Source organism: Desulfitobacterium sp., from assembly GCF_982384815.1.
Genome location: NZ_CEVWNY010000008.1, coordinates 1 through 55,169, shown reverse-complemented (window position 1 = coordinate 55,169; position 55,169 = coordinate 1). Strand labels below are relative to the sequence as shown.

44 protein-coding genes, 7 tRNA genes, 1 pseudogene and 1 other annotated feature are annotated in these 55,169 nt (G+C 41.9%); of the genes and pseudogenes, 49 read left to right on the top strand and 3 right to left on the bottom strand.

Going from position 1 to position 55,169, the window contains the following annotated elements:
• The first annotated feature begins 127 nt into the window (after window positions 1–127).
• The 10 genes from AC1U9U_RS02870 to AC1U9U_RS02825 all read left to right on the top strand — a co-directional run bounded on the left by AC1U9U_RS02870 (window position 128) and on the right by AC1U9U_RS02825 (window position 11,428).
• Complete coding sequence (locus AC1U9U_RS02870; RefSeq protein ID WP_479959038.1) at window positions 128–634, top strand: DUF6323 family protein; 507 nt, start codon at window positions 128–130, stop codon at window positions 632–634.
• Complete coding sequence (locus tag AC1U9U_RS02865; protein WP_479959037.1) at window positions 609–1,985, top strand: DUF6179 domain-containing protein; 1,377 nt, start codon at window positions 609–611, stop codon at window positions 1,983–1,985. The genes AC1U9U_RS02870 and AC1U9U_RS02865 overlap by 26 nt, the downstream gene beginning before the upstream one ends.
• A gap of 130 nt (window positions 1,986–2,115) precedes the next feature.
• On the top strand, window positions 2,116–2,502 hold the full coding sequence (locus AC1U9U_RS02860) for a DUF2695 domain-containing protein (protein ID WP_479959036.1): 387 nt from the start codon (window positions 2,116–2,118) through the stop codon (window positions 2,500–2,502).
• 176 nt (window positions 2,503–2,678) lie between these two features.
• Window positions 2,679–3,437 (top strand): SDR family oxidoreductase, encoded by a 759-nt coding sequence (locus tag AC1U9U_RS02855; RefSeq protein ID WP_479959035.1) that lies wholly within the window; start codon window positions 2,679–2,681, stop codon window positions 3,435–3,437.
• Window positions 3,438–3,745: 308 nt separating this feature from the next.
• A complete protein-coding gene (locus AC1U9U_RS02850) occupies window positions 3,746–4,525 on the top strand; it encodes a sulfite exporter TauE/SafE family protein (protein ID WP_479959034.1) in 780 nt (259 codons plus the stop codon).
• Between the two features lie 211 nt (window positions 4,526–4,736).
• A complete protein-coding gene (locus tag AC1U9U_RS02845; protein WP_479959033.1) occupies window positions 4,737–5,405 on the top strand; it encodes an MgtC/SapB family protein in 669 nt (222 codons plus the stop codon).
• 68 nt (window positions 5,406–5,473) lie between these two features.
• Complete coding sequence (gene aspD, locus AC1U9U_RS02840; protein WP_479959042.1) at window positions 5,474–7,096, top strand: aspartate 4-decarboxylase; 1,623 nt, start codon at window positions 5,474–5,476, stop codon at window positions 7,094–7,096.
• Window positions 7,097–7,159: 63 nt separating this feature from the next.
• The gene (locus AC1U9U_RS02835; RefSeq protein ID WP_479959032.1) at window positions 7,160–8,623 is read left to right on the top strand and encodes a glycoside hydrolase family 18 protein; all 1,464 of its coding nucleotides are present in this window, start codon (window positions 7,160–7,162) and stop codon (window positions 8,621–8,623) included.
• A gap of 303 nt (window positions 8,624–8,926) precedes the next feature.
• The gene (locus tag AC1U9U_RS02830; RefSeq protein WP_479959031.1) at window positions 8,927–10,471 is read left to right on the top strand and encodes an FAD-dependent oxidoreductase; all 1,545 of its coding nucleotides are present in this window, start codon (window positions 8,927–8,929) and stop codon (window positions 10,469–10,471) included.
• A gap of 768 nt (window positions 10,472–11,239) precedes the next feature.
• Complete coding sequence (locus tag AC1U9U_RS02825; protein ID WP_479959030.1) at window positions 11,240–11,428, top strand: hypothetical protein; 189 nt, start codon at window positions 11,240–11,242, stop codon at window positions 11,426–11,428.
• 363 nt (window positions 11,429–11,791) lie between these two features.
• Here AC1U9U_RS02825 and AC1U9U_RS02820 read toward each other — a convergent pair whose 3' ends face one another.
• Window positions 11,792–11,917 (bottom strand): hypothetical protein, encoded by a 126-nt coding sequence (locus AC1U9U_RS02820; protein WP_479959029.1) that lies wholly within the window; start codon window positions 11,915–11,917, stop codon window positions 11,792–11,794.
• A 114-nt stretch (window positions 11,918–12,031) separates the two neighbouring features.
• On the opposite strand from AC1U9U_RS02820, the gene AC1U9U_RS02815 reads away from it, so the two are divergent.
• From AC1U9U_RS02815 to AC1U9U_RS02730, 18 genes are all read left to right on the top strand, one after another.
• Entirely contained in the window at window positions 12,032–12,349 is a 318-nt protein-coding gene (locus AC1U9U_RS02815; RefSeq protein WP_479959028.1) for a hypothetical protein, read from the top strand.
• 241 nt (window positions 12,350–12,590) lie between these two features.
• The gene (locus tag AC1U9U_RS02810) at window positions 12,591–13,868 is read left to right on the top strand and encodes a glycosyltransferase family 2 protein (RefSeq protein WP_479959027.1); all 1,278 of its coding nucleotides are present in this window, start codon (window positions 12,591–12,593) and stop codon (window positions 13,866–13,868) included.
• Between the two features lie 43 nt (window positions 13,869–13,911).
• A complete protein-coding gene (gene speB, locus AC1U9U_RS02805; protein WP_479959026.1) occupies window positions 13,912–14,787 on the top strand; it encodes an agmatinase in 876 nt (291 codons plus the stop codon).
• Between the two features lie 286 nt (window positions 14,788–15,073).
• Window positions 15,074–15,149: transfer RNA gene (locus AC1U9U_RS02800), tRNA-Val, on the top strand.
• Between the two features lie 15 nt (window positions 15,150–15,164).
• Window positions 15,165–15,240: transfer RNA gene (locus tag AC1U9U_RS02795), tRNA-Asp, on the top strand.
• Between the two features lie 5 nt (window positions 15,241–15,245).
• Window positions 15,246–15,321, top strand: a tRNA-Phe gene (locus AC1U9U_RS02790).
• 5 nt (window positions 15,322–15,326) lie between these two features.
• Window positions 15,327–15,401, top strand: a tRNA-Gly gene (locus AC1U9U_RS02785).
• A gap of 7 nt (window positions 15,402–15,408) precedes the next feature.
• A tRNA-Cys gene (locus AC1U9U_RS02780) sits at window positions 15,409–15,482 on the top strand.
• A gap of 14 nt (window positions 15,483–15,496) precedes the next feature.
• A tRNA-Leu gene (locus AC1U9U_RS02775) sits at window positions 15,497–15,585 on the top strand.
• Between the two features lie 5 nt (window positions 15,586–15,590).
• Window positions 15,591–15,667 (top strand) — tRNA-Val (locus AC1U9U_RS02770).
• A 393-nt stretch (window positions 15,668–16,060) separates the two neighbouring features.
• On the top strand, window positions 16,061–17,098 hold the full coding sequence (locus AC1U9U_RS02765; RefSeq protein WP_479959025.1) for a TRAP transporter substrate-binding protein: 1,038 nt from the start codon (window positions 16,061–16,063) through the stop codon (window positions 17,096–17,098).
• Between the two features lie 62 nt (window positions 17,099–17,160).
• Window positions 17,161–17,688, top strand: coding sequence for a TRAP transporter small permease (locus tag AC1U9U_RS02760; RefSeq protein WP_479959024.1), 528 nt, complete (start codon window positions 17,161–17,163; stop codon window positions 17,686–17,688).
• A complete protein-coding gene (locus AC1U9U_RS02755; protein ID WP_479959023.1) occupies window positions 17,685–18,968 on the top strand; it encodes a TRAP transporter large permease in 1,284 nt (427 codons plus the stop codon). Before AC1U9U_RS02760 ends, AC1U9U_RS02755 begins: the two co-directional genes overlap by 4 nt.
• A 55-nt stretch (window positions 18,969–19,023) precedes the next feature.
• Window positions 19,024–20,130, top strand: a complete 1,107-nt coding sequence (locus AC1U9U_RS02750; RefSeq protein WP_479959022.1) for an isocitrate/isopropylmalate family dehydrogenase — start codon at window positions 19,024–19,026, stop codon at window positions 20,128–20,130.
• Between the two features lie 21 nt (window positions 20,131–20,151).
• Window positions 20,152–21,327: a M24 family metallopeptidase gene (locus AC1U9U_RS02745; protein ID WP_479959021.1), complete on the top strand. Its 1,176-nt coding sequence runs from the start codon at window positions 20,152–20,154 to the stop codon at window positions 21,325–21,327.
• 131 nt (window positions 21,328–21,458) lie between these two features.
• Window positions 21,459–22,793, top strand: coding sequence for a dihydroorotase (gene pyrC / locus AC1U9U_RS02740; RefSeq protein WP_479959020.1), 1,335 nt, complete (start codon window positions 21,459–21,461; stop codon window positions 22,791–22,793).
• 13 nt (window positions 22,794–22,806) lie between these two features.
• A complete protein-coding gene (gene mdh / locus AC1U9U_RS02735) occupies window positions 22,807–23,769 on the top strand; it encodes a malate dehydrogenase (protein ID WP_479959019.1) in 963 nt (320 codons plus the stop codon).
• 60 nt (window positions 23,770–23,829) lie between these two features.
• On the top strand, window positions 23,830–25,398 hold the full coding sequence (locus AC1U9U_RS02730) for a nitrilase-related carbon-nitrogen hydrolase (RefSeq protein ID WP_479959018.1): 1,569 nt from the start codon (window positions 23,830–23,832) through the stop codon (window positions 25,396–25,398).
• Between the two features lie 55 nt (window positions 25,399–25,453).
• Here AC1U9U_RS02730 and AC1U9U_RS02725 read toward each other — a convergent pair whose 3' ends face one another.
• Window positions 25,454–27,199 (bottom strand): PucR family transcriptional regulator, encoded by a 1,746-nt coding sequence (locus AC1U9U_RS02725; protein ID WP_479959017.1) that lies wholly within the window; start codon window positions 27,197–27,199, stop codon window positions 25,454–25,456.
• A 302-nt stretch (window positions 27,200–27,501) separates the two neighbouring features.
• Here AC1U9U_RS02725 and splB point away from each other — a divergent pair, with 302 nt between their 5' ends.
• The 11 genes and pseudogenes from splB (at window position 27,502) to ytxC (ending at window position 42,154) form a co-directional block, all read left to right on the top strand.
• Window positions 27,502–28,530 carry a spore photoproduct lyase gene (splB, locus tag AC1U9U_RS02720; protein ID WP_479959016.1) on the top strand — a complete coding sequence of 343 codons (1,029 nt, stop codon included), beginning with the start codon at window positions 27,502–27,504 and terminating at the stop codon, window positions 28,528–28,530.
• A 157-nt stretch (window positions 28,531–28,687) separates the two neighbouring features.
• Complete coding sequence (locus AC1U9U_RS02715; protein ID WP_479959015.1) at window positions 28,688–30,439, top strand: ATP-dependent metallopeptidase FtsH/Yme1/Tma family protein; 1,752 nt, start codon at window positions 28,688–28,690, stop codon at window positions 30,437–30,439.
• Between the two features lie 99 nt (window positions 30,440–30,538).
• Window positions 30,539–31,462 (top strand): ketopantoate reductase family protein, encoded by a 924-nt coding sequence (locus AC1U9U_RS02710; protein ID WP_479959014.1) that lies wholly within the window; start codon window positions 30,539–30,541, stop codon window positions 31,460–31,462.
• 201 nt (window positions 31,463–31,663) lie between these two features.
• Window positions 31,664–35,824, top strand: coding sequence for a hypothetical protein (locus AC1U9U_RS02705; protein WP_479959013.1), 4,161 nt, complete (start codon window positions 31,664–31,666; stop codon window positions 35,822–35,824).
• A 460-nt stretch (window positions 35,825–36,284) separates the two neighbouring features.
• Complete coding sequence (locus AC1U9U_RS02700) at window positions 36,285–36,494, top strand: hypothetical protein (RefSeq protein ID WP_479959041.1); 210 nt, start codon at window positions 36,285–36,287, stop codon at window positions 36,492–36,494.
• Between the two features lie 39 nt (window positions 36,495–36,533).
• Window positions 36,534–36,848, top strand: a pseudogene (locus tag AC1U9U_RS02695) (HEPN domain-containing protein); the annotation flags it as partial.
• 89 nt (window positions 36,849–36,937) lie between these two features.
• On the top strand, window positions 36,938–37,894 hold the full coding sequence (locus tag AC1U9U_RS02690; protein WP_479959012.1) for a DUF4268 domain-containing protein: 957 nt from the start codon (window positions 36,938–36,940) through the stop codon (window positions 37,892–37,894).
• Window positions 37,895–38,149: 255 nt separating this feature from the next.
• A complete protein-coding gene (locus tag AC1U9U_RS02685) occupies window positions 38,150–39,601 on the top strand; it encodes an aminotransferase class I/II-fold pyridoxal phosphate-dependent enzyme (protein WP_479959011.1) in 1,452 nt (483 codons plus the stop codon).
• A 2-nt stretch (window positions 39,602–39,603) separates the two neighbouring features.
• Complete coding sequence (gene speE, locus AC1U9U_RS02680) at window positions 39,604–40,458, top strand: polyamine aminopropyltransferase (protein ID WP_479959010.1); 855 nt, start codon at window positions 39,604–39,606, stop codon at window positions 40,456–40,458.
• Window positions 40,459–40,654: 196 nt separating this feature from the next.
• Entirely contained in the window at window positions 40,655–41,062 is a 408-nt protein-coding gene (locus AC1U9U_RS02675; RefSeq protein WP_479959009.1) for a bacteriohemerythrin, read from the top strand.
• A gap of 210 nt (window positions 41,063–41,272) precedes the next feature.
• The gene (gene ytxC, locus AC1U9U_RS02670; protein ID WP_479959008.1) at window positions 41,273–42,154 is read left to right on the top strand and encodes a sporulation protein YtxC; all 882 of its coding nucleotides are present in this window, start codon (window positions 41,273–41,275) and stop codon (window positions 42,152–42,154) included.
• Between the two features lie 122 nt (window positions 42,155–42,276).
• Here the strand turns inward: ytxC and AC1U9U_RS02665 are convergent, their stop codons facing one another.
• The gene (locus AC1U9U_RS02665; protein WP_479959007.1) at window positions 42,277–43,989 is read right to left on the bottom strand and encodes an IS1634 family transposase; all 1,713 of its coding nucleotides are present in this window, start codon (window positions 43,987–43,989) and stop codon (window positions 42,277–42,279) included.
• A gap of 570 nt (window positions 43,990–44,559) precedes the next feature.
• Between AC1U9U_RS02665 and thrS the strand changes: the two genes are divergently transcribed.
• The 10 genes from thrS to AC1U9U_RS02615 all read left to right on the top strand — a co-directional run.
• Complete coding sequence (thrS, locus tag AC1U9U_RS02660) at window positions 44,560–46,476, top strand: threonine--tRNA ligase (protein WP_479959006.1); 1,917 nt, start codon at window positions 44,560–44,562, stop codon at window positions 46,474–46,476.
• A gap of 42 nt (window positions 46,477–46,518) precedes the next feature.
• Window positions 46,519–46,654 (top strand) — a sequence feature (ribosomal protein L20 leader region).
• A 23-nt stretch (window positions 46,655–46,677) separates the two neighbouring features.
• Entirely contained in the window at window positions 46,678–47,193 is a 516-nt protein-coding gene (gene infC, locus AC1U9U_RS02655; RefSeq protein WP_479959040.1) for a translation initiation factor IF-3, read from the top strand.
• Window positions 47,194–47,213: 20 nt separating this feature from the next.
• Window positions 47,214–47,411 carry a 50S ribosomal protein L35 gene (rpmI, locus tag AC1U9U_RS02650; protein WP_479959005.1) on the top strand — a complete coding sequence of 66 codons (198 nt, stop codon included), beginning with the start codon at window positions 47,214–47,216 and terminating at the stop codon, window positions 47,409–47,411.
• Between the two features lie 117 nt (window positions 47,412–47,528).
• On the top strand, window positions 47,529–47,891 hold the full coding sequence (gene rplT / locus AC1U9U_RS02645; RefSeq protein WP_479959004.1) for a 50S ribosomal protein L20: 363 nt from the start codon (window positions 47,529–47,531) through the stop codon (window positions 47,889–47,891).
• Between the two features lie 240 nt (window positions 47,892–48,131).
• Window positions 48,132–48,983, top strand: a complete 852-nt coding sequence (locus tag AC1U9U_RS02640; RefSeq protein WP_479959003.1) for a TrmH family RNA methyltransferase — start codon at window positions 48,132–48,134, stop codon at window positions 48,981–48,983.
• A 580-nt stretch (window positions 48,984–49,563) separates the two neighbouring features.
• Complete coding sequence (pheS, locus tag AC1U9U_RS02635) at window positions 49,564–50,586, top strand: phenylalanine--tRNA ligase subunit alpha (RefSeq protein ID WP_479959002.1); 1,023 nt, start codon at window positions 49,564–49,566, stop codon at window positions 50,584–50,586.
• Between the two features lie 12 nt (window positions 50,587–50,598).
• Window positions 50,599–53,004, top strand: coding sequence for a phenylalanine--tRNA ligase subunit beta (gene pheT, locus AC1U9U_RS02630; RefSeq protein WP_479959001.1), 2,406 nt, complete (start codon window positions 50,599–50,601; stop codon window positions 53,002–53,004).
• A gap of 22 nt (window positions 53,005–53,026) precedes the next feature.
• Window positions 53,027–53,284, top strand: coding sequence for a cell division protein ZapA (locus tag AC1U9U_RS02625; protein WP_479959000.1), 258 nt, complete (start codon window positions 53,027–53,029; stop codon window positions 53,282–53,284).
• Between the two features lie 97 nt (window positions 53,285–53,381).
• Window positions 53,382–53,702 (top strand): tyrosine-type recombinase/integrase, encoded by a 321-nt coding sequence (locus AC1U9U_RS02620; RefSeq protein WP_479958999.1) that lies wholly within the window; start codon window positions 53,382–53,384, stop codon window positions 53,700–53,702.
• Between the two features lie 357 nt (window positions 53,703–54,059).
• Window positions 54,060–55,169 (top strand): IS1634 family transposase (locus tag AC1U9U_RS02615; RefSeq protein WP_479959039.1); only part of this gene is annotated, 1,110 nt, incomplete at its 3' end.

Genomic DNA, 55,169 nt, shown 5'->3' with positions numbered 1-55,169 from the left:
ACTAAATAATTTAAGCAATATTATAATTATCCTATTTAACTATATCATATTTGCAAATCAATGTCAATAGGCAAACTTGAAAAAGTTTTTAGCTCCAAAATCTTAGATCAGATGGAGGTGACCCAAGGTGGCTTTGGAAATGATGAGCTTAGCGTCCGTACTGATCCAAAAACAGGCAGTAATAGATATTGAAAAGTGTAATGAATATACTGCCCAATTTGGCCTCACCTTGTCTTATTATCAGGCAATTGAACTGGTGGAAACGCGTACCTATGCCTTGCAAAGCAACGGTCGAATTGAATTCGGGGGAGGAGTTATTCAAAAGATAATTCGTGAATTCTGCCATTCTCCTTATATCTCTAACCATAACTATGCGGAAACTCTCCATGAACTTGTAGAAATATTTTATTACTATAAGAATGGGACTCTCGATTTGCTGAGTGATGATGAATTGATTCATTTTATGAGCAGTCGCTTCAACGGGATTTGTCAGGGATCGTTGGAGCTGCTGTCAGGGCGGGAACTTAACAATATGGCCAGTAATTTGCGATTTGGTTATGCCCCGAATTACTGGGAATACCCTGCAGAAGATGAGGAGGTTCCAGAAGATGAGCAAGATGAAGACAGATATTGAGAAGCAGCAGATCTATATCTCATCCGATCTCAGCAGTGAAGCTTATTTTACAGCCCTTCTTCAGGTAGGATCGGCTCAGGGATATTTTACGAATTCCGAAGTGGAGCAGATTCAACTGCAATGTTTTAGATTCTTAGCGTATAAATGCCAAAAATACAATGGCGGGGAAAGTAGTTCCATAAGAGTTGAAGTCGCCGAAAGTATTATGAAATCCAATCTTTATACCATGGGCCTATATTTGAAACACTTAGGAGAAACCACCAGGGCGATCAATGAACTTAAAACGGTAAGAATTGAGGAAATTTACCAAAGTGGGCGAAAATTAATCACGACCAAGGTGGCGGATACTCAGGGTATTTATGAACAAATTAAAAATAATCCGTTGTCCACCTTAAACTACACCTATAATGCCACGCTCAGCGAAGAGGGGTTGGGACTTTTTTTCTTATCCTACAAGCCGGATTATGAAGCCCACGAAATTCCCGCATCTATTGATTATCAACTGTGCAACCCTATAAACCAACTGACGGGTGTAGAGTTCATGAACAGGTATTTGGAAAGTTTACGGCTCGAAAATGAATTTTGCATAAAGTTTTCTGCAAAGGCTGTTCATCACTTGCTTTGCGGATATGATAAAGGGTACGAAAATTTGCTGATCAATATCTTTCAACAGGTTCTTACTTCCGCTTTGGCATGTGCCCTAGCTAAGCGCAGCGTTCTTAGTTTGGCCATTTCCTGTGCGGATATCGAACGCCTGCATGATGAACTATTACAAGACAGCTCTGAAGCAAGGGCTTTGAAGATCAGCAAAGCTGCAGTGCAGGTATTGGAAGAGTTAAACATTAATGATACTTTCCTAAGGGAATATGTAGCAAAAAGCCTTCCCCAAATTCTTGCTGATATCTCTCAAGGATTGGAGCTAAACACTTTGGATAAAATCTTCGTAGTTCCCTTCGATCCTGATTCAGTCCCCAAAATCATTTTTTCGACCGGTTATAAGATGGACGATGAAGAATATCGCAAGTTGATTGACGAGTTGCTTGTTTGCCGCAGTCTTGAGGATAAACTTCAGCTCATCAAAGAGCAAGTTAAGTCCTTTGACGATTTGGAAGACCTGCTTACCGATGCCTTGCTGGAGGAAGAGGAGGTCATTCAGGTGCTGGATTTGCTGGGTGATGTAGAGGTTGCAGCACTAATCAAAAGACACCCCTGCGAAGAAGATAGGCAAGCCGTATATTTGCCGATGGCCGAGCAGACTATGCGGAGATTTCTGAATTCCTATTTGGAACGGCTGGACGATGACCGGAAAAATCGGGTTTTAGAAATGATCTGCTTTCTTGAAGAGCAATAAGCGAGTGGATTCAAGCAGCATTTTAGATAAGATTAGTAATTTTGAGTATACTAAAGTAATCATTAGACAAAATGATAACCTTTTTGACAGATATCTGTTTTTGCTACGCTTATTTATAAGGGGTGTTATTATGATTTATGAAATATTGCCTGAGGAACCTGTTCTGAAGAATCGAAAAGAAATCGAGAAAGAAGTTAATCGCCGTCTGGTCCATGGGGTGAAGTCGGCGAATTTGGAATATGATGCTCTTTTTAGTGCAGAGAAAGCAAGCTTAAACAAGGATGCCGAGGTTTTGGGCATGCTTTTTCACCGCATGTTCTTTTACCGGCTCAATGAAAAGTTAGAGGGTAACCGCTGTGATCACACCTATCGTTTTAGTCGCCAGATCCTTACACAGATGCAGCTAAGTCGCGGAGAAATCAACGATATCTTAGAGATATTTAAAAAGAATGGCGGAATATGTGATTGTGAGGTTCTCTATAATGTGGAGAGTCTCCTAATCGGAAAAGATAATTAACTATAGCCATTATCCAAATAATAAGGTAAAATAGGGTAATTAATAAGTATTCTAAATAATGGGTACTATTATTGAGTGTTTAAAGGGGGATAGTAGTTAGAGATAAAGATAAGAATGTGTAAAAACATCGGGTGAAGGTAGAGGAAGCAAATAATTTTCTTTGAGGAGGAAACTAAATGAAACTTAAGGACAAAGTAGCGATAGTGACCGGTGCGGCTTCCGGAATGGGGAAACAGATTGCTCTCCTTTACGCTAAGGAAGGTGCTAAGGTTGTTGTGTCTGATCTGAATTTGGAAGGGGCAAATTTGGTTGCCGATGAAATCAAGGCAAAGGGTGCTGCAGCCTTTGCCATCAAAACCAATGTTGCCTTGGAAGAAGATATACAGACCTTAGTTGATACGACTGTCGGTACCTATGGTACAGTTGATATTCTCGTGAATAATGCGGGAATTATGGATAATTTTGAACCGGCTGCCGATATAGAAGATAAGAATTGGGAACGGGTTTTTGCTGTCAATACTACCAGTGTTATGCGTTCAACCCGCAAGGTGCTTCCGATTTTCTTGGAGAAAGAAAGCGGGGTCATTATAAATATCGCCTCGGCAGGCGGTTTAAATGGAGCACGGGCTGGAGCAACCTATACTGCATCTAAGCATGCAGTGATCGGCTTCACCAAAAATACCGGCTTTATGTATGCCCAGAAAGGTATTCGCTGTAATGCTATCGCTCCGGGAGCGGTGGAGACTAATATCGGTTCAACGATTACGAATCCTAACCAGTTTGGTATCTCCCGCCAAATGACAGGCATGGGTACCAATCCCCGGACCGGAAAGCCTGAAGAAATCGCTCAGGTGGCCTTGTTTTTGGCGACTGAAGATTCCAGCTTTGTAAATGGAACGGTTATTGTAGTAGACGGTGGCTGGTCATCTTATTGATAGAGGCTAGGGATGGGCTGCTTACGTTTTCGTGTTGCCAGGTAAGTGCAAAAGACCATTGTTACGATGGTCTTTTGACTTTTTAGGGAGTAGCAAACATATCGTCATGCAAGACATCTGGGGTCGGTTCCATCGGTGATGATACTTGGACCGCGGCCTGGCACTATGTCCGGTGAAACATACTATGAGGCGCAGCCCCACCTGGGAGATTCAGGAGAGAAATTTTAAACTGCCAATGATATAATGAAGCACATGCGATGTTGGTTATGTTATTGTTATGTGCTACATAAATCTGGAGGTTGAATTAGATGAATATATTGTTGATTGGCTTGGTTATTGGTCTATTATCGGGATTTTTCGGCGGACTCGTTGGCTTGGGCGGCGGAATCATCATGATCCCTCTTATGGTAGGTATCTTAAAAATCAACCAACATATGGCTCACGGTACGAGCTTGGTCGGTGTGGTCTTTACGGGGATCTCGGGTGCTGTAACATATTCCTTAAGCGGTTCCATTGAGCTGATACCTGCCCTGATTTTGGCTTCTACCGCAATGATTACTGCCAGAATAGGAGCCCGTTATGCGACATCCCTTCCGGAATGGAAACTCAAAAGATCCTTTGGATATTTTCTGTTTTTTGTAACTATACTTTTGTTGCTGAAGCCATATATCGGGGAATTTTCTCTTTCGTCAACACTATGGCAAAAAACAATTATCTTATTATGCATCGGTGCTTTGACCGGATTCCTCTCCGGGATGATGGGAGTCGGGGGTGGTTCTATCATGGTGCCGGCTATGGTAGTTTTTGCAGGTATGGGTCAACAGATAGCCCAAGGGATTTCTCTACTGGCAATGATTCCGGCATCGGCAACCGGTGCCTTTACTCATTGGCGCAACGGGAATGTTCACACGAAAATATTGCCGGGTTTAGTAGTGGGCATTCTACCTGGTACATTTTTGGGCGGTTCCTTGGCCCATATGTTACCTGAGGTTGCTTTAAGAATTATTTTTTCAATCGTGGCTATTTATACAGGCATAAAGAATGTCAGGGCTAAAAAACCAAAGAATGTTGAGGAATTGCCTAACTAAGTACAGCTAAATCTTTATCGTTCTTGTGGCTTTGAGGTCACTTCAACCATGGATTATTATGAGTAGTAATAGCGTATAGGGTTATGCAACAGAAGAGGCCATCTAAGGGGATGGTCTGTTTGCTTTTTTCCTACGTAAGATGAAGTTAAATGTTATAATCTATTTACTAAAGTATTATTTTTGGTACATATTAGCTTTAGGGGGTGCTTGGATGATTATTAATGAATACGAGATAACTTTGAGGTTGCTTGTAGCATGTATTCTGGGTGGAATTGTCGGTTGGGAGAGGGAAAAAATCCATAAGCCTGCGGGTTTGAGAACTCATATTTTAGTCGCTCTGGGCTCGGCTTTGGTAACGCTTATTTCGATGTATGCTTTTACATCCTTTAATTATGTAAACAAAGATCCTGCCCGGATTGCCGCCAATATTGTTACCGGAATAGGCTTTTTAGGTGCCGGTACTATCTTGCGGGAAGGGAATTCGGTAAGGGGGTTAACTACTGCTGCGAGTATTTGGGTCGTGGCGGCCATTGGGATGGCTGTGGCAACGGGCATGTATATTTCGGCCTTAGTGACCACTTTATTTGTCTTTTTAACTTTGGACGGTTTCTTTGAAAAAATACTCTTTAAGAATCAGAAACATCTAAAGCTTAGGATTACTAAAGAAAGCAAGATTAGGGAAATCGGCGAGATTTTAAGCAAAAATCAGATGGCTATAAAACATGTATCAGTTCTGCCGATGAACGACTCAGTCGGCATACCGGTTGAATTTAAGATTAGTATTTCTAAAAAAGCTAACTTGGAGCGGGTAATTCATGAGATCATAGGCTTAGACGGTGTATCCCTTATGGAGGGGATAACTTTTGTTCAACATCGATAGGTAAATTGGATAGAGCTTGAAATGGGGGGGTAATATACCTTTGAACAATTATTAGGGAAGTGGTAGACATCGATAAGTTGAACATTCAGAGACAAGAAATCGAAAAGGTATATGGCAAAATCAGCCCCTTCGAATTAAAGTCTAAGTTGATACAATTAGCAAATGGGCAAAGAGAAAAAAGTGCACGAACCTTATTAGATGCAGGTAGGGGTAATCCCAACTGGATTGCGGCAACACCGAGGGAGGCTTTTTTTACCTTCGGACACTTTGCTGTTGGCGAGTGCAGAAGAGTTTGGAACGATCATGATTTGGCCGGCATGCCTAATAAAGCCGGAATTGCCGAGCGTTTCCTAGATTATTTGGAAAAGCATAGTAACGCCCCCGGGACTGAGCTGCTTCGGAAGATCTATAATTATGGAGTCGTTGAGGAAGGTTTTGATCCGGATGAATGGATACATGAGTTAACCGATGGAATTATTGGTGATAATTATCCAATGCCTGATCGTATGTTAAGGCTGATTGAGAAAGTTATACATAGTTATCTGATTCAGGAACTATGCTACAATAAGCCGCCTACCGGAAGATTTGACTTATTTGCTGTCGAAGGAGCTACGGCAGCTATGTGCTATATCTTTGATTCCTTGCTTGCCAACGAATTATTGTCTGCTGGGGATAAGATTGCAATCATGACTCCGATCTTTACACCGTATCTGGAAATTCCTCATTTGCCCCGCTACGATTTTAAGGTTGTAATGATCAATGCCGATGAGTTAACGGCTGACGGCACTCATACTTGGCAGTACCCTGATTCGGAGTTAGCTAAGCTATGTGATCCTTCCATTAAAGCTTTATTTATCGTCAATCCCAGCAACCCGCCTTCGGTGGCGCTCAAGCCTGAAAGCGTAAAAAAGCTGGTTAAGATTGTCAAACATGATAATCCGAACCTAATGATTATTTCTGACGATGTCTATGGAACATTTGTGGAAGGGTTCCGTTCGCTGATGGCGGATTTGCCCTATAATACGCTTGCCGTTTACTCCTTCTCGAAGTATTTCGGGGTTACTGGTTGGCGGTTGGGAACTATTGCTCTCCATCATGAAAACGTATTTGATAAGTTATTAAGAGAATTACCCGCAGATAAAAAGAAGGAGCTAAGGATTCGGTATGCGGGCATCTCGACAAACCCGGAAGAGATTCCATTTATTGACCGGATTGTCGCAGATAGCCGCCAAGTAGCACTCAACCATACAGCCGGTTTATCGACACCTCAACAGGTGCAAATGGCGTTCTTTGCGATTTTTGCTTTACAGGATAAGGTGAATAGATATAAACAGCAAACCCTTGCTATTTGCCATCGCCGTCAAAGGCTTCTTTTTGAAGGACTTGGCTTGGATTTAAGAAAAGATCCTTATGACGCGGCCTATTATACGGAATTTGATCTTCTTGAATGGGCCAATCATCATTATGGAAGTGAGTTCGCAGAGTACCTTCGGAATAACTATCAGCCTATTGATGTGCTTTTGCGATTAGCGGAAGAATCCTCTATTGTTCTCTTGAATGGGGGAGGGTTTCAGGGACCGGAGTGGTCTATACGGATATCGCTGGCCAATCTTAAAGATGAGTATTACTTGGAGATCGGCAAGTTTCTTCACAAAGTTATGGAGGAATATGTAAAATCATGGCGTAAATAACTGAGGATAGAACACATTTGGATAGGTCGGGGAATAGAGTTAATAAGGAAAGGAGGCCAGGTAATGCTGATCCATGTTGTTAAACAGGGTGAAGATCTATCCTCGATTGCGCGGACTTACGGTGTGAGCTCCCGGGAAATTGCCAATTTGAATGAACTACCCGACCCCAATCGTGTACTTGTCGGTCAAGCACTGATTATACCTACCCCTGACCAAATTTCAGGGCAAAATCATACCGTGGTTCCCGGGGAAACCCTCTGGAAGATCGCCCAAAAGTATGGAACCACCGTTGACGCACTGGTTAGACTTAATAATATTGCTAATCCCTCTCTCTTATATCCAGGTCAAGTTCTCAAGGTCACAAGTCGACCGGTAACCCCTTCGCCCAAAACTCATAAAGTGAAATCCGGAGAAACCCTTTGGAAGATCGCTCAGCAGTATAATGTAACAACGCAAGCCTTAATTAGTGCCAATAATATCAAAAATCCCAATCTTATTTATCCCGGTACATCTTTGGTAATTCCCGGTGCCGATCCTCTATTCCCAAGCAGGCCCTCAATAGAAGTGAATGCTTATATTTATAATTTAGGTAGCAATGCAATCGGTCCCATCCAGGAAGTCGGCAAAGACTTAACCTACCTAGCCCCTTTTACTTATGGGATTGAACCTGACGGAACCCTTATTCCTGCCCAGGACGAAGAGGCGATTCAAGCCGCCCGAGCCCAAAGAGCTGTCCCCATGATGTGTATTAATAACTTTACGGCACAGCAGGCGGGCTCCAGTGTTGCCCATACCGTGATGGCTGACCCTGCGATAACTGAGCGGCTGTTAGGGAATGTTTTAAGTACAATGAAAGCCAAAGGGTATCGGGGGCTAAATATCGATTTTGAGAATGTCTTACAAGCAGATCGTCAATTATATAATCAATTTGTCCAACGGGCGGTAGATCGTTTGCACCCGGAGGGCTTTTTTGTCTCAACAGCCCTAGCCCCTAAAACCAGTGGTGAAATGAGAGGTTTACTTTACGAAGCCCATGATTATCCGGCCCATGGCCGCATAGCCGACTTCGTGATCTTAATGACTTATGAGTGGGGTTATCGAAAAGGACCGCCACAGGCGATTTCTCCATTTAATCAAATCAAACGGGTTCTCGATTACGCCGTCAGTGTTATGCCTCGCAATAAGATCTTTTTGGGGTTCCAAATCTACGCTCGGGATTGGACACTACCCCATGTCCAGGGAAACGAGGCGGAAACATTTAGTCCCCAAGAGGCGGTTCGGCGGGCTTACCGATATAACGCCACTATTCAATATGACAAAGCTGCGGAATCCCCATTTTTCCGCTATACCGATAGCAATGGAACCAATCACGAAGTATGGTTTGAAGATGCGAGAAGTGCCCAGGCAAAGTTTGACGCAGTAAAGGAATATAATTTGCGCGGTGTTAGTTATTGGGCCCTGGGTTACCCTTATCCGCAAAATTGGCGGCTCTTGGAATCAAACTTTAATATCGTAAAAAAGGCATAGCTAATAAGTCATCCTGAGCGGGGCGGAGGATCTTGTGCAAGGGTTAAGACATCCAGGCGGTACCTCGGAATTATCATTTTCGTGAGATTCGGAACAAATCGTAATGGGTCAAGATGCTTCGCTAATAGCTCAGCATGACATATACGACCTGTCGCTCTATACAAAGTGAGGGATGTTTTGACTTTATCATGAGTGATAACACCTTAAAAAGGGCAAGATAATAACACTTTTAAAAAGGCATTGTGTTTAGTAACTAAGCAATATCACCCTTGTGCAAAGCCCGAAAAAGGAGTGTCTAAGCTCATGCAAGTCCATCACGAAAATGAGAAGTATTATTTAAAAAGGGGCCTTGAAACGCCACCGTCTTATTGGCTGGATTCTACTCCCAAAACTAACTTCCCCCCTTTAGCGGGGGATATTTCTGTCAATGTGGCGGTAATCGGCGGGGGCATGGCCGGAATCAGTTCAGCTTATCTACTTGCCCAGGAGGGTTTAAGGGTTGCTGTCCTGGAAACAGATCATATTCTCCATGGCACCACAGCCTACACCACGGCCAAACTTACTTCCCAGCACGGATTAATCTATGCTCAAATAAGCCGGCAAATGGGAGAGGAAAAAGCAAGGCAATATGCCGAAGCCAACGAATCCGCCATTGAGTTCGTGGCGAAGTTGGTGGAACAAGAGAAGATTGAGTGCGATTTTAGCCGCCAATCTGCCTATATCTATACCCAAGAGGATAAATATACTGAGAAGCTTGAAAAGGAATTAAAAGCTGCCAAGGAATTGGGTATAGATGCCCATTACGATACCAAGCTGGCGATTCCCCTATCCGTCAAGGGGGCTTTGCGTTTTGATAACCAGGCTCAGTTTCACCCTCGCAAATATCTCCTTGCCCTTGTGGATATGATCCAAGCAAAGGGTGGACATATCTTTGAAAACTCCAAAGGGGTAGATGTCCGGGGAAATGGCCCTTATACGGTTATTACAGACCAAGGGAAGAAAGTGACCGCCGATTATGTGATCGTAGCTTCTCATTATCCCTTTCATATCCTGCCGGGGCTATACGTGGCAAGGATCTATCAGGAAAGGGCCTACGCTGTGGTAGTTAAGGCCAAGGAGTCTTTTCCCGGCGGCATGTATATAAACGCTGAAGAGCCGGCCCGTTCCCTACGGGGCTTACCCACTGCCGATGGTGAAAGGATTCTGGTTGTGGGGGAAAGGCATAGGACCGGCCATGGGAAAAACCTAGTTGAGCATTATAAAAACCTTATGGAATTTGCCCAACAACTTTATACAGTGGAAGATTATCCATATTACTGGTCCACGCAAGATTGTTCGACCTTGGATGATGTTCCCTATATTGGTCAGGTTAGCAAGGATAGGCCCAATATTTATCTTGCCACGGGATTCCGCAAGTGGGGAATGACTAATAGCACCGTGACCGCAATGCTGATTCGAGACCTGATTGTTAAAGGTGAATCACCTTGGCAGCCTGTTTATGATCCTGCTCGGGAGGTGACCTTAAGTTCTGCGGTGAACTTTGTTGTCAATACATCGGAGCTGGCTTTTGACCTTGTTGCCGGGAAGCTTATGCGTGGTAAGGAAAACTATACCCTAAGCCCGGGGGAAGCGGTTATTGCCAATAAAGATGGTCAGCGGGCGGGAATTTATATGGACCCGGAAGGAGATCTCCACATGGTAGATACGACCTGCACCCATCTGGGATGTGAAGTTCAGTGGAATGACGCGGAGTTATCCTGGGATTGCCCTTGTCATGGCTCCCGCTATGATATTGATGGGAACCCAATTGAAGGGCCGACTTTGAAAGCGTTGAAGCAATTGAATTAAGCTTTTCAATTGCTTTATGGGAATCTGTCGAAGTGTACTTGTAAAGAAACTATAGATGGCTGCAACCTTAACAGGTGGCAGCCATCTACCAATCATGGATAAATTTAATTATAATAGTTAGTTACGTTTTTAACAAGTTTAAGGCATTTTAAGCATAGGCTAAGGTAAAGCAATATAAGAAAATATTGAGAGGAAGAGAGGGGAGGAGTTTTCTGAAATCTGGAAAGATTTCATATTTTGAAGCAGGGTTTTTATGGTCAGTGCCGAATTAATATAGCGATGAGGTTTGGACCTAATCGGGATGCTGTCGTAGACCAACGACAAGAAGTAGCCCAGTAGGTAACTGGACTAAAATATAGGAAAGGAGGGTGTTTGCACCCCGAGTATCTCCTACCCCAAGTCGGCAGGGAAGGGGGGATTTCGTGTGCAGAACAAATATAATCTTAACTCGAAATCAATAATTTTTATCCTGGTTGTGGTTGTCGCAGCAGTAACAATCGTTGTCTCTGTTGTAACCTGATTGGTTATGATGAAAGGCTGCCAATTATCTTATCTTTGGAGATGAGGTCGTTGGCAGTTTTTTGTTGTTGGCTTATCAGAAAGTATAAGTATGCGGGCGCATAAGGGCAACCAGCGGCCTCGCCTTCGCTAAAGCTCGGCGATGCCGGGTTTTCTTTAGAGTCAGTGCTTTATTTTTAAATGACAAGCATTGTGGAGTCAGGTAGAATTGAGATATGTAAAGGGTTTAGGAGAGGGGGATAAAATAATATGAAGATGAATATCTGGTATGTTTTTGTTGGGATTGTTTTTATTGTGGCCGGGATCTATAGGATTGTATCCGGGCATATAATTCCCGGATTAATTTGGATTGTGATCGGTATTTTATTTGGGGTATTAGCTCGTTTTAGTAACAAGGAAGAAAGTTCAAAAGGTAAGAAAAGCAACAAGAAAAAATAGTTTTTGAAACTGTGCAGAAGATATAGAATATTTTTAGTTTTGTGATATTATAATGATAAATAATATCAATTAGAGACAACAGATACACTAGGAGATGTGAAGGTTTTACATTAACTCTTGCAACATATCAACATGTCATCGAACTCCCCAATATCAAAGGAAGAGGAGGGATCTTGCATGCTCGATAAGCTGCATCTGGACGTAAAATCAGGTTTATTTGTTCTGGCACTTTTAGTAGTTACAGTGCTAACTATTATGGCCTTTACTGGGTGAACCACCATTGACTAACGTAAAAAGACTGCTCTTAATCTATTGCAGATTATGGGCAGTCTTTTTATGTGCAACAACTGTCAGTTAGATCAACTAAAGTATGTTTTCTTTATCAGGGTGCTTTTCTTTTTCATGAAGAGTTGCTTCGTACATTAAACGGAATTTCTGGTTACAGAAATCGCAATGGAAGGATTTACCGTCATCTGAGGATCTAGGCAAATGAATCCACCTCCTTGGCAAAATTGTATCCAAAAAGTGGAGATTTTATACGGAAAAGGTCAAATTCTCTAATTCAGTATTATTACATATTCTGATAGCAAGAGGTGAATTATTATGCTTAACCGCTTTGTTCGGGAGTTAAGAATCGAGTTTTATTGGATGAGAAAAGAGCTAACCCGTCGCTGGCGGTTAGATACGCCTATAGGTATTGTTGGTGTAATCACTGTACTTTCCGGGTTGGGGCTTTTCATGCTCATTGGTCAAGGTATTGCTAAGGTCTTTCGAGCAGCCATCCCCTGGGTTACGGGAACATCTGTGGGTACAATTTATTGGTCTTCTATCGGATTTGCACTAAAAGCAAGCTTTATGTTCTTAGTTTTTAGTGCATCTATGATAATCTTACTTTGGTTAAAAACTCACTACCGGCGTTAAAACACAAAATTTGCTAAGGATAAGGTTAATAAATTGGTATAAGGGAAGGATATTTTTCATATACATGCCTAGGACAAGCATAATGGATACTTATTTCATGTAGAGCTTTAATCCGCTTAGTCATAGGGAAAATTCTGTCCCAATATTATCCCGACATTAGACTTTTTTATTAGACATGTTTCGCCTTGCGTCTAAAAAAAGGCTATGATATTATTGTTAAGGTTAAAAGGAGGTAGGGAACATGGATATCTTGTCTAGTGTTACCGGTTCTCACTTATTCAATATGATTATGATTCCTGTTCAGGTCATTATAATTTTTATGACTTTTTATTACTTTATTCTTTCTCTTTTCGGCTTATTTCGAAGAACCGAGAAGAAGATTTTGACACCAGAAAAAAGCTTTGCTTTGGTGGTTGCAGCGCATAACGAAGAGGCGGTCATTGGTCCTTTGGTGGAGAATCTTTTGAATTTGGATTATCCGAAAGAATTATATGATGTCTTTGTTGTAGCCGATAACTGTACGGATAAAACGGCCTTAATCGCTAAAAATGCCGGGGCCCTTGTCCATCAGCGTTTTAACAATGAAAAACGCGGTAAGGGCTACGCTCTAGAGTGGATGTTCTATCGTTTGTTCAAACTTGAACGCCAGTATGATGCGGTCATTATTTTTGATGCTGACAATCTAGTTAATGAAACCTTCCTTATAGAGATGAATAGCAAACTCTGTCAAGGGCATCAGATCGTACAGTGTTACTTAGATTCTAAGAATCCTTATGATACATGGGTTACTAACACCTTCTCCATAACTTTCTGGCTTTCCAACCGTCTTCTCCAATTGGCCCGTTATAATACCGGCTTCCTTAATAACGTCTTGGGCGGGACGGGGATGTGTATATCCACAAAAGTGTTGAAGGATCTTGGTTGGGGGGCAACCTCTCTAACTGAGGACTTGGAATTTACCATGAAAGCCTTAGTGTGTGGCATTAGGACGACTTGGGCTCATGATGCCATTGTTTATGATGAGAAGCCCCTGACCTTTGTCCAAGCCTGGAACCAACGGAAACGCTGGGCACAAGGTCAAGTAGATGTAGCAGGGCGGTACTTCTTTCCCCTGATCTACAAGGCCTTCAAGGAACGCAAAATTATGTATTTTGATGCAGCGGTCCATTTGTTCCAACCCGCTTTGGTTATGATTGCGACCTTCTTTATGTTTACTAATTTAATTTCTGGATCGCAAGCCCCCTATGTTCAAGTCTTTAGCGTTGTTATGCCCTGGTCAGGCTGGCAGATTCTTTCGGCGATTCAGCTAGTTTACCCAGTAGCAGCCTTGGCTCTTGAACGCCTACCTTGGCGAGCCTATGCGGGTTTGATTCTTTACCCCATATTTATCTACAGTTGGATTCCTATCGTATTCTTAGGATTTGTTAATCGTAAGGATAAGTCTTGGTCACATACTAAGCATACTCGTTCTATAACTTACGATGATGTGGTGAAGGAAAAGAAGGCCTCTTCCAATTAGGTTACGATTACGGGTACGGTGTCTTTTAGAAAGCGGTGAAATAATGTCGAAAGAAAGTCTTAAGCAGATGACAGAGAATCCCGGTGTTTTCATGGGCGCAGATGCTCCTTATGAAGAGGCAGATGCAGTAATTCTGGGAATTCCTATGGATTATACGGTGAGTTTTCGTCCGGGGACTCGTCTGGGCCCTTTAAGTATTCGCAATGTCTCCATCGGAATTGAGGAATATAGCGTATACTTGGATCGGGATCTTTTGGACTATAATTACTGTGACCTTGGGGATTTGAGTCTTCCTTTTGGGAATGTAGAGAAATCCCTGCAATTGATAGAAGCTGCCTCACGTCAAGTCGTGGAAGATGGTAAGTTCCCAGTCTTTCTGGGGGGAGAACATCTCGTTACCTATCCTTTAATCAAACCCTTCATCGACAAATACCCGGAGCTAAGGGTGGTACATTTTGATGCACATGCGGATCTGAGGACGGATTTTTCCGGTGAGACTAACTCCCATGCTACTGTAATGCGTAAGATTTCTGAGGCTTTGGGACCTAAGCGGGTCTATCAGTTTGGCATTCGCTCCGGCACTCGGGATGAGTTTCTCTTTGCCAAGGAGCATAATCATCTTGTTGTTGAAGAAGTACTGGAACCGCTTAAGGAAGTGTTGCCTGAGCTGAAGGGTAAGCCTGTCTATGTGACTTTGGATATCGACGTAGTAGATCCGGCCTTTGCCCCTGGTACAGGAACTCAGGAAGCAGGGGGATGCACTTCCCGGGAAATCATTAAGGCCATTCATGCCTTAGGAGAGCTTAATGTAGTGGGCTTCGATCTGGTAGAAGTATCGCCGGTGATGGATAGCAGCGAGCGCACGGCCCTATTGGCAGCGAAAATCGTGAGAGAAGCGATTCTTAGTTTTGTAAAGTAAGATGGCGTGTCATCCCGTGCATATGTGAAGGATCTTTTCTGGCCGGGAATTTCAGAGAAGCCTGCCATGCCGCTACGTAGCACCAGTGGATAATTAAAACGGACAAGGAATCTTGCTGGTAGTTTTGGAGAAACTTATATATCTTGTGATACAAGTTAATCCGGTAAGAATAATGAGTAAAATTGAGCATAATGACTAATGTTGCTTAAAATACCAAAAACAATTAATACGAAAACCTTTGACAGAAAAGCGTTTTTTGTGTATACTAAAATTCGTCAGTTGACGCGGGCGATTAGCTCAGCTGGGAGAGCGCCTGCCTTACAAGCAGGATGTCGGCAGTTCGATCCTGTCATCGCCCACCAAACTTAACATTGTACGGCCCCGTGGTGTAGTGGTTAACATGCCTGCCTGTCACGCAGGAGATCGTCGGTTCAAGTCCGATCGGGGTCGCCACTCTTGCCTTGGTAGCTCAGTCGGTAGAGCAGAGGACTGAAAATCCTCGTGTCGGCGGTTCGATTCCGTCCTAAGGCACCATTCATGCGGGTGTAACTCAGTGGTAGAGTGTCACCTTGCCAAGGTGAAAGTCGCGAGTTCGAATCTCGTCACCCGCTCCATAACTTTGGCGGCATAGCCAAGTGGTAAGGCAGAGGTCTGCAAAACCTTTATCCCCAGTTCAAATCTGGGTGCCGCCTCCAAAAACGTTAATTTTGCCGATGTGGCGGAACTGGCAGACGCACGGGACTTAAAATCCCGCGGTCCTTAAAGACCGTACCGGTTCGATTCCGGTCATCGGCACCATTTATGGGTTTGTAGCTCAGCTGGTTAGAGTACCGCGTTGACATCGCGGGGGTCGGAGGTTCGAGTCCTCTCAAACCCACCATACAAAGACAGACAAAGCACCGTTTAAGACGGTGCTTTTTTGTGTTATTTACGCTACATTTCCAGCACTCCCTGGTTCCCATCATCCTTATATATTACCACATTTGTGAAATGAATAGCAATATTTTATACTCCGCAAAATAAAGCCTATTCCCCATTAACAAATTAGCTAGCATATTTTTGGTTCTTAGCAATAATTAAATCTGAAAATTTTTAATGTATAATAAACGCATGAGTTAAAGAAATCAATCCTTCGTAATGTTTATTTGGTGAAAATTTAGATAAGGAGGAATGTCCTTAAAATTATTTGGAAGAATGCCTTTAAAGTCTAAATGCGGTGATCCTAATTGTTGCTTTAAGAATTAAAAGTTGGAATTTTAGGAGGTAATTATTGATGAAAAAGGTGTTGGGGTTAGTAGTAGCCCTTGCTTTAAGTCTTACTTTCACCGGGTGTGCAGCAAAAAGTACAAGTGAAGACACTGGTAAAACAGGGTCAAATGAGAAGCAAATTGTCATGAAAATTGGACATACTCAAATTGAACAAAGTCCCCGTCATGCAGTGTCGCAAAAGATTAAAGAGTATGTAGAAAAAGAAAGTAACGGCAAAATTGCTGTTCAAATTTACCCGAACTCACAGCTTGGTAACTCAAAGGAACAAGTTGAGGGTTTACAAACAGGGTCAATTGAAATGGTTATCTTCCCAACCACTTCAGTAACGGATTTCCAACCGATCTTCACTTTACCTGATATTCCCTATCTTTTCCCAACTGATCAACAAAAGCTCTTAGAACTTTATAAAACGGACGCTTTTAAAGCATTCATGGCTGCAGGTGACGACAAAGGTTTTAAGGCCTTAGCCCCCTTGTTTGAAGGCTATTCAACAATTTCCTCTAAGATGCCTGTAACTGAAGCAAGTCAATTAAAGGATATGAAACTTCGAGTTATTGGTAGTTCGATTGCCGGAAAATATTATACAAACTTAGGTGTTCCACCCAATGTTATTGCGTTTTCTGAAGTATATACCTCCTTACAAACAGGACGTATCAATTCCTTAGATATTCCTATCTCTCAAATGTATGAAAACAAGTTCTATGAAGTATGCGAAAACATGACAGAAACAAAGCATTTTGCCTTAACAAGCTTTGTGATGGTTAATAAAAAATGGTATGATGCTATCCCCGAAGATCTCCAAAAGATTATTGCTGATGCTTCAGAAATGGCAGCACCTGCAGCGGCAGGTGTCGTTGACGCTACAACAGAAAAAGCCAGAACTGATATGCCAGGGGTTCAATTCCTTCAACCCTCTGATGATTTAGTTAATGCACTCAAAGAGCAAACCAGCAAAATGGAAGAAGAATACGTAAAAACTAACGGAGATCAAGGCAAGCAGATTCTAGACGGAATTAAAAAGGCGATTGAAGAGTTAAACTAAAAGAAGTCTAATTAGGGGTTGGGCGCAGCCCAACCCTTTAAATAACGGAAGGAGAGATATTGGTGAGTGATACCGTAAAAGACTCATCCAAGTATAAAGTTTTTGTTGCACTCGATAATCTTCAAACCAATATTGAAAAGGGTGTAGTATCCATTGGTTTGATTTCTGCAACATTAATTTTATTTATTAATATCTTGTATAGTGCAATCGCTGGAACAACCGTTCCTTGGGCATCCGAGGTAACACAATATCTTATGGTTTGGGTTATCTTTATCGGTGCAAGCCTGCTGATGAGGTCTACAGGACATGTAACCATGGATTTGATTGCAAGATTTCTACCTAAGAAAGTGGTCTTGTATTTAGATATCGTTATTTACAGTATTGTCTGCGTTTTTTTGACTTACTTGGCCTATCTCGGTTGGAATATGACTCTCGATGTATATACAACTGGACAAACTATGACGAATGTCGCCCTATCTATGGCGTGGGTTTATCTAGGCTTTCCCGTTGGGGTATTCCTCATGGCAATTAATGCACTAAAGCTTGTTATTATTAAGCTTGGACAAGCGATCGGAGGGGAAATAAATTGACAACAGGTGTATTTTTGGTAATCATGATGATCGCTCTGTTATTCATTGGCTTTCCCGTGTTTGTAGCTTTAGCTATGCCTGCAGCGTTAGCTATTTCCCTTTTCATTACAGGGGTAGAACCGACTATTGTAGTTCAAAGGATGATCTCAGGTGTTAACTCCTTTACCTTGTTAAGTCTTCCCTTATTTGTGCTGTTGGCTGATATTATTGCCAGAGGTGTTATGGGTGACAAAATCATTAATTTGACTAAGGCAATGGTAGGCCATCTCAAAGGTGGAATTGCCATAACAGTAGTTCTTGCTTCCCTTGTTTTTGGTGCCATATCCGGATCGGGAACGGCATCAATGTTAGCTCTTGGTAGTGTCTTCCTTGTCGCCTTACGGCAGGGGAATTATGGTGATATTTTTTCTTATGGACTTATCAGTACCAGTAGTAGTTTATCTTCGTTAATTCCTCCCGGAGTTGCCATGATTTTATATGCTACGATCACCGGAACGTCAGTACAGGACGTATTTTTGGTCGGACTTAGCATGGGGATAGTTTTCGGTGTCATCTTAGCTGCCTATGGTGTCTTTTATGCGGTTAAGAATAAGATACCTGTAATTGGCAAGTTTAACTCGAAAGTCTTTTTCAAAAGCTTAAAAGAAGGTTTTTGGACTATTTTAGCACCAGTGCTAATTTTGGGTGGTATTTATGGAGGGTTCGTTACCCCCACTGAAGCTGCCGCTTTAGCTGTTGTATACGCTTTAATTATCGAAGTGTTTGTTTATCGTTCCTTTAAGCTTAAAGAAATCTATGGAATCGCTATTGAGTCTGCTAAGACCAGTACCATGATCTTAGTCTTAATATCGGCAGGAACAATCATGTCCTGGGTTATGACCATTGCCCAGATTCCGCAAACAGTTGGACAGTTGCTCTTAAATGTCCCGGACTCGATGGTTTTACTGATTATTACCGTAGTGTTTATTACTTTGGGTATGTTCATCGATGGCTTCTCCGCTATGGTCATCATGGTACCGATTCTATTCCCTGTTATTCAAAGAATGGGAATGGATCCCGCACTATTCGGTTTGCTGATTGTTTTAAACACAGCTATTGGAACAAACACCCCGCCCTTCGGCATCCATATTTTCGCAGGTGTGGGCAAATTCAATGTTAGCTATTTAACTATGGTACGAGCACTTATGCCCTTTGTTATCCTTAGTATGATAAGTTTATTGATTTTCACTTATGTTCCTGAAGTAGCTCTGTGGCTACCTAACCTATTAAAACTTATGTAATTGGGTGTGTAGGTAAACTTAGATTTAGATATTAGCACCGGGAGGAGGAAGACACATGAAAAAGTACAACATTGCGGTAATTCCTTTGGATGGAGTGGGTAAAGATGTAATTCCGCTGGGTGCCAAAGCAATGCAAAAGGCCCAGGAGGTACTTGGTGGATTCGAATTGGATTTTCAATACTATGATGCAGGCGTTGAGTATGCAGTCAAAACCGGCAAGATGTGTGAGGATAACTTAGGGGAAGAGGTTGCTAAGGCTGACGCTATGCTCTGCGGTTCGGCAGGTCACTATGATGTAGAGATGTCGAAGTCTGAATATCCAGGATATAAGACCGGTATGCAGGTTCTTCAATTCTTGCGCAGTGGCATGGGAAATAGTATCGGTTTGCGCCCCCTAAAGCTTTTAAGAGGCATTGAATGTCCGCTTAAGAATCGCGAGGAAATCGATGTACTTCTTGTGCGTCAGCTCGCTGAGGGATTTTATATTCGTCCTGGTCATATGATCGGTGAAGATGCTGCTTATGATACTATTGTTGTCACCCGTAGAGTAACCGAGAAATTTGCTGACACCTGTTTCAGACTTGCTCGCGGCCGCAATGGCCGTCGTCAGGATGGCAAAAAGCTGGTGACCTTGGGCAATAAACATGGGAACGTTACCAGCTTCGACTTCTATCGGAAAATTTTTACTGAGATCAGTGCCAATTATCCGGATATTGAGTTGCAGTTCACCCAGGTCGATGCCTTGGCTGAGCATCTGATTAAGGATCCGGATCGCTTTGACGTCATCGCTTGTGAGAATATGATTGGCGATATTATCGGTGATATCGGCGCATATATTACCGGCGGTATGGGTGTTACCCCTACGGCAGATGTCGGCGGGGTTACTCCGCAGTTTCGTCCCAATCATGGCACCTTCCCCCGTGCAGTGGGTAAGGGATTTGCTAATCCTTTTGCTAGCATTCTCACCGCTAGTTTGTTGCTGGACACTATCGGTAATGACTGCGGCGATGAGAATATAAGAATGGGTGCTAAGCTCATTCAGAAAGCTGTGGAATACAATTTAACTACTGGTGGGCCCAGAACGAAGGATTTCGGCGGAAGTGCCAACACCTTCGAGACGGCCGAAGCGGTATTCAAAGCAATAGAAGTAGTAAAAATTTGATGTAAAGGGGAAAGATTAAAAATGGTTAAAATTGAGCATAATGTTCGTTTTCAAGGTAGACCCTCAAAGGTAGAGATGGAACGTCGCTGGAATCTAGCTAAGGAATTTATGAAGGAGCGCGGGTTAGATTACGTTGTAACTCAGGCTAATGAAGGTGTCCTCTGTCAATATGTTCGCTGGTTTGCGGAGGTACGTTCCATTCATTACACTTACCTACTTTTCGATAAAGACGGTGCGATGACTATGATCAGCCACGGCGGTGCAGGTGGCAAAGCAATAGCTTGGGAAGTCGGTCTGACTAATAACATTGCAATCCCCGTCTTCAACAATGCCTGTTACGCGGACTCCTTTGCAGCAGAAAAAGCTGTGGAAGTTATCCAAAAGAAAGGCTGCGAAAAGCTTGGCTTTATCGGGATGAATCTTATCACAGCAGGTTTCTACAATAACCTTCTCAAAGGACTGCCTGGCGTAGAGACTGTCGATGTTACCGATGAGTTTGATTATCTAGTTGCAGTCAAATCCAAAGAAGAGTTGGGTTTTTTGCAGGATGCCTGTGACATGCACGATGCCGCAGCTTATGCTATTCCTTCACTAGTATACGCTGGACGCTTAGAGCGTGAATTCGGTGCTGACCTTCATCGCTTAGCTTTGTTAATGGGTGCAGATGAATATCTTGGAAACCTCTTTGTTTGTTCATCACGACTGGCGGGACCTATGCATCATGTCCATTATCAGAACAAGATCATTGAAGAGGGTGACGCTCTGAACGTCTTGTTTGAGGTGCCTAATCTGGTCGGTTATTACGCCGATCTTCATCGCTACTTCAATGTTGGTGCACCTGCCCCCGAAATGGTAGAGGTTATGGCCGCAGGAGAAGTACTCCAAGATTATCTGGCTGACCTTTGTAGACCTGGTGTGAAAGGGAAAGAGGTCTTTGCGGCTTGCAACGAATGGCTGACCAAGAACGGCTTTGACCCTGAAATCCGTTTGTGTGGACACGGTCAGGGATACGGGCTCGTAGAGCGTCCCTATTTCGATGCCTTTGATGACATGGTACTCCAAGAAAACATGTATCTTGCTATTCATCCTACAGTAAAAGCTAAGGGTGCTTCTGTTCAGATCGGTGACAATTTTGTAGTGACTGCTGAGGGAGCAAAACGTATGACTAAACATCCTCGTGGATTAACCATTATTTAATGTAATTGATATAGATTTCAATTCAAATTTAAATAGAGGAAGGAAGGAGCTTTAGGTTGATGTGCCTCAAAATTCCTTCCTCTAAATTAAGGTGGAAATTATTAAAATATAGACAACTAGGAGTGGAACTTATGTACGACATTCAAATAGTCAATGCAAAAATTCAAACTGAACAAGGTCAGGTTGAAGGTTGTTTAACAATTAACAACGGAAAAATCGAGGCAATAAGCTCTTCTCCTTTTGGAAATGCTAAGCAGACCATTGATGCTAAGGGACTTTTAGTGTTACCGGGATTTATTGATGAACACGTGCATTTTATGGATCTAGGGGAATCTGAGCGTGAAGATTACATTCATGGTACTACTGCGGCAGCAATGGCTGGAGTAACAACTGTAATTGAACACACGCATAGTCGCCCGATCCTTAAGGTTGAGGACTTCGCTAAATATAAGGAGTATTTTGAACAAAGAGCCCTCGTAGATTTTGGCTTTGCTGCCCATATCTGGCCAGGTCAATATGATGAATTGGAAAAGCTCTGGCAGGAGGGTGTATCATACTTTAAGATGTTCACCTGCACAACTCATGGTGTTCCCGGACAAGATAATGCAAGCCTTTATGGTGCCTTTTCAAAACTTGCTTCCTTTGGCGGACGAGTTTTGGTTCACTGTGAAGATGAAGCAATAACGGCAGAAAATGAAAAAGTTCTCAAGGAGAACAACCGTGAAGATGGTCATGTAATCCAGGAATGGCGTTCCAAAGATGCAGAAGCTGTTTCTGTAGCAAATGTATGTTTTATTGCTAAAGAAACAGGAGCCAATGTAACAATCGCCCATTTGAGTAATCCAGATGTAGTTCGTATGGTTCAAGAGGCAAAAGCAAGTGGGGCTAACGTAACTTCTGAGATTTGTCCGCAATATTTATACCTTGAGGAAAATACCCTGGCAGAGAGAGGGTCCTTTGGTAAGTTTACCCCTCCATCTCGTTCAGCCCAAGAAGCTGAGGAATTGATGGAGCTAGTGGGTAATGGTGAACTTGACATTCTTGCTTCGGATCATGCCCCTTCGACTAAGCAGCACAAAAGTTCAGGGTCAATTTGGAAAACACCCTTTGGACTACCTGGTATTGATACCACAAGTGCGGTAATGCTGACAGCCGTAAACAATAATAAACTTTCCCTGGAAAGATTTGTCCAAATGTATTGCGAGAATCCAGCGAAGGCACTGGGGCTTTACCCGAAAAAAGGCTGCATTCGAGTGGGAGCAGATGCGGATATTGTATTAGTTGATATGAACAAGAAGTGGACTATTCAGGATGAATCAATTCATTCTAAAGCTAAGTGGACGCCCTTTAACGGTTTTGAATGCACCGGTAAACCTGTCATGACTTTGTTAAGAGGTCAAGTCATTATGGCTGAAGGCAAATTATTAGGAAAACCAGGAGACGGCAAATACGTGGAGCGTGCCTAAGGAGGTCGATTTCATGGCGAAAATATCCGTGATCGGGGCTGGGTTCACAGGTACAACAACCGCTTTTATGTTGGCTATGAAAGAGTTAGGCGATGTTGTTTTACTTGATACCCAAGCAAACGAAAATCCGACCAAAGGGAAAGCACTAGATATTATGGAGGCCAGCCCTTTGACCCGTTCCAGTGTTCGGGTAATGGGTACCTCGAATTATCAAGATACTGCTGATTCAGATGTAGTAGTTATTACGGCCGGTATTGCTCGTAAGCCAGGAATGTCACGTAACGAACTGTGTGATATTAATGTTAAGATCGTGACCAGTGTAGTCCAGCAGGTTGTTCAATATTCACCGAATAGTACGCTGATCATTCTTAGCAATCCTGTTGATATTATGACGTATATTGCTTTTAAGGAGTCAGGGTTTGAACGGGGTAGAGTTATTGGGCAATCAGGAGTTTTGGATTCGGCACGTTTCCGTTATTTCGTAGCTGATGAACTTAATGTATCTTCCGAAGATGTAACCGGGTTTGTCTTGGGTGTTCATGGGGATGATATGATCCCTCTAGTACGCTATTGTACTGTTCACGGGATACCGATTCAGCAATTATTACCGGAAGAAAAGATTCAGGAAATTATTGAACGGACTCGTCATGCCGGTGGGGAAATTGTGAATTTGCTAGGAAACGGCAGTGCTTATTATGCCCCTGCTGCTGCCTTAACAGATATGGTAGAGTCGATCTTGATGGATAAGCATCGCGTAATGCCTTGTATAGTTCACTTAGAAGGTGAGATGGGCTATAAAGATCTGGTCCTGAATGTTCCAGCTGTCATTGGCCGACAGGGTGTTGAAAAGGTCTTACCCATTGATTTACTACCGGATGAAAAGGAATTAATTGAGCACTCTGTTACATCGATAAGACGTGGGATTGATTCGGTTTTGGCGGGAAAGAGCAGCAAAAAATACAGTTTAATTAGTTAGATTTCTAGTCGGGAAATGTGTGTTGCTTAAAGGATGTTTCTAAGTAAAGGGTGATTATATATGAGATTAGCATGTTTACAAGTTGAGGCTCAAGCTTGGCAAGACTCCGATAAGGCCTGGGCTGAAATAAAAAAGTTAATTCTTGAAGCAGCTCAAAACCATGACTTGCTTATAGTTCCGGAGAGCGTATATCCGGCCTACTTTTTAGCTCCCTTTGACAAGCCGGAGTATGAAGAATCAATGGAAAAGATATTGGACGAGATAAGCGAAATCAGTAAGACAACCAATACCTATATTGCCTTTGGTTATGCTTACAAGAATAAAAATCTAGCCAGTCTTTTCAATCCTGATGGGAAGGAGATCGCGAGAAAATCGAAAAGCAATCTCTGGCATTTTGACAGAAGATGGTTCACACCGGGACCGGAAGTCGTTACGGCAGATACGGAATTCGGCAAGGTTGGTCTTATTATCTGTGCAGATGCACGCTTACCAGAATTGGTTCGCAGCGTAGCCCTGGAAAATGTCAAGCTGATTATAGACTTGGCCAACCTCACGGCAACGGGACCAGAAATTGAAAAACTGAGTAATGCCCAAGTTGACTATATGCTGGCTACCAGAGCCCGGGAAAATAAAGTCTGGTTAGCGGTTTCCGATAAATGGGGTGTGGAGGCAGACTCAGTTACCTATGCAGGCCGCTCCGCTGTTTATAGCCCGGATGGAACCTGTGTTGCCCAAGCTCCCTCGGATAAGAATATGATCGTATCGGTAGAAATTCCTACAGATGCGAAAGGCGAGATTCAATGTGTTGCTGATGAGGAGCTACCCGTTAGGCGTCCGGACTTGTATGGGATTTTAACCACTGAAACAACAGGGCTACCTATTTATCGTTACTTGACCGAACCTGTTGTCCCTGAGCTTTTAACCCCATTCGTCACGGTAAGCAGTTCAGTCACTGACGGTGGCTCTATGGATACAAGAATTACCCATGTTAAACGCCTTTTGGAGTTAGGGCCAAAGCTCATTGTCTTACCGACAGTAACTGGTGAAGAAGAAGTTACACCATATCAAGGCTTATTAGAAGCGGATCAATTCATGGCGGTAACTGATTTTACTGATGGCCAAACAAGAACCCGTTTAATCAGTAACAAGGAAGTCTTAGCCAGCTATCTTACAAAGGATTCTGTTCCTCAAAATGATTCTACTAACCCGGAAAATGAATTTCCTGTGGTTGAAGATCTACCAATTGGAAGAATCGGTTTCCTTCACGAAAAAGAGATGTTGTTACCTGAAGCTGCCCGCTGCTTAATGCTTAAAGGGGCCGATGTAGTCATTTGGCAACATGGAATGTCCTTTGCAAAGGCAGCTCCTTTAGCCCGAACTAGGGCTGCGGAGAATCGAATTTTTATTGTTGCCGTTTATTCTGGCGTTCTCGGTGATTCCGCTGATGCGGCTAGCTTTATTGTCGATCCGTCAGGAAGTATTATCGCCTCGACATTGCTTAACAAGTCGCTTCATGCGACAGGGACTTACTGCAATTTGTGCAACGCACGCTTAAAAGCAGTGGTTCCTGGTACTCACCTCGTTCTTGATCGGGAACCAAGTCACTACGAAAAGTTAGTTCAAAAGTGATTATGAGACAGGTTCGGATGCTCCCATTATTTATGGGTAGCATCCGACCCTGTCATTATACTTCAGGCAATGAAGGAAGCTTTTTGTCATTGTCTAAGGTTTGACCCTCGTAACAAAATAATTCCTTGAGGAAATCATTGGCTTCTAAAGCGAATAGATATGCCATCTTGAATTCTGGGAGATCTAAGTCGTGTTTAATAAGTTGTTTTATTTTCTTAATCCGATAGGTTACAGTATTTGGATGGACAAACATTTTCTTGGCTGTCTCTTTTACTATACAATCACATAAGAGGAATTCGTGAAGGGTTTCTAATAGCACATCGCCATTTTTTGCATCGTATTTTTTTAGTTCAAGGAGGAGGTCGTCACAAAAGTCTCTTATTTTGGCGGTATCCTGAATCATAGAAATAATGCGATGAATACCAATTTCTTCGAAAAGAAGCACGTTACCTCTCCTGCTCTTACATTTTTTTGCTACAGATAAAGCCGTTTTCGCCTCTTTAAAGCTTTTTCCTACTAGTTCTGGTTGAGGATAGGCTCCGCCAATCCCTATACTAAATTTATCTTCGCCAAATTGCTTCGATAATTCTTCCAAGGCATTTACCATAGCTTCTTTAACTAGCGAATTTACTTTCTCCACCTGATTAGGCTGAAAGGACACCAATAAAGTAAATACTGATCCATTATTACCAATAATCACTTGATTGAAGTATTTGTATAGGTGTTTGTTGATAGTCATAGTTATGAGATCTTCAGAGCGTTCCCAAAAATAATTGTTTTCAAGATTGGGTTCGGCATAGTCGATAAGAACGGCAACCATAGGGTTAGCTAAATTTATATTAAGAAAATCATATTCAAAGACAATTTGCGTATGAATCCGCCCATGAATAATGTCCTCAATAAGGGCCAAGTTCTTTTTTCTGTACGTTTGCTGGTTCAAGTATTGTTTCATCAATTGAAGGGCGATGGAAGTGGAAGAATTTCTTAATAACATAAGATCTGTGGATGAGTAAGTTTGATGGCTTTCTAACAAGGAAATAAAACCGTAGATTGTTTTGTTTGAAAAGATAGGGATCATATAATTCCTCTTCTTTTCTAAATTCGGCATTTTAATATTATTTTCTAGATGTTTGTTTTTTTCACCGCTTTTTACTGCTTTATAAAAGTTGGACCTAATAATATTTTGCCTGAAATCTTCGTTGATTCTTTCCTTTAAAATTGGAGAATCGAGGTTGGATTGGCCATCTCCTTCTAAATTACTTACCGCAATCACGTTAAGTTTTGCATCCTCTATGATGATAGTATTTCCCACTAATTCGGAGATTTTATTGACAATGGTCTGGATGGTGTTGTTTTCTAAAACGAGGTCGATTAAATTCCTTTGAACATCCTCAATATGCTGCATTATTTTTATCCGTTGATTCGTTAAATAATCCATAAAGGATTCAATGATTATCGGCCATGTAACCTCATGATCCAGTTCGATGATAGGAAAGTTATGCTTATTGGCACATTCGATTATGCTATTAGGCAATACCCCAAGGAAGCGACTGGTCTTAATTGCTAAAGCAGATGCTCCGTTCACTATCAGACTTTCAACCCATTCGCTTTGTTCTAAACCTGTGTTACTAATAAAAAACGCTGTCGAACAAACAAGTTCGCCTCCCCTTAACCATTTGGCGGCATCCGGAACTTCGGCGATGGTTATTGTTGTGACCTCCCGCGACAGACCGTTTTCGCCAGCCAAAATTTTATAGTTTTGAAAAACGTCAGCTCTTAGGACATCTTGTATTGTAATCATATAACATCCTCCCTGTTGAAAATCCTAGTGCAAAGGGAATTATATTTTTGCCAACTAAAAAGGTATTATATTCTCAGCTCAAAAAACGCAAGTGATCACAAGGGCTGAGAGAAGGTGGCTAACGTGCGTGGAAGCGGGAAAACTAATACTAATGCTACTATTCGACAAAAAATGATTTTTCCCTTGGAGAAAAAATGCTCTTTACTTTTGTCTTTAAGTTTTTGGATATCAACTATATAAAATCATAATAATAACTGAAGGATCGAGACTAATAATCTGTTACTAAAGTGGAGAGGTGTATAATGAAATTATTCATGCCTAAACGTGTCATTTTTGATCCTTCCAGTCTTGAATACCCTCTAGGTAAGGAAATATATAGTTTTTTCCAGGATAAACCTGTGGAAATCATTAAGGCTTCCGCTAGAAGTGCAGCGCGATATATTCCAGGTAAAACATCTGCTGAAAAGTATGCAAACTCAAAGAGAACTATTTTGTTTACGGTAAACAAGATAAAGAAACTTGATGTCTGCAGGCCATCGGCTGACTATCAGTTTTCCTTAGTGAGCAATTGCCCTGGTAATTGTGAATATTGCTATCTTCAGACTACGCAGGGGACATATCCTTATATAAGGGTTTTTGTAAATCTTGAAGATGTTTTTGATTTAATCAAAGAGCATATTAAAGAAGATGAAGCTAAAATAACCACCTTTGAAGCGGCGAGCTTGGGGGACCCTCTAGCTTTGGAGCATATCACCGGAACCCTTGCCAAGACGATAGAATTTTTTTCAACTCAAGAAAATGCTAGATTAAGGGTGGTCACGAAATTTAGTAATGTCGATTCTCTTTTAAATCTCCAGCACAATAAAAATACTGATTTTAGAATAAGCATAAATTCTAGTTATGTTCTGGGTAATTTTGAACATAATACTGCAAGTTTAGAGGAGAGAATAGAGGCCATTACTAAACTAGCAAATTCGGGTTATCCGATTGGATTTTTAGTAGCCCCGATAATGATTTATGAAAATTGGAAGGAAGAATATATCTCCCTTTTTGGGAAACTTGAAGAGCATTTAGGGCCTGGGCTCTGTCAGCAAGAGTTAACTTTTGAATTGATTCAGCATAGATTTACAGAGGTTGCTAAAGAATTAATCGTTGAAAGATTTCCAAGGACGAAGTTGGATATGAACGAGGAGAATAGGTCTTTAAAATGGGGTAGATTCGGGAGATTTAAATATGTATATCCGAAGGAGCAAGCCGAAGATATTAAAAAGTTTTTTACCTCATTAATAAACAAGAGGTTTCCAAAAGCAGTTATTAAGTATTTTACGTAGGTTAAGCTGCTTCTGTAGGTAATTAAGTTGTTTCGGCTATATTCTTTTAAAAGAAATGGTTTTAAAAGAAATAGCTTTTTTATTTTGTAAACCAATTGATAATTACTCTAAGTTGTTATATAATGTTACAAAATTTTCGAAAGAGTGGGGTAATTAGGTGAAGGAGTTCTTAAAGAAAAATTGGGAATACATAGTCCTAATTGTTGGGCTAATAGTAGTATTGCCGGTTATATTTGTGCTTACGTCAGAATCAAGTACGGATAGGGTTAGTTTTAATGAATTTTCGCAAATGGTTGAAGATCAAAAGGTAGCCAGTGTAGTCATTAATTTAGAGTCGGGGAAGTTTCATTTTTACGATAAACAAGATACAGCTTACATTACAGACAACCCTAAGGAAGAGAATTTTAAACGCTACCTTCTAGATAATGAAATAGTAGTAGAAGAGACGAAGAAATGGGGATTTTCCCCGGCGATTATCCTTGCCTTGGGTCTTCAAGTTATTTTGATTGGGGTACTATTGAAAAAAAGTCAGGGTGGTTTCTCTTTTAACTCCTTAAGTAACAAAGCTATAGAAGAAACTTCAAACGTTCCCAATACCAGAATTGTCAACATAGCTGGAAACGAGGAAATTCTTGATGAGATTCAAACCTTGGTTGAGTTTTTAAAAAGTCCTCAGCACTATAAATCCATGGGGGCTAAATTGCCGAAGGGAATTATCCTCTACGGCCCGCCGGGGACAGGAAAGACCCTTACCGCCAAAGCCATTGCCGGAGAAGCGGGTGTGCCCTTCTTTTCGATGAGTGGTTCTGATTTTGTTGAGGTTTATGTGGGGATGGGTTCACGCAAGGTTCGTGATCTATTTAAAAAAGCTCGGGAAAAATCTCCTTGTATCGTATTTATCGATGAAATTGATGCGGTTGGGGCGAAGCGCTCCGCCTTTAATAATAGTGAGCATAACCAAACCGTTAACGCCCTCTTGAATGAATTGGACGGCTTCGACGGTTCAGAAGGAATTGTGGTAATTGCCGCAACCAACCGCTTAGAGGATTTAGATGCTGCCTTGATTCGTCCGGGACGTTTTGACAAGCACCTTATGGTCAACCTACCCGATCAAAGGGCGCGCTTACAAATCCTAAAAGTATACGCACAGAATAAAAAGCTGGCTGAAGATATTGACCTTGAGCATCTGGCCAAGCAAACCATTGGCTTTTCGGGGGCGGGGTTAGAATCTCTGCTCAATGAAGCAGCAATTATGGCCGCTAATAAGCATCAATCCATCATTACTTTAGAAGATATTGATGAGGCATACTTTAAAACAGTGATGAAAGGTAGTAAAAAGAAATTTAAGAATGAGGATCTCCTGCACAAGCAAATTGTAGCGTGGCACGAAAGCGGGCATGCTTTATGCGCCAAACTTTTGACGGACATGGAGATCCCCAAAGTTTCTATTGTCCCCTCCACCTCTGGGGCCGAAGGGGTTACTTTTATAACGCCTAAGAAAATGGGACTATACAGCAAACTAGAATTGCTTAACAACGTTAAAATCCGTTATGCGGGCCGAGTTGCTGAATATCTCCTGCTTGGTAAGGAAGATTCCGTCACGACAGGAGCCGCTAACGATATCGAGCAAGCAACTGCCCATATCCGAGAAATTATCGTTACTTATGGCATGCATTCTCGCTTTGGCTTGCTTTCCCTAAAGGAGCTGCAGGTGAATGCGGACTTAGTCATTCTTGAGGAAGCCTCAAAATTAGCTCTTCAATTGTATGAAGAGACACGGGCTCTTCTAGCTGCAGAAAGGGGAACTTTGGAGCAGATTGCTAATGCCTTAATTGAAAAAGAAAACCTGAGTGAAGATGAGCTTGACCAAATTATCAAGGAACATGCTGCTATTAAGAAAGTTTCTTAGCGGAAATAAAAATCGGTCTCAGTATTACGGTGTTACTTTGGGCAAATTTGCGGTAAAATAGGGGATAGATTAAGTACAATAGGGAAAGGACAGATAGTAATGAACATAACTGTACTTGGAGCAGGGGCTACCGGAGGATATTTTGGAGGGAGATTGGCAGAGGCTGGGGTGAATGTAACCTTCTTAGTCCGGGAAAAAAGAGCGGCCCAATTGAAAGCTAACGGGTTAGTGATTAAGAGCGTAGTAGGGGATGTACATCTTCAAGAGCCTCAGATCGCTACCAAAAGTGAAGATATACCCGCCTGTGATCTGGTGATCCTTGGCTTAAAGAACTACCACTTGGCTGCAAGCCTTCCCCAACTGAAGGTTTTAGTGGATAAGGGTGCTAAAATATTGCCCTTCTTGAATGGGGTAGAACACTTTGAAATCCTCCAGAAGGAATTTGGCAAGGAAAACGTCTTGGGTGGGGTTTGCAAAATTATCGCTACCTTAGATTCAGAAGGAAACATTATTCAAACCGGTAAACTCGCTCAGATCATCTTTGGGGAATTAGAACCTTCTAGTGAAGCCTTTTGTCAACAACTGGCGCAAGTCCTGGCTAAGGCGAATTTCAAATCAGTCTACAGCAAAACAGCTTGGGATGAGGCTTGGGCTAAATATGCTTTTATTAGCGTATTTTCCGGCGTTACCACTGCCGGTGACCTCACCACGGATCTTATCGATTCCCACGAGGGATCAAAAAATGTTTATCGCCATGCACTGGAAGAAATGAAAAGCTTAGCGACAGCTTCCGGAGCTACTTTAGCCGAAGATTTTGTAGAGCAAAATATGGTTGGTCTCGGGAAATATCAAAAAGGGTCCACTTCTTCTATGCACCAAGATAAGCGCAAAGGCTTGCCTTTGGAGGTAGAAAACCTCCAAGGCTATGCGATCCGCCTTGCAGCTAGACATAATCTTCAGGTTCCAACCATCGAGACTCTTTATGGTCTTATTAAGCCCTATGAACAGGGGAATAATGCTTAGGGGAAGATATTGAATTTAATAAGTAATGAAATAAATTTTTTTAGACCGGATAAATGTCTTTTGAGGATATTGTCTGGTCTTTTAAATTAGCGGAAGATTTAAATACGAAGAAGGAAAATATGGGAAATTTGTTGAATGCCTTAGTAGATTAAAATAGCTTATTTATAATTATGTAATATAATAATTAAGGAGATGGTGTTTTTGAGGCATAACAATCGGAAAAGACTTAAGGGCTTCAGAGAGAAAATCAGAAATACTAATTATACAAATACAAATAGCATAGTTGCAGACTTTATAGATAGTCTTGAAGACTACAAAACTTTTATGTTATTAAAAAACGGAGGGGATTTTGAAAATTCAAGTAGAAAGTTAAAAGATTCCGGAACAAAATCTTATAGATCTATGGAATTAGCTTATAAAAACTTCTTACATAAAAAATACAAGGCACAACTTAATAATGGGGAAATAACACAATCATATTGTGATTCTCGAGTTTCATGGTTAACAAATAAAAATACAACCCATTATGATTTGAAGGAAGAGTTTCTTCGACTTGTAGTAAATACTAGTATAGATGTTGAAATGATTTGTTTAGGAACTAAAAATAATAACAATAATCCAAAACATACGGGGGAAATTCCTGATCCTTCAAGATTACGAAAAAACCTATTTGAAATAAGTAAATTCTTTAAAACGTATATCGATCCTAAAATCGATTATCCAATTATTACAGACTCAGTATTAGGCGACGAAAATGCGTGGCTTGAAATGAAAAACGACTGTGATAATTTTGATGAAAATAATTGTTATATTCTAATTACTCCTGAACAAGTAGATGTTAATGAAGAAGCTATTTCTAGCCTTTTTCAATTTAATTGGGATTTAATAATTGATTTTAATCCCAGCTCAGATACAACTGGTCTAGAAAGTTGTTATGAATCGATAACCAAAAGAAGAGGGTTAATAAGAGATTTAAGCCTAGGTGATTCTAGACGCCCAATAAGAGTGTCTGCGACTCCGTATTGGGTGATGGCTAATGGATATATTGATAATCCGACTTCGATTATGAAAAAATTTAATTCCTGGAAAAGTAAGTACGGCCAAAACCTTTTTGGTTTTTTAGGAAAAATATATTCAGCATATACCAAACCTGCAAAAGTGATGATTTTGCAGGGCATTGATGAAAAAATACTAGATTATATTGTAGGCGAGTTTAATAGTGCCTATTTGAATAGTGATGAAGAGACGTCAAATGTCGACTTTTATCTTTTATCGGGTGCGAATGAGTATCTGGATATAGAGTATGATAATTTTAAACGGACAGCATTATCATATAATGAATTTGTTTCTCGGCTTGGAAAACGAAACGTACCTATCCATAAAGCCTCTACAAAAAGATTTATACCCTCATTTGATGGTGGTAAGGAGTTAGAACCAGACTTTCTTGCAAAGTTTTCTGACTTCGCTGAAGTTGTATATCGGGGTATAGAGTATTCCGACGATAAGTATGATGAATACAGTGACCCTAGTAGGTTTTATGACGGTTCGTATCCTATTAGCTGGCAAGGGCTAATAAGGCGTGATGATATAGTACGTACTGTTTACGAAACCTCATATACAATAAAGTTAAGAAGAGTTTTAAAGGAAAAACCTAGGACGTTTTTCACTTTTGATTATTTACCTGGTCATGGGGGAACAACTCAACTTCGCAGAATCGCTTGGGATTTTCACTTCGAATATCCAGTTATTATTGTTAGAAACTATAATTCGGAACAAAAATCTAAATTTTCAAGTCTCTTTAATATCTGTAAACTACCTTTACTTATTTTAGTTGATAGTAATGATATGTCAAAGATAGAGGTTGCTGACTTAAGAGATGACTTACAGGCTGAGAATTTTAGTCATGTACTATGTTATTTTAATCGTAATGAACAAACTAGAATAACCAATTTGAAGAATCCGGACTTTGTTTTAGGCAATTTATCTCCTCAAGAAACCGGTGAGATGTGTAATAAACTTATACCCTATGTATGTAACGAAATATGTAAAGAAAATCTTTTAGCAATTTGTAATGAAACAGAAGATAGCGAAAGTAGATCTCCGTTTATAATGGCATTAATGGCAATGGACCAAAACTTTAAGGGAGTAAAACCTTATATAAAAAATTATTTGAATCCTTTAAACGAAGATACTAAAAGACTTTTAGTCTATGTGGCTTTAGCGGATTTTGCTAATGAGTACCTTGATTTTAATTTTTTTGAAGAGTTATTTCAAAACCCAAATGTTAATGATGAGTTCTTATCAGAAATTGGCGCATTTCGAATGTTAGTTACTATAATAAAACGCGGGCCTAAGAAACAGTATTGCAAAATGAAATATCATCGTTTTGCGGAAGAATTATTAATTCAAGTATCAACAGGTCCAGATGGATTAAGAATTCGGTATATGGGATTACTGGATTATATTTTAAGATTCATTGAAGATTCGCGTCCAAGTCAATTTGCAATTAATCAAGACACTGTAACATTATTGAGAACGTTATTCATAACTAGAATTGAAGATGCCGAAGCTAGGCCTTCATTTGCTACAATTGTTCAAAATATTTACAATGAAGAAAGAGATGTTTTTGGTGAGCTAAGTCAAGCAGGACTGATTGCAATTGGAAGCATTTTTAGTAAACTTGTAGAAGTTTACCCGGAAGAACCTCATTTCTTAGCACATCTAGCGAGGTTTAATTATTATATAGAAAAGGATTATAAAAACGGATTTAAAAATATTAATAAGGCAATCGAATTAAACGAAGGCTTTAATGAGGAACAGGTTAGAAAAAAAGATCCGCTTTTATATCATATGAAGGCAATGGGTTACACTGCAGAAATAACTAATAAATTGATACCAGAGATTAGAAAGTTCAAAAATAATCAAGGAGATGCCGAATTAAAAGAAAGGTACAGTGAACTATTAACAAATGTGCTAAAAGCACAAGAGCTATTTGAGGATGTTCGAAAAATAGGCAAAAGGGTCGCTGGGCATATATCGGATATTAATCTTTGTTTATCAATTATTGAACTTGGTAAATATATGTCTGGAAACAGTGACACCGCAAAATTCATAAGAGAGAATAGTGATTCATGGTATATGCAGTTTGTCGATTTAGCCTGTAATCTTTTTGATGAATGTAGCCAATATGATAATTTAAAAGATTTTGAGAGTAAAGCGATATTGGAGATTGAACCACAGATACAAATCTTAAAGGGCAATCTTGCCAAAACTATAGATCTTTGGGAATCCTATCTTAGTTCAGTTCCGGAAATCGATAAACCAAGAATTAGACGTATGTTAGCAAGATCATATGAAGAAAATAACATAGTGAATAATCAAAATAATTTACAACGAGTTGTGGACCTAATGAGGCAAAACATCCTTGAGGAACCTCAAAAAAGTATTAATATCCGCATATGGTTTAATGCAGTAAGGAGATTAAGTACGCATAATCCAAGATCAATACTTGATGATGCTTTAATAAAGTTAAACCAGTGGGTAGCTTTATCTGATTCTGTTGATGCACATTATTATCGTTTTGTACTTACATATATAAAAGCTGTTGAGGGTAGTATTGATGCTGAAAGTAGATTGCCAAGGCTCTTAGCCGACTTAAAATCCAGGGCAACAAACTTACCAAATAGAACAAGAATTCAAGATTGGTTGGGAAAGGAAGACACTGGGATTAAGAGACTCATACCATATAAAAATTTATCATTATCTAATGAAAATGAGGCAATAGCCAAATTAGCTAAACTTAGTGGAAGAATAAATGAAAAGTATGTAAATGAAAATCATGCATATATTACCGCATATCAAACTGACGTATTTTTTAACCCGTCATCTACACGAAATATTAACAGAGATTTAATTAAGAGTAGAGTCGAATTTTGTGTTGGTTTTAGTTTTGATGGCCCAAGAGCATTTAATGCTTCTGTTGATCTAAAAGTAACCTCAAGTGAAGCTGTAGATGAGTTAAAGCCCTTAGAATACGGTGACATCGTAATGTGTGAGGTGATGGACAACAGACTAGAACATTATATTAATGTTCGTATAGTCGGCTATGAATGCCAAGGAAGTATTCATATAAGCGAGTTATCAGGACAATTTAGCAATGAGCATAGGCCCTTAAAAGGTACATTAATGGAACTGATGATCTTGAAAAGTAAATTCGTTGAAGGAAGGGGGCATATATGGGAATTAACAATGAATATTAATGACCAGTCTGATATTGAGATTGAATTACCTGAATATAAAAAGAAACTTCTTGAAGTATCCTCTAAATTAAGGGATAATAATCTCAACAATAGAAGAGTATAATAAAGTTGTATAAGGAATCCATTTGCGAACGAAAGAGCGGTTTGAATAGTATATCACCACTTAGTATCGTACGGAGGGTAAAAGTTCGCTTAATGTTACATAGTTCCCGATTCTAGAAAAAAAGATTAAGAAATAACCGGATGGCACACTGAACGGGAGCTCATCCGGTTATTTGTTTAAAATTTGTTTCAGTGATCTAGACTGCTAATGGAGCGTATTGTTTTAATGTCAGTGTAATAAGATAACTTTGCAGGGACCGGAGGTTCGAGTCCTCTCGAACCGTTGAGATTTAATAACTGTAAGCAGCAATGGTCAAAGGGTTTAGGTTCTACCGGGTAAGGCGGTCGAAACGGTATGGCTAATTTAGGAAACGGGAGTTGAAGTTAGTTAATACTTAGTGATACAATTTAAGTAATTACTAAGTCGGGGAAGTCGTGGTGATTTTTCCCCGGAGTCAGATATTGATATATTAATTCTTGTTCGCGATCGGAATAAAGTTAACAGAGATCGGTTGTATGACTTCCTTTTGCTAGATGAAGTAGGATATGAGCATAAATTTTCTCTGAATGTGTATGAGGCGGACGATTTTGATCGACTTGCAACCATGCATGCCCCATTCGTCGAAACTTATTACGGGAAGGTGAAACGTTATGGACGATGTAAGCACTAGGGATCTGGCTTTTATCGATTATAATCTGCCAAGGAACGGCTTATGGTGGCAGAAGAATTATTAAAGTTAGGCTATTATCAAGATTGTTTGTCTAAGTCATATTACGCTCTTTTCCAAGTTGCAAGAGCTGCTTTAGCTACACTAGGACTTGATTCGCGTAAGTACTCAGGGGTTATCAGTATGTTCAATCTAAATTTTGTAAAGACAGAGATTTTTCCAAAGGAGTATCGTAAAATTATAGCTAGTGCCCAAGATTTAAGGCTAGCTAGCGATTATGATGATTTTTATCTCGCTAGTAAACAAGATGCCGAGAGAACATTGGCAGATGTACATGGTTTTATTAAAGGTGTTTAGGGCTTTTTAAAATCCCATTACCCTCTTTAGAATCGATTTTCAAACATCAAAGGCAGAAGTAATACTTTGTAGATTTTGTTTAGTGGGGATTGGGAGTTAGAGATGGAGGGTTTGAAAAAATGAACCTAGGAAAACTGTCTTATGTTGAGGATCTGCGTACTGTATGGAAACATGAGGAGCATGAGTTTACGCCTTGGCTTGCGGAGAATATAGCTCTTTTAGGTGAATCCTTGGGTTTAGATTTGGAAGTAATTTCAGTGGAGCATGGCGTAGGGGATTTTTCGTTAGACCTTCTTGCAAAGGACGCAGATGGGAATCTTATTGCTATTGAGAATCAACTTGAAATAACTGACCATAGTCATCTTGGACAAATATTAACCTATGCTTCAGGAGTAGATGCAAGGACATTGATTTGGGTATCTAAAGAAGTACGGGATGAGCACCGTAAGGCTATTGACTGGTTGAATCAAGTAACTAATGAGGATATGCAGTTTTTTGCCATAGAAATTCAGCTTATTCGGATTGATAAATCCGATCCTGCACCTTTCTTTAATGTAAAGGCTTCTCCTAATGATTGGTCAAAAGAGTATAAAAAGAAGGTAACAACTCCAGCAGGGGTATCCGAGAGACAAGAGTTTTATAAAGACTTTTTTACTGACTTTCTTGCCTTAGTACATAAAGAGTTACCGGGCTTTACTAATTCCAAAAAAGTAAATCATGATCAATGGAAAACCTTTTCTGCAGGGGTTTCTGGTTATGCCTATACAGCAACATTCAGAAGCAATAATAGATTTTCCATCGAGTTATATATTGACTCTGGTGAAAAAGATAAAAATAAACAGATATTTGACCTGCTTTACGAGAAAAAGGAAGAAATCGAGAGAGGTCTTGGCGAGATATCTTGGGAGCGTCTTGATGAGCGTAGAGGTTGTAGAATTGCGATATATACGGACTTTACAAACAAGGATGAGATCCTCGCATGGGGCATTCAGTGGCTAAAGACTTTTAGGATTGTCTTTCAAAAACACTTGGTTATTTTGGGCTAAAACTCAGACCGGAGGGCACCCTGAGCGGGGGCTCATCCGGTTGAATTTTTATCCGGAATGTCAATTGGGAAACTTGCACATTATATGATTGTAGCCTTATTTATCCTGGTTAATTAGGTCTATGGGAAGGACACCGTTGAGGAACTAAAAAATATTTTTCTTAAAAATGTTGTATCAAAGGATCTTTACTTATCGACTTTTTTCGTAAGATTTTGTATCATTATATCTTGTACATTATTTTAAGGTGGTGGTCCCATGGATTTACAACGGCAAAGTAAGGCACCTATTTATGAGGCGTTGCTTAGGTATAAATCGATGCGTGTGGTACCCTTTGATGTTCCCGGTCATAAACAAGGCAAGGGAAACCCGGAGTTGACGGATTTTCTGGGCGAGAAGTGCCTTTCTGTGGATGTAAACTCCATGAAGCCCTTGGATAATCTTGGCCACCCTGTCTCCGTGATCAAAGAGGCTGAGGAGTTAGCGGCTGATGCCTTTGGGGCTCATCATGCCTTTTTCATGGTTAATGGGACTACCTCAGCGGTACAAGCTATGGTTATGAGTGCTTGTCAGCAGGGTGAGAAAATCATTATGCCGCGCAATGTTCATCGCAGTGCTATAAATGCTTTGATTATTAGCGGGGCGATACCGGTCTATGTGAATCCTGGGGTGAATAAAGATCTAGGTATACCTTTGGGAATGTCAGTGGCCGAAGTTGAAAAGGCCATCCTGGCAAACCCTGATGCCAAGGCCATCTTGGTCAATAACCCAACTTATTATGGCATCTGTTCCGATCTCCAGGCTATAACTGATCTTGCCCATGAGCATAATATGTTGGTACTGGTCGATGAGGCCCATGGTACCCATTTTTACTTTGGGGAGAATATGCCCCTTAGTGCGATGGCGGCGGGAGCAGATATGGCAGCGGTCAGTATGCATAAAACTGGTGGTAGTCTGACTCAGAGCTCTTTTTTGTTAACTAACAAAAAGTTAAATGTTGGTCGAGTGCGGCAGATGATTAACCTGACCCAAACCACAAGTGCCTCATATTTGCTGTTATCTTCTTTGGATATTTCTCGGCGTAATTTAGCAATGGATGGCAAACGCATTTTTGATAAGGCCCTATATCTAGCTAATTACGGGCGTGCAGAAGTAAATAAGATCGGGGGCTATTATGCTTTCGGTCAGGAATTAATAAATGGCGACTCCGTTTTTGATTTTGACAGTACAAAATTATCCATCCATACTCGAGAAATTGGGTTGGCGGGAATCGAAGTCTATGATATCCTCCGGGATGATTATGGAATTCAGATCGAATTTGGGGATATTGGTAATATTTTAGCCATCATTTCCGTGGGGGATCGTGCTTTGGCCTTGGAACGATTGGTATCTGCCTTATCCGAGATTAAGCGGATCTACCAGCGGGATAAAACGGGGATGTTTGATCATGAATATATTAATCCCTTGGTAGCTATGGGACCTCAGAAAGCTTTTTATGCTCATCAGCATTCGGTATCCATCAAGGAAAGTAAGGGCTATATCAGCGGGGAGTTTGTCATGGCCTATCCACCGGGTATCCCGATTCTGGCTCCTGGGGAACGAATAACTAGCGATATTATTGACTACATTGACTATGCTAAGGTCAAAGGATGTTTTCTTACTGGGACAGAGGATATGGACATTGAAAATATTAAAGTCGTGGAGGAATAGCTATGGAACTATGGTACACTGAAGAGCATACGGAAAATGTTCGCTTTTCAATTAAGGTAGACAAACAGCTTTATTCCGGACAAAGCGAATTTCAACGGATTGATGTCTTTGAATCCAAAGAGTTCGGGACCTTTTTTACCCTAGATGGATTGATGATGGTTACTGAGAAGGACGAATTTATCTATCATGATATGATCGTCCATGTAGCCATGGCTACTAACCCCAAGATTAAGAATGTCTTGGTGATTGGGGCCGGTGATGGGGGGACCGTTCGTGAGCTGACCCGCTATGATTTCATTGAAAACATTGACATGGTGGAAATCGATGAAATGGTGGTAGAAGTATGCAAAAAGTATTTACCTCAGACGGCCTGCAAGTTGGATGATCCTAGAGTTCATCTGCATTTTGAAGATGGCTTAAGGTATGTACGGACTAAAGAAAATGCCTATGATCTGATTATTGTGGATTCCACCGATCCCTTTGGGCCGGGAGAAGGTCTTTTTACCAAAGAATTCTATGGTAACTGTTACAAGGCACTTAAAGAAGATGGGATACTGGTTAACCAGCATGAGAGTCCTTATTATGAAAGCTACGCCAAGGCCATGAATCGGGCCCATAAGCGGATCAAGGAGTTGTTTCCTATCTGTCGGGTTTATCAAGCTCATATTCCTACTTATCCATCGGGGCATTGGCTATTTGGGTTTGCTTCGAAGAAGTATGATCCTCTGAAGGATCTGGATGAAGAGACTTGGAACAGCCTTGGCATTAAGACTAAATATTATAATACGGATATCCATAGAGGTTGCTTCGCATTGCCTAGTTATGTCAAGGAACTATTGGCTAATGCTATAGATTAATAGTCAAGATCAACATGATAATTACTGAAAAGCGAGATAAGGGAGTAATCCTTTGTCTCGCTAGTTTTTTAGTGTTGGGGGTATCGGACAAAGGCTTGGCTAAACATATTTGTTAAGGTACAATAATAGAGACAACTTCTTAGGGATACATAAGGGTTTAGAATTATATAGGAAAAAATTTTGTTGAGGTGATTGTATGTTAGTTTGGAAAGAGGAATATGCAATCGGGGTAGCGGAGATCGATGAGCAACATAAGCGCTTATTTGAAATTGGCAATGAAATTTATGACTTATTAGAGAACTATCTTTTTCCGGATAAGTACGACAAAATTGTGGGCATTATTTCGGAGCTTAAGGAGTATACCATCTACCACTTCCAATCGGAAGAAAATATCATGCTTAAAATTAAATATCCTGGTTACTTCAAGCAAAAAGTAGCTCATGACGATTTTATCAAAGAAATTGAGTCCATCAATTTAGATGCTATCGACGAGGATCAAGACGGACATACGCGCAAGCTTTTGGAATTCATTTTTGGTTGGGTACTCGACCATATTCTTAAAAGCGATTTCGGCATCAAGAGTTTTATTCAAATCACAAGGTAGCTTGTCCTCTATGAGGGAAAGGCAAGGGAAGAATCCCTTGCTTTTTTATTGGCATAAAGCACTTGTCTTATTGCAACTGGAAGAATAAGGAGTAACCAACCTGGCAATAGTAGGGAATATATGGTTTTGTGAAATAGCTTGAGTATTTCGCTATAAGCCGAAATATGAGCAAACTTCGCTCATATACTCTACTATGGAGGGGATGCCAGGGTGGAACAACACTCCGTACAGGTTGGAACTCAATACTACAGAGAGAGCATCTTCGAGCGTCTTAGGCAGTTGCAGGAAGAAGAGAAGCTTCCGGTCATTCTTCATGAGTATCAGCAAGGGAAGCGTTGGTTGATTGATTGCGAGTTCCAAATGGATGAGTTGAATGATGTGAAGGAACTGGAGACTACCAAGAAAATCCATAGCTATTATCTAGCTAATGCTATTGCCGAAACAATCTTGTTGTACTGGGAAAAGGATCATATCCGCTGGCTGCTCAAGAGTAAATATAAAATGAAACGGGAAGAAGTGGTTCAGGTCTTTGAAAAGGCCCTTCAACATTTGAATGAGGAGTCCCGGGATTGGAAGGGTTATCGGGTTCACCGCAAAGCGGCCTTGGTTAACCAGATCGTTAAATGCCTGGATGCCCAGCCCCTCTTCGATATGGAAGGCTTTTTGAGATTTCGGGCTAGGGACTACCGGGAAGAGATCAATAAAGCCGTCAACTATGTGGTCAATGAGCATGTGATCGAGACTGAGTATCTGGAGTTTATCGAACTGTTAAAGCGTTTTGTGGACTCGCAGAAACCCCGTCTCCATACCCTCCACGTTGGAATCACTAGACATGGGAAGTTCAACCTTTACAATGAGGAAGGTAAGAAAATCACCAAAAAATATATGGATGACTTAACTTTTATGGATACATCTCAAGAACTGACCTATGAAGATTTGCTCGTCAGTGCCCTAATTGCCGTTGCTCCGCGACGAATTGTTTTGCATATTCGAAATGAGGGATTTAAGGATACCTTGCAAACTATTTGCAAAGTCTTTGAAGGTCGGGTCAGTTATTGTGACGGCAGCTGTACGATCTGTGAGAAGATTTGACAAAGTTTACAAGGGTGGATATAATCTCATCTTTGACAGTTAATAAGCTATAAAAAGCTTGAAAGTCCTGTGATTGCAAGGCATTCAAGCTTTTTTGTGTTTTTAAAAAGTGAGTAATATTTTTATTTCTTAGTAGTGTTAAAATTTTTTTTCATCTGCGTCTTTTTCACGATCTCGTAATCTGTTCGAAAACCAAAAGTCTCATGCAACGTATCTGTAAAATCAGTTCTTGTGTAGGTCGGTATATACCCCTCGCCTTTGATCTCATAGAAATTCATATCTCTCAATCCGTTGATGACTTCACTGCAGGTAAACTTATTTCCTAGCTTTTTTTCCAATAATCGATAAATGATAAGTGACATAAAGCAAGTAGTAAAATGGGCTTTAATTCTGTCTTCGCGGCTTAAATATACTGGGCGTGCTTTAAACTCGCTTTTCATGATCCGGAAACATTCTTCAATTTCCCAGCGCCGCTGGTTAATCCGGATGATCTCCTGAGCACTACCTTCGAGGTTCGTACAAACGGCATAAAATCCGTCATAAGCTTCTTCGGCGGCGATGTTTTCGATATTTAAGGCGTAGAGTTCATTGTCAGCTATTTCGCCATCAGATGTGCAGCTGGTTTTCTTAATAAAACGTTTATAGTCGTTCTGATTGCTTTTTGAAATTTTAGTTGGATTCGTATCAAGTACCTTTTGAGCACGTTCGATTTGTGAATTACGGATTTGACGCTGATAGTTTTTGTACTTGATGGAGTAAGTGACAATGAGTTTTTGTTCTAGGCCGTTTTCTTTAATCCAGCGTTCTTTGAAGAAGCACTTGTCTTTATAGGTTTTTTCGTCAAGCTCGGTGATATCATAAGTTTTATCATGATCCGCAAGATGCCAGCCTTTTGAATCAAGGGACCATTCTTTTAAATGCTTTTTTAGTTTTTTAATCGATTGGGTAGTGATAAATGCGCGTTCGCCTTCATTGTTGAATCTTCTGTTCTTTTCAGAAGCTAGGCCGGCATCTGTACAGACCACAAATTTGGAAAGTTTGAAATCCGAAAGTATTTTTTCCTCTAAGGGTTTAAGTGTGATCTGCTCATTTGTGTTGCCACTGTTGAGATTAAAAGCAAGAGGAATGCCGTCTCCATCCATAAACAGACCCATTTGGATGATAGGGTTTGGCCGGTGTTCTTTTGAAGCACCATACTGTTTGAGTCCGTCTTCTTGTTCGATTTCAAAGAAGTAATTGGTACAGTCATAATAGAGAATACCGGTGTTTCTCTTTGAAATTTTAAGGCTATTGCTATAAAGAGAAGATTGAATGAAATCCATTTCTTTAGCAATAACTTCAAGTGCTCTGTACACATGCTGCAATTGAAAGTCAGGTTGTTCAATGAACTTTGAGGAGTGCTTGTAAGTAGCGAGTTTGGAAGAAGGAAAAAGGATCCGCCCGTAAAGAAGCCGTGACAGTATAGCATTGAAATCGAAAGAGAACTTATACTTTTTTGATATCTCAGCGGAGACCTTATGAAGATCGAGTTCGTGATAGATCTGCTGAAGAAAAAGATAACCGCCGTTGAAAAAGTGCTGTTGATCTTTAGGGATCACTTTAGATGGCGAGTATTTAACGATGACTTCTCGCGATTGCTCTTTTTCTTTTTTGTTCAGCTCTTCTATGTATGATTTAGCCCATTCAATAGGGTCTTGTCCATTTAGTTTTTGTTGTAACTCAGCAACCGTTCCTAACTTCTCAACGACTCTAGTAGAACGCCTACCGTTTTCGTAAACAGATTGTATAACATAAAGGGAAGTAGCATTTTTAGACTTGGATATACTAAGTCGCATAGCGATCAACACCCCCAATTCCTTATATTATAACACATTACGCCAAATTACGCAATAAGAAACAGCTAGAACTTGACATTTTTTCAATAAAAAAAGCCCTGTTTTTAAGGCTTATAGGGATTTCTTTATTTAAGCAACTGTCAAAGACCCGGGATTTAAGGATACCTTGCAAACTATTTGCAAAGTCTTTGAAGGTCGGGTCAGTTATTGTGACGGCAGCTGTACGATCTGTGAGAAGATTTGACAAAGTTTACAAGGGTGGATATAATAATATATTGAAAACGATGATGGGGAAAGTAATTTGCTTTTGTTGCCCACGCAGTGGATAAGTCAACTAAACTTCCTTTATGTTAGAGAAGAGATGTCACCGGCTGCAAGCATCTCTCATGAAGGAGCAAAGGAAGACCACCCCGGAGTGCTGAGTTGAAGCTATAGTATACTCAGACGTTACCCGCGTTAAGGGTTCAAAGATGAAGCAACAGCTTTGACTTGGGTGGAACCACGGGAATAATGCTCTCGTCCCAGATTGGGATGAGGGCTTTTTTTAATGATAAAAAGGAGTTGTGCAAGATGTTAAAAATTACGTTGAAAGATGGTTCAATCCGGGAAATTGAACCCGGCACGAACCTTGGCCAATTGGCAGCCTCTATCTCCAGAGGGTTAGCTAAAGCTGCTGTGGCCGGGAAAGTGGATGGTGAGGTAAAAGACCTTTCCTATCCTTTAATGCATGATGCGGATGTAGAGATTATCACGATCGACAGTGAGGAAGGACTTAAAGTATTAAGACACTCCACCTCTCACCTTATGGCTGAAGCGGTGCAGAACCTTTTCCCCGGAACCAAGTTAGGGATTGGACCGGCCATTGATAATGGCTTCTATTACGATTTTGATTCCGAGCATATCTTTACTCCGGAAGATCTGGAGAAGATTGAAGCTGAGATGCGCCGTCTGGCTAAAGCGAACAATCATTATGAACGGAAAGAGATTTCCCGCAGTGAAGCCTTGAAGAATTTCTCCGAGCAAGGTGAAAAGTATAAAGTGGAGCTGATCGAGGATCTGCCTGAAGATGAAGTTATTTCTATGTATACGCAAGGAAACTTCACAGACCTTTGTGCCGGCCCTCATATCCCTTCCACAGGAAATATTAAAGCTTTTAAACTGATGAATCTGGCCGGTGCTTACTGGCGGGGCAGTGAGAAAAACAAAATGCTCCAACGGATTTACGGCACGGTCTGGGCCAAAAAAGAGGATTTGGATGATTATCTCTTCAAGCTTGAAGAGGCTAAACGCCGCGATCATCGTAAACTGGGCGTAGAGCTGGATCTGTTCAGCCTTCATGATGAAGGGCCGGGTTTCCCCTTCTTCCACCCCAAAGGCATGGTTCTTCGCAACCAACTGGAAGACTTCTGGCGGCAGGAGCATCGCAAGCGGGGCTATCATGAGATCAAAACTCCAATTATCTTAAGCCGTAACCTCTGGGAAAACTCCGGACACTGGGATCATTATAAGGACAATATGTACACCACCAAGATCGATGATGAAGATTTTGCCGTTAAGCCCATGAACTGCCCCGGCGGCATGATTATGTATAAGCAAAAACTCAGAAGTTATCGGGATCTGCCTTTAAGAATGGGAGAGCTGGGCTTAGTTCATCGGCATGAGTTGTCCGGTGCCTTAAACGGACTCTTGCGGGTGCGGAACTTCACTCAAGACGATGCTCATATCTTCATGCTTCCTTCCCAAATCAAAGACGAAATCAGTGGGGTCATCGACCTGGTGGATCATTTCTATAAGGTCTTTGGTTTCGAGTATCATGTGGAACTCTCCACTCGCCCGGAAGACTCCATGGGCTCTGATGAGACTTGGGAAATGGCTACCAATGCGCTTCAGGAAGCCTTGGAATCTAAGGGGATTGAATATAAGGTTAACCCGGGAGACGGTGCTTTCTATGGACCGAAAATCGACTTTCATCTCCGGGATTGCTTAGGCCGGACCTGGCAATGCGGAACTATTCAGCTGGATTTCCAAATGCCTGAGAAATTTGACCTTACCTATGTAGGGGAAGACGGCCAAAAGCATCGTCCGGTTATGGTGCACCGGGTTGTTTATGGAAGTATTGAGCGTTTCATCGCTTTGCTTACCGAGCATTATGCCGGAGCCTTCCCAACTTGGCTGGCACCGGTCCAAGTCCGCGTTCTGCCCATCAGCGAGCGTCATGAGGAATATGCCCAAGATATCGTCAAGCGTTTAAATGAGCTGGATATACGGGCTGAAGCGGATGACCGCCGGGAGAAAATCAGCTACAAAATCCGGGAAGCCCAAACCCATAAGCTCCCCTTTGCTCTGGTGGTGGGCGACCAAGAAGCGGAAACGGATACTGTGGCTGTCCGCCGTTATGGTCAAAATAACTCCGGAGAAAAGCTCTCGGTGGCAGAGTTTATTGCGATGATTCAAGAGGAGATCAAGGCGAAGAAGAAATTGGTGTAAAAAATTAATTTGACAAAAATCTCTAAACCCAATATAATGTTAATGTTCAAGTAGAAGCCATCCGCTTCTCACCTCATGGCTAAAGTCGATGAGGTATCTTCGGGTCCTGAGCTTATTTGCTTGCTCATGATTTGGTTATAGAAGACGGGTGGAAATCTGCCCGTCTTTTTTTCTTTATGATTTATATGGAGGTGGTTCACTATTAGCAAGGATTTACGGATTAATGACGAAATCCGGGCCCGGGAAGTACGTCTTGTCGGAGAAGAAGGGGAGCAATTAGGTATCGTTCAACTTAGAGATGCTCAAAGAATCGCGACGGAGAAATCTCTAGACTTAGTGGAAATTGCACCGACTGCTAAGCCGCCTGTTTGTAAGATCATGGATTATGGCAAGTACAAGTATGAGCAGGCCAAACGAGACAAAGAAGCCCGTAAAAAACAAAAGACTATGGAGATCAAAGAAGTTAAGCTGCGTCCCAATATTGAGGACCATGACTTCGAAACCAAAGCACGCAACGCCCAACGCTTTTTAAGTGACGGTGATAAGGTAAAGGTAACCATTATGTTCCGGGGCCGGGAGGTTACCCATCCGGAACTAGGAAGGTCCTTATGCCTGCGTCTGGCTGACTTTTGCAAAGCTGAGGCTAATATAGAGCGTGAACCAAAACTTGAAGGACGCAATATGGTTATGATTTTAGCACCTGTGAAACACGACTAACACGAGAGGGGGATATCCCAATGCCAAAAATGAAAACACACCGCGGAGCTGCGAAACGTTTTAAGAAAACAGGAACCGGTAAGATTGTCCGTCATCATGCCTACACAAGCCATATCTTGGAGAAAAAATCTCCTAAACGTAAACGTCAACTGCGCAAAGGTACTGTTATGCATAAAACAGACGCAAAGCGCATTGCCCGCTTAGTTGCTTATCTATAAGCATTGCTAGGACTATCGGATCGGCGGGGTTCGAATTCAGCGTAACGCTGTGAAACGCCGGCGAGCCTTGTTAAAATTAAAAGATGACATAGATTAACATGTAAGGAGGTCTTCGCAATGGCCCGTATAAAAAGAGGGGTAACGAAGCATAAACGTCATAAAAAAGTATTAAAGCTTGCTAAAGGGTTCCGGGGGGCGAAAAGCAAACTTTACCGGCCGGCTAATGAGCAGGTAATAAAGTCCTTAGCCTATGCCTATGCTCACCGTAAAGATAAAAAAGGTGATTTCCGCAAATTATGGATCGCGCGTATCAATGCAGCTGCCCGTATGAACGGTTTAAGCTACAGCCGTCTGATGAATGGTCTGAAAAAGGCCGGTGTATCCGTAAACCGGAAAATGCTGGCTGAGCTGGCTATCAATGATGCTGCTGCATTTACCGAATTAGTCAATGTAGCTAAAACACAAGTTAGTGCGAAATAAGTAGAGAAGAGGGGCTGTTGCAAAACGGACGGATGTGTTCGTTAAGCAACGGCTCCTTTTATTAAAAAATAAAACTGTGATTCCCGAAAGATCCACAGAAGTTGTATAATTTTGTCTTAACTACTTTAAAAAAGTAATTTTGCGACACTCCCTTATTAATGAATGGAAGCGAGATATAGAGGGATTGATGTTTAAAGCTAAAGGCAAGGCTATATTGAATAGTTTTCACGGGGTGATAACGTGCTGACCTCCTTACAGAATGAACAAGTTAAATATGTAGTGAATCTCCATAAACGAAAGTTTCGTGAGGAAGCGGGCGAATTCCTCATCGAGGGTTGGCGTTTTGTGGAAGAGGGAATAAATAGAGGGGCCTTGTTGACGAAGGTTTTTGTTTGTCCTGAGCGAAAGAATGAGTTATGGCCCCGCCTGGCGGAGGTTCTACAAGCAAAAGGGGTTCCGATTATCGAAGTGGATGAGCGGGTACTTCGCAAAATGAGTGATACGGAAAATCCTCAAGGGATACTGGCTATCGTTAAGCAACCCCGGTGGACTTGGCAGGATTTAACCCTATGGCAAGAAGCCCAAACGATGCAAACAGTACAAACAGTACAAACAGTACAAACAGATCCCACCCTCCCGGTCATCTTAATTCTTGATGGGGTCCAAGACCCTGGCAATTGCGGAACCATACTTCGTACAGCCTTGGCTGCCGGGGTTACCCAGGTGTGTCTTACGGAAGGTACGGTGGATTTATATAACCTAAAGGTCCTAAGAAGTACCATGGGTGCGATTTTTTCCATGAAGATAGTTACCGATTGTCAACCGGCGGAGATTCTGGCTTTTTGCCAAAAGGGGCGGATACCTGTAGTAACGGGGGATATTCAGGGACATGATCTTTATGAGGCCGATTTACGCCTTCCTCTTGCCTTAGTAGTGGGAAATGAAGGGAATGGTCCTTCGGTCACCTTTCGTGGGCCGGAAGTGACTCGGGTCACTATTCCTATGAGTCATGGGGTAGAGTCTTTAAATGTGGCTATGGCTACGGGAATTATCCTTTATGAAATGCTGCGGCGAGTAGAAAGAAACCCTTAAAACCCTTTAACAGCAGGAATTTAGGCAGTTTTTCGACCAGGTTTTCTTGTAAACTAGTTCCAGTGGTGCTATAATTTCAGTGAACAGGTTTGAGGAATCCAGGCCGAAAGGTGGGCTAAACCATGTCACCCGCAGAGTGGTTTTGGAAGATATTTGAGGTAACCGGTTCCCCAAATGCCTATTTGCTGTATAGGCAGTATGAATTAAACAGTGGTAGGTCCGTAAATAAGAAAACGCAATGATCAGGTTAAAAGGATATTTTCTTTTCAGGGAGGTTAAGTCAAAGACTGAAAGCTTAGCCAAGAAAATACCTCATCTTGTGCCAAGGATTTAGGCTTAAGGTTTACACTAAGGGTTTAGGCCAAATCAAGACTGTTGGCTAGATGTTAAATTTCCCCTGAGAGTGGTTTGCCGAAGATTAGCATAGGTAAGCCCGGTCTCCCCGTTATCGGAGAATGAAGCTGCGGCTGAATAAGCTGAACCAGGGTGGTACCGCGGGAGTTAATTCTCGTCCCTTTTATAGGGATGGGGATTTTTTGTTTTATTTAGGACGTGTCAATCTTATCTTAGGAGGGTTATCGTGAAACAGGAAGTTCAACGCATTCAAGAGGAAACACTGGCAGAACTGCAGAAGGTCTCTTCCTTAGAAGAGCTGCAGGAACTGAAGGTAAAGGTTTTGGGCAAAAAAGGAACGCTTACTGCCCAATTGCGGAAGATGGGAGGCCTAAGCCCCGAGGAACGACCTATTTTTGGTCAGATCGTTAATGAGACGCGGGATGTCTTGGAGGAGGCTTGGGTTCGTCGAACCGAGGAGCTCGCTAATGCGGCTTTGCAAAAACAACTGGAAGAAGAAAAGCTCGACATTAGTTTGCCGGGGGTAAGCTTACCCCGTGGGCACCAGCATCCTTTGACCAAGGTTATCGAAGAGATTGAAGAGATCTTCTTAGGCATGGGCTTTCAGATTGCCGAAGGTCCGGAGATTGAGAGTGACTACTATAACTTTGAGGCCCTGAATCTTCCCAAGGACCATCCGGCTCGGGAGATGCAGGATTCCTTTTATATTACTGAAGAGATTCTGTTGCGGACTCAGACCTCGCCGGTTCAGATTCGGACCATGGAAAAACAGCGCCCTCAGCTTCCCGTTAAAATCATCTGCCCAGGTAAGGTCTATCGGAAGGATGACGACGCTACCCACTCCCCAATGTTCCATCAGGTGGAAGGCTTGTTAGTGGATCGGGGGATTCGCATGTCCGATCTGAAGGGAATTCTTTTGAACTTCTCCCGGATGATGTTTGGAGAATCGCGGGAAATTCGTCTGCGGCCCAGCTTCTTCCCCTTTACGGAGCCTAGTGCGGAAGTGGATGTGTCCTGTATGCTCTGTGGCGGGTCCGGCTGCCGGATCTGTAAAGGGACGGGCTGGATTGAGATTCTCGGTTCCGGCATGGTTCACCCCAAGGTCTTGGAGATGGGGGGCTATGACTCCAAGGAACTAACCGGCTTTGCCTTTGGTATGGGTGTAGAGCGGATCGCCATGCTTAAGTATGGGATCGAGGATATGCGGCTTTTATTCGATAATGACTTGCGCTTTTTGCAACAGTTTTAAGGAGGCAAACGTATGAAAGTCAGTCTGGAATGGTTACGAGAGTTTATTGATATTGAACAGCCTGCTGAAGAATTGGCGGAAGTATTGACCCGGGGCGGGATTGAGGTCGGGGGCGTTGACTACCTGAACCAAGGTTTGGATAAAGTGGTCATCGGTGAGATCGCCGGCATGGAGCGTCATCCCAATGCGGATAAATTGTGGATCTGTAAGGTTAACCTGGGGGATAGAACCACGACTATCGTGACAGGTGCCCAAAACCTCTTAGTCAAGGACCGGATTCCGGTGGCTTTACCGGGAACGACTCTGCCCAATGGAGTTCATATTGAGGTATCTAAGCTGCGGGGAGTAGAATCCTCCGGTATGCTCTGCTCTACGGAAGAACTTGGCTTGGATGAGGACGCTGGAGATCCCCGCAGTGAAGGCGGAATCATGATCCTGCCACCTGATGCTCCCTTGGGTGCTACCTTGGATACTCTCCTTGGTCAAGGGGACTCAGTCTTGGATCTGGAGCTTTATCCTAATCGCCCGGATTGCTTAGGGATGATTAATGTGGCAAGGGAAGTGGCCTCTTTGACGGGGGGAGAACTTCACCTGTCAAGTTGGGCCGAAACCGAACAGGGCCCGGACTATCCCGTAGACCCCACGGCTAAGATCGTCATTGATGATCCTGAGCTTTGCCATCGCTATGCAGGCTTAGTGGTGGAAGATGTGAAGATTGAACCCTCCCCGGAGTGGATGCAAAAGCGTCTTAAGGCGGCAGGAGTTCGTCCGATTAGTAATATCGTTGATATTACTAACTATATTATGCTGGAAATGGGTCAGCCCCTCCATGCTTTTGATCGGGATGCTATCTCCGGCGCTGTACATGTTCGCCGGGCTAAGGCCGGGGAAAAGCTGGTGACGCTAGATGATGTGGAGCGGAACCTTGATCCGGAAATGCTCTTGATTGCCGATGAGGAAAAGGCCCTTGGCTTAGCCGGAGTAATGGGTGGCTTAAATAGTGAGATCACTGACTCCACTAAGCGTATCTTCGTGGAATCAGCTCATTTTTCCGGAGTCAGCATTCGCCGCACCAGTCGCCGTCTGGGCCTTCGTTCCGAGGCTTCCAACCGCTTTGAAAAAGGAGTCAACCCTCATGGCGTAGCTGCAACATTAGGCCGGGTGGCCGAGTTAGTTATTGAATTGGGTGCCGGCAGACCGGTTGGTTTTGTGGAGACCATCGGGTATCTGCCGGAGCCTGTTACAGTTAATCTAAGTGTGGAGAAGACTAATGCTCTATTAGGGACTGCATTGGCTCAAGCAGAGATCACTGATGTTCTAAAACGCCTCCGTTTCCCCTATCAGGAAAAGGAGGGGGGCTATGAGGTAAGGATCACCACCTATCGTTCCGATATTCGGATTGAAGAGGACCTCATCGAAGAAGTAGCTCGTTTGACTGGGTACGATCGGATTCCCACTACTCTTCCCCAAGGGGATACAACCCAAGGCCGGAGAACCCCTGAACAAGAGTTCAAGCGCAAGCTTCGTCATCTGCTGGTTCGTCTGGGCCTTAATGAAGTGATGACTTACTCTTTCACTCGCCCGGATGCCGACCGTCAGTTTGGCAAGGTAGAAAAGGCAATTCCCTTACTGAATCCCCTGCGGGAAGAGTTAAGCGTGATGCGGACGGCTTTGCTCCCCGGTATTCTGGAAGTAGCACAACGCAATATCTCCCGGCGCAACTTGGATATTCGTCTTTTTGAAATCGGCAATATTTATTTAAGTGAGGAACGTCCTCTCGTTAAACTGCCTCAGGAAGACCTCCGCTTAGCTGGGGTAATCTGGGGGAAATCACCTCGCCATTGGCTAACCCGGGTAACCGAGTATGATTTCTATACGGTGAAAGGAATCGTAGAGGAAATAGCTCGGGAGTTTGGTTTAAAGCTTGAGTATCGTTTGCCGCAAAATCTGGAGGTAGTCCATCCGGGACGCTCCGCAGAGATCTTCTTAAAGGGTGAAAGAATCGGCTTTATGGGTGAGATTCATCCTGCCCTGGGTAAAGAATGGGAGCTTGAGCGGGCCTTAATCTTTGAGCTGGATGTTGCGCCTCTGATGGCAGCCAGCGATCTGACCATCCGGGCGGTCTCCATTCCCAAGTTCCCGGCTATGCATCGGGATTTAGCAGTGGTTGTGCCCCTGGAAGTCTCAGCCCAAAATGTCATGAAAAGAATCCAAGAGCTGGGAGGAAATCTTTTAATCCAGGTGGATATCTTTGATGTCTATACCGCAAAACCGATTCCGGAAGATCGCAAGAGCCTGGCCTTTACTCTGAAGTACCAAGCCCCAGATCGAACTTTGAAGGATGAAGAAGTAAATGCTCTAAATCAACAAGTTCTTGACGGAATTGAAAAGGAATTTGGAGCTGCCTGGAGAAAGTAATATAGTATCTGGGGGGTGTCATATGGCTGACGAACAAGAAAGAGTCATCGTGGAAATTTACGGGGAAAAACATGTGATTCGCGGGAAGGAAAGCGCGGAACATATTATTAAAGTTGCCCGTGAAGTAGACAAGAAAATGCGTCTCATCGCCCAGCGCATGCCGCGTTTAGCCGTTCATCAAATAGCGATCCTGGCAGCACTTAACCTGGCCGATGAGTTAGAAAAACTTCGGGAAGAGCAGGAGACCCTCATGCAGCTTATTGAAAATCCTGACGAATAAGTAAATGAAAATATATATAGATGTGGTTTAAGGCGTAGCTTTGGTTGCTACGCCTTTGATTTTATTAATCAGTCAAACTTTGCAGGAATAAAGCTATTTGTGGAGAAATAGGGATATATTGGGGTTGCAAAAGATCAAGCTGCATGAATGGTTGTTTCCAGGTGAAGCAGAGGGGAAACATCTCTCCGAACGCACGGCTCAAAAGGTTTTCAATGATGCACGTCACAAAGCAGGAATCAAAAAGAATGTCTCGATATATTCACTAAGACATTCATTCGCTACTCATTTATTAGAAGCCGGCACAGACCTGAGGTATATCCAAGAAATATTAGGGCATAAAAGTTCTAAGACTACAGAGGTTTACACTCATGTAACGCAAAAGGATATAATTCGGATTAGAAGCCCGCTAGATCTATAAAGAGTGGTACAGCTATAGAAAAATATTTGCGAAACAGGTTTGCATATTATACCTATATCGGAATTATTGCGAAGTGCGCGAAATGGACTTTACCCGAAATGTCCATTCCCACGTATTCCTATCCCGTCTGATTGTGCATAAGGATTATGAATGTCTTATGGTTGCATGAGAAAGTATGGCTCGAGTTTGACAGTAACGCTTTAAAATTAGTTACTTTTAAATTGTAATTATGGCTCCCCATGCCGATTTAAAATGTACAAATTAGTAAAACTAACGTTCGAAAATCGAAATGTAGTGCCGCACAAAGTTCATATTATTGTTGAATAATGCAGGATGTTTTGGTATAATTGTAGTGATGTGTTTGCACGAATTAAAACCGCCTACAACCGGGACGGCTCACCACGCCGTTACCTTCAAATTGTTGAGAGTCGACGCGAAGAGGGTAAAGTTCGTCAAAAAGTCCTTTGTAACCTGGGGAGAGTGGAGGATCTCCAAAATGGGAAACTTGACGATCTTATTCGCTCTCTAGCGAAATTCTCAGATAAACTTGCAGTGGTTGACGCTGCAGAAGACCTTTTTGCTGACTGGAGTAAAGAGTTTGGTCCTTCTATGGTTTTTCGTCGGCTTTGGGAAAACCTTGGTCTCCATAAAATTCTCGATGGGCTCTTTAGCGAAAGAGAATTGAGCATTGATGTTCAAGAAGCAATTTTTTGTATGGTCTTAAACCGTTTGACAGAGCCCACCAGTAAATTGGGGGTTAGCGATTGGAAAGATTCCGTCTATCGCCCCGAATTTGAAAGCTTAAAGCTTCACCACTTCTATAAAGCCATTGACTTTCTTGATGAAAACAAAGACACCATCGAAGAGCAATTATTTTTCCACCATACCAACCTGTTTACACAACAGCTGGATTTGGTGTTCTTTGATACTACCTCGACCTATGTCGAAGGAGATGCCGGAGCCTTTGACCTCTTGGAATACGGATATTCTAAGGATCATCGCCCTGACCGCCTTCAGGTGATGATTGGTATATTGATGTCCAGAGATGGGATTCCTATTGCCCATCATGTGTTTCCGGGAAATACACCGGATACGGATGCCTTTATTGAGGCTGTGAGTGATTTAAAAAAGCGTTTTAATATCCAGCGAGTCATTGTTGTTGGCGACCGGGGCATGATGGGAAAACGAACCTTGGAACTGCTCGAAGAATTGCAACTTCAATACATTCTTGGGGTTCGTATGCGCAATATAAAGGCTGGTCCAGAGCTTGCAACTTCTCCGGAACCTTATACCTTCGTGAAGGATAATCTAAAGGTTAAAGAAGTGGTCCATCAAGAGAAACGTTATATTGTGTGCTTAAACGAAGAGGAAGCTAAACGTGATCAGCTAGTCCGCGAACAAATTGAGGTTAAACTTGGAAGCAAGCTGGAGCATGGGAGCATTAAGGATTTAATCGGGAATAGTGAA

What these genes read in the sequence shown, in the direction of transcription:
- AC1U9U_RS02865 (WP_479959037.1), top strand. Translation starts at nt 609, where the DNA reads ATGAGCAAGATGAAGACAGATATTGAGAAGCAGCAGATCTATATCTCA.
- AC1U9U_RS02860 (WP_479959036.1), top strand. Translation starts at nt 2,116, where the DNA reads ATGATTTATGAAATATTGCCTGAGGAACCTGTTCTGAAGAATCGAAAA.
- AC1U9U_RS02855 (WP_479959035.1), top strand. Translation starts at nt 2,679, where the DNA reads ATGAAACTTAAGGACAAAGTAGCGATAGTGACCGGTGCGGCTTCCGGA.
- AC1U9U_RS02850 (WP_479959034.1), top strand. Translation starts at nt 3,746, where the DNA reads ATGAATATATTGTTGATTGGCTTGGTTATTGGTCTATTATCGGGATTT.
- AC1U9U_RS02845 (WP_479959033.1), top strand. Translation starts at nt 4,737, where the DNA reads ATGATTATTAATGAATACGAGATAACTTTGAGGTTGCTTGTAGCATGT.
- AC1U9U_RS02835 (WP_479959032.1), top strand. Translation starts at nt 7,160, where the DNA reads ATGCTGATCCATGTTGTTAAACAGGGTGAAGATCTATCCTCGATTGCG.
- AC1U9U_RS02830 (WP_479959031.1), top strand. Translation starts at nt 8,927, where the DNA reads ATGCAAGTCCATCACGAAAATGAGAAGTATTATTTAAAAAGGGGCCTT.
- AC1U9U_RS02825 (WP_479959030.1), top strand. Translation starts at nt 11,240, where the DNA reads ATGAAGATGAATATCTGGTATGTTTTTGTTGGGATTGTTTTTATTGTG.
- AC1U9U_RS02815 (WP_479959028.1), top strand. Translation starts at nt 12,032, where the DNA reads ATGCTTAACCGCTTTGTTCGGGAGTTAAGAATCGAGTTTTATTGGATG.
- AC1U9U_RS02810 (WP_479959027.1), top strand. Translation starts at nt 12,591, where the DNA reads ATGGATATCTTGTCTAGTGTTACCGGTTCTCACTTATTCAATATGATT.
- speB (WP_479959026.1), top strand. Translation starts at nt 13,912, where the DNA reads ATGTCGAAAGAAAGTCTTAAGCAGATGACAGAGAATCCCGGTGTTTTC.
- AC1U9U_RS02765 (WP_479959025.1), top strand. Translation starts at nt 16,061, where the DNA reads ATGAAAAAGGTGTTGGGGTTAGTAGTAGCCCTTGCTTTAAGTCTTACT.
- AC1U9U_RS02750 (WP_479959022.1), top strand. Translation starts at nt 19,024, where the DNA reads ATGAAAAAGTACAACATTGCGGTAATTCCTTTGGATGGAGTGGGTAAA.
- AC1U9U_RS02745 (WP_479959021.1), top strand. Translation starts at nt 20,152, where the DNA reads ATGGTTAAAATTGAGCATAATGTTCGTTTTCAAGGTAGACCCTCAAAG.
- pyrC (WP_479959020.1), top strand. Translation starts at nt 21,459, where the DNA reads ATGTACGACATTCAAATAGTCAATGCAAAAATTCAAACTGAACAAGGT.
- mdh (WP_479959019.1), top strand. Translation starts at nt 22,807, where the DNA reads ATGGCGAAAATATCCGTGATCGGGGCTGGGTTCACAGGTACAACAACC.
- AC1U9U_RS02730 (WP_479959018.1), top strand. Translation starts at nt 23,830, where the DNA reads ATGAGATTAGCATGTTTACAAGTTGAGGCTCAAGCTTGGCAAGACTCC.
- AC1U9U_RS02725 (WP_479959017.1), bottom strand. Translation starts at nt 27,199, where the DNA reads ATGATTACAATACAAGATGTCCTAAGAGCTGACGTTTTTCAAAACTAT.
- splB (WP_479959016.1), top strand. Translation starts at nt 27,502, where the DNA reads ATGAAATTATTCATGCCTAAACGTGTCATTTTTGATCCTTCCAGTCTT.
- AC1U9U_RS02710 (WP_479959014.1), top strand. Translation starts at nt 30,539, where the DNA reads ATGAACATAACTGTACTTGGAGCAGGGGCTACCGGAGGATATTTTGGA.
- AC1U9U_RS02685 (WP_479959011.1), top strand. Translation starts at nt 38,150, where the DNA reads ATGGATTTACAACGGCAAAGTAAGGCACCTATTTATGAGGCGTTGCTT.
- speE (WP_479959010.1), top strand. Translation starts at nt 39,604, where the DNA reads ATGGAACTATGGTACACTGAAGAGCATACGGAAAATGTTCGCTTTTCA.
- AC1U9U_RS02675 (WP_479959009.1), top strand. Translation starts at nt 40,655, where the DNA reads ATGTTAGTTTGGAAAGAGGAATATGCAATCGGGGTAGCGGAGATCGAT.
- AC1U9U_RS02665 (WP_479959007.1), bottom strand. Translation starts at nt 43,989, where the DNA reads ATGCGACTTAGTATATCCAAGTCTAAAAATGCTACTTCCCTTTATGTT.
- thrS (WP_479959006.1), top strand. Translation starts at nt 44,560, where the DNA reads ATGTTAAAAATTACGTTGAAAGATGGTTCAATCCGGGAAATTGAACCC.
- rpmI (WP_479959005.1), top strand. Translation starts at nt 47,214, where the DNA reads ATGCCAAAAATGAAAACACACCGCGGAGCTGCGAAACGTTTTAAGAAA.
- rplT (WP_479959004.1), top strand. Translation starts at nt 47,529, where the DNA reads ATGGCCCGTATAAAAAGAGGGGTAACGAAGCATAAACGTCATAAAAAA.
- pheT (WP_479959001.1), top strand. Translation starts at nt 50,599, where the DNA reads ATGAAAGTCAGTCTGGAATGGTTACGAGAGTTTATTGATATTGAACAG.
- AC1U9U_RS02625 (WP_479959000.1), top strand. Translation starts at nt 53,027, where the DNA reads ATGGCTGACGAACAAGAAAGAGTCATCGTGGAAATTTACGGGGAAAAA.